Here is a 49,158-nt window from a genome sequence, read left to right as displayed (position 1 = left end):
GCCTGCCGGTGCTGCCGCCCAGCGTGAACACGCCGTCGACCTCGACGACCCCACCCGCCACGACGCCGGCCGTGCCCGAGCCCTCCAGCTGGGCCCTGCTGCTGGCCGGCGTGGGCGTCCTGGCCCTCGTCGGCTCGCGCCGCCGCCGCGCTAGCTGAGGAAGACCATCGATCAGAGCAGGTTCTTCAGGTAGCGGCCCGTGTGGCTGCCCTCGAAGGCCGCGATGTCTTCCGGCGTGCCGGCCACCAGCATGCGCCCGCCGCCCGAGCCGCCTTCCGGCCCCATGTCGATCAGCCAGTCCGCGGTCTTGATCACGTCCAGGTTGTGCTCGATCACGACGATCGTGTTGCCCGCGTCGCGCAGCTGGTGCAGCACCTTCAGCAGCAGCGCGATGTCGGCGAAGTGCAGGCCGGTGGTGGGTTCGTCGAGGATGTAGAGCGTGCGGCCGGTGTCGCGCTTGGAGAGCTCCAGCGCCAGCTTCACCCGCTGCGCCTCGCCGCCGGAGAGCGTCGTCGCGCTCTGGCCCAGCTTCACATAGCCCAGGCCCACGTCCAGCAGGGTCTGCAGCTTGCGTGACAGCGTGGGCACGGCGCTGAAGAACGCGGCCGCGTCCTCGATCGTCATGTCCAGCACCTGGGTGATGTTCTTCCCCTTGTAGAGCACCTCCAGCGTCTCGCGGTTGTAGCGCTTGCCATGGCAGACGTCGCAGGGCACGTAGACGTCGGGCAGGAAGTGCATCTCCACCTTCAGCACGCCGTCGCCCTGGCAGGCCTCGCAGCGGCCGCCGGCCACGTTGAACGAGAAGCGGCCCGGCCCATAACCCCGTTCCCGAGCGGTGTTCATCTCGGCGAACAGCTCGCGGATCGGCGTGAACAGGCCGGTGTAGGTGGCCGGGTTGGAGCGCGGCGTGCGGCCGATCGGCGACTGGTCCACGTTGATGACCTTGTCGAAGGCGTCCAGGCCCTCGATCTCGTCGTGCGGCGCCGGGTCGGCATGGCTCTGGTAGAGCTTCTTGGCGACGGCGGCGTAAAGCGTGTCGTTGACCAGCGTGCTCTTGCCCGAGCCGGACACACCGGTCACGCAGGTCAGCACGCCGACCGGGATCTCCACCGTCACGCCCTTGAGGTTGTTGCCGCGCGCATTGACGATCTTCAGCTGCGCCCCTTCGACCGCCTGGTGGCGGGCCTTGGGCACCTCGATCTTCGCGGCGCCGCTCAGATAGCGGCCGGTCAGCGACTCCGGATTGGCCGCCACCTCGCCCGGCGTGCCCTGCGCGATGACGCGGCCGCCGTGCACGCCCGCGCCGGGGCCGAGGTCCAGCACGTAGTCGGCCGCGCGGATCGCGTCCTCGTCATGCTCGACGACCAGCACCGAGTTGCCCAGATCGCGCAGCCGCCGCAGCGTGGCGATCAGCCGGTCGTTGTCGCGCTGGTGCAGGCCGATGCTCGGCTCGTCCAGCACGTACATCACGCCGGTCAGGCCCGAGCCGATCTGCGAGGCCAGGCGGATGCGCTGCGCCTCGCCGCCGGAGAGCGTGTCGGCGCTGCGGTCCAGGCTCAGGTAGTTGAGGCCCACGTCGTTGAGGAAGCGCAGCCTCGAGCTGATCTCGTGCACGACCTTGTTGCCGATCTCCGCCTTCGCGCCCTTGAGCTTCAGGGTCTCGAAGTAGTCGTGGCACTCGCGCAGCGTCGAATGCTCCACTTCATAGATCGGCCGGCCCTTGAAGCCCTCCGGTGCGTCGGCCGGCTGCAGCACCACGTTGCGCGCCTCGCGGCGCAGCCGTGCGCCGTGGCAGTCGGGGCAGGGCTTGGCCGCCATGTAGCGGGCCAGGTCCTCGCGCACCGCGGTGGAGTCGGTCTCCTTGTAGCGGCGCGAGAGGTTGGGCAGGATGCCTTCGAAAGGATGGGCGCGCTTGATCGAGCGCTTCTTGCCGGTCGAGGTCTCACCCTGGTAGACGAAGCTGATCTCCTCGCTGCCCGAGCCGTGCAGCAGCACCTGGCGCGCTGCTTCAGGCAGCTCCTCGAAGGGTAGTTCGATGTCGAAGGCGTAGTGGGCGGCCACCGCCTCCAGCATCGAGAAGGTGTAGGCATTGCGCCGGTCCCAGCCCTTCACCGCGCCGCTGGCCAGCGAGAGCGTCGGGAAGGCGACCACGCGGTCCGCATCGAACACGGTGGTCTGCCCCAGGCCCTCGCAGGTCGGGCAGGCGCCCACCGGCGAGTTGAATGAAAAGAGGCGCGGCTCCAGTTCCGGGATCGAATAGCTGCAGACCGGGCAGGCGAACTTGCTGGAGAAGATCGTCTCCGTGCCGCTGTCCATATTGAGCACCAGCGCGCGGCCGTCGGCCTGGCGCAGCGCCGCCTCGAAGCTTTCGGCCAGGCGCTGGCGCAGGGTCTCGGCGGCATCCGCGCGCAGCTTGATGCGGTCGATGACGACGTCGATGTCGTGCTTCTCGGCCTTCTTCAATGCGGGGAAATCCGGCGCCTCGACGGTCGCGCCGTCCACGCGGAAGCGCACATAGCCCTGCGCCTGCAGGGCCTCGAACAGCTCGACGAACTCGCCCTTGCGATCGCGCACCACCGGCGCCAGCAGCATCAGCTTGCTGTCCTCGGGCATGGCCAGCACCGCGTCCACCATCTGGCTGACGCTGGAGGCTTCCAGCGGCAGGTGGTGGTCTGGGCAGAAGGGCGTGCCGGCGCGGGCATAGAGCAGGCGCAGGTAGTCGTGGATCTCGGTGACGGTGCCGACGGTGGAGCGCGGGTTGTGGCTGGTCGCCTTCTGTTCGATCGAGATCGCCGGCGACAGGCCCTCGATCACGTCCACGTCCGGCTTGTCCATCAGCTGCAGGAACTGCCGCGCATAGGCCGACAGGCTCTCGACATAACGCCGTTGTCCCTCGGCATAGAGCGTGTCGAAGGCCAGGCTGGACTTGCCCGAACCGGACAGGCCGGTGATCACGACCAGCTGGTTGCGCGGCAGGTCGATGTCGATGTTCTTGAGGTTGTGCGTGCGCGCGCCGCGGACGCGGATCATCGGCGCATCGGCCTTGGGGGAGTCGGCTTCGGGCATGGATAGGGCAGATCAGGCAACCGGCCATCATAGGCCGATGCGAGAAATCCTCGATGGTCAGGCCGTGCGGGCTGTCGTAGCGTCCGGGCTTTTTGTCAGGGAGTTAAGAAATGAAAAGCAACGTGACGGGCTGGAGGCGCCCGTCCTGGGCCGCGCTTGCGCTGGCCCTCATCCCCACGGGGCCGGCTCTTGCCGACGGGCTGCCGCCAGTGGCGGACTTCTATGCCCCGGCCCAGGTGTATCGGCCGAAGTTGTCGCCCGACAACAAGTTCGTGGCGGCGTCCTTCGCTACCGCGAACGGGTACAAGCAGTTGGGCGTCTTCGAACTCGCCAATCTGCAGGCCTCCCGGACGATCGCCGCCATCGAGGGCGTCGATGTAGACGACTACCACTGGGTCAACAGCGAGCGCCTGGTGTTCTCGGTCGGCGATTCGGAGCAGCCCGGCCGCTTCCTGCTGCCAGGCCTGTGGGCGGTGAATCGGGACGGCAGTGATTTCCGCCAGCTGATCTATGCCTCCTACAGCGCCGAGGCGGTCAACAGCCGTGTCATCGACCGTCGCTTGAGCGCCGAATGGTCGCTGCTGGACGTCGTGCGCGATGGCAGCCAGGATGTCGTTGTCGTGGCGCCCACCTGGGACGCCAAGGGCGCCTTCGTCGACACCAAGCTCTCCCGGCTCAATACGCTCAACGGTCTGAGCACCAGCATCAGCGTGGGCGCGCCTGACCATGCCTACGACTGGACGCTGGACCGGCAGGGGCGGCCCGCCGCGGTGACTACGCTGGACAAGGGCCGCTACGCGTCCTACCTGAAAACAGCCAAGGGCTGGGAGCAATGGCAGGAGGCCGATGCCTACAAGGGGAGCTATGCCGAGCCCTACTGGATCGGTCCGGAAGGCGAACTGCTGGTGACCGACCGGCGCGGCGCCGACACGCAGGCGCTCTTCAGCGTCGACCGCCAATCGTTCAAGCCTGCCGAACAGGCCATCGTCAAGCTCAAGGGCTACGACTTCAACGGCGCGCCGATCTACGACGCCCAGGCCGGTCGCCTGCTGGGCTGGCGCTACGAGAACGACGCACCCGGCACCCACTGGGTGGACGCCGACATGAAGGCGCTGCAGGCCGAGATCGATCAGCGCCTGCCCGCCACCGTCAACCTCATCGACTGCGAGAGCTGCACGACCGCGCAGACCGTGATCGTGACGTCCTTCTCGGACCGCCAGCCCTTCATCTACTACCTGTACGACCGCAAGGCCCGCTCGTTCAAGATCCTCGGCCGCGCGCGACCCGCGATCAAGCCCGAGCAGATGGGCCTGCGCGACGTCTACCGCTTCAAGGCCCGTGATGGCATGGAGATCCCGGTCCTGGTGACCCAGCCCGCCGGCAAGGCCGACGGGCCGCGGCCGGCGGTGCTGCTGGTCCATGGCGGTCCCTGGGTGCGCGGCACGCACTGGCAGTGGGAGCAGGACGCGCAGTTCCTGGCCTCGCGCGGCTATGTGGTGATCGAACCCGAGTTCCGCGGCAGCACCGGCTATGGCGCCGACCTCCACCGCGCCGGCTGGAAGCAGTGGGGCCTGGCGATGCAGGACGACCTGGCGGACGCCACCCGCTGGGCCGCGAAGCAGGGCTGGGTGGACCCGCAGCGCGTCTGCATTGCCGGCGCGAGCTACGGCGGCTATGCGGCACTGATGGGGCTGATCCGCGATGCCGAGCTGTACAAGTGCGGCTTCGAGTGGGCCGGCGTGACGGACATCAACCTGATGTATTCCATCGAGTGGAGCGACACCAGCGCCGAGTCCAAGCGCTACGGCATGCCCGTGCTCATCGGCGACCCGGTCGCCGACGCCGCGCAGCTCAAGGCGACCTCGCCGCTGGAGCAGGCCGCCCGGCTCAAGCGGCCGCTGCTGATGGGCCATGGCGGCCGCGACCGCCGTGTCCCGCTGAAGCACGGCACCGCCTTCCGCGACGCGGCGCTGCAGGCGGGCGCCAAGGTGGAGTGGGTGGAATACCCGGAGGAAGGCCACGGCTGGAGCAAGCTCGCCTCCAATGTCGACTGGTGGACCCGGGTGGAGAAGTTCCTGGATCGCAACATCGGCGCGGGTTCTCGCTAGGCCTGTCGCTCATTTCTACCGTTCGCGCCCCGGCGCCTGCGCTTCGTCGCAAGCGCCTGGGAAGCGCGGGGACCGGCTCCGATACTGACTCCATCGACACAGCAAACCCGCTGGTCGCAACGAGTCAGACAAGTCGCAAGGAGCCGATCATGAACAAGCAAGCCACCACTCTCTTCGCCGCCATCGCCGCCGTCCTGTTCGCCGGCGCCGCCCATGCCGCCCCGCAGACGATCGAGAAGCTGCCCACCGTGGTGATCACCGGCAAGGCCGTCAAGCCGCAGCAGCAGCAGGTCGTGCAGCTGCCCACCGTCGTCGTCACCGGCTACTCGATCGAAGGCCAGCTGCGCCGCCAGATGCTGGCCCAGGCTGCTGCTGCCAAGGCGGCCCGCCGCGGCTGATGCGCACGATGATGATGGATCGACGCGTCTGAGGAGCCGAATCCCGGCGGCATCGAGCGACGGTGCCTCCCGGATTCGGCTTCCCCGGCCTGTCCCCTGTTTGCGCGGGGTGCCGCGGGCATTCGTGAATCTGCCCTTAGCGGCTGCGATGACAGGCTCTATCTTGCGGGCTCGCACGGAGAGCCCCGCATGAGTCATCGAGCACCCTGGTGGCAGGCCGCAGTCCTGCTGGCCGTACTGGCCTGGAACGGCGGCGTCCCCGCCGCCGCCGCCACGGAGCCGCCGCCGGTGGCCGACTTCTACCGCGTGCCCAAGCTGCACCGGCCCTTGATGTCGCCGGACAACCGCCACGTCGCCGTGGCCATCGCCGGCCCCGGCGGCTACCGGCGCCTGGCCGTCTTCGACGTGGACAAGCCCGATTCGGCCCAGGTCGTGGCCAGCTTCAACGACGCCGATGTGGACCGCTACCAGTGGGTCAGCAGCAAGCGCCTGGTGTTGAGCGTCGGCGACGACGAGAACCCCGACCGCGCCCTGGCGCCCGGCCTGTGGGCGGTGGACAGCGATGGCGGTGACTTCCGCCAGCTGGTGCTGGCCGGCTTCTTCAGCGAGACCAAGGTGGCCGACCGGCGCCTGCCCGCGCGCTGGAGGCTGCATTCAGTGCTGCGCGACGGTTCCGACGACGTGCTGGTCGAGGCACCGACCTTCGACGGCGCCTTCGAGCTGACCGGCATGAACCTGGCGCGGCTGGACACCCGCACGGGCCTGAGCCGCAGCCTCTCGCTCGGCGCGCCGGAGCACGCGGTCTCATGGGTGGTCGACCGCAGCGGCGCCCCGGTCGCGTTGACGACGTTCAAGAACGGCCGCCGCACCACGATGCTCAAGGAGGCGCAGGGCTGGACCGCCTGGGAGGAAGGCGATGCCTTCGGCGCCGACCTGGTGCAGCCCTACTGGATCGGCCCGGCCGGCGAGTTGCTGGTGCGAGCGCGCCGCGGTCGGGACACCCTGGCGCTCTTCCAGGCGGACCGCAAGACGCTGCAGTTGCCGGCGCAGCCGCTGGTGAGCACGCCCGGCTACGACTTCACCGGCGAGCCCGTCTTCGACAGCGCGGCCGGCCGCGTGCTGGGCTGGCGCTACGAGACCGATGCGCCGGGCACGGTATGGCTTGACCCTGCCATGAAGACGCTGCAGGCCTAGATCGACGCGCAGCTGCCCGGCACCGTCAACCGCATCGACTGCGAGAGCTGCCTGGGCGCGAACACGGTCGTCGTCACGTCCTTCTCCGATCGCCAGCCCCCGGTCTACGCCTTCTACGATCGCAAGGCCCGGGCCTTCGCGCTGCTGGGCCAGTCGCGCGCGCAGATCGATCCGCGGCAGATGGGCCGGCGCGACGTCCACCGCATCAAGGCGCGCGACGGGCTGGAGTTCCCGGTCCTCGTCACCCTGCCCGCCGGCAAGGCCGCGGGGCCGCGACCGGCCGTGGTGCTGGTGCACGGCGGGCCCTGGCTGCGCGGCACGCATTGGGCCTGGCAGCGCGATGCGCAATTCCTCGCCTCGCGCGGCTATGTCGTCATCGAGCCCGAGTTCCGCGGCAGCACGGGCTACGGCGAGAAGCTCTTCCGCGCCGGCTGGAAGCAGTGGGGCCTGGCCATGCAGGACGACGTCGTCGACGCGACCCGCTGGGCCGTGGCCCAGGGTTGGGCGGACCCGCAGCGCATCTGCCTGGCCGGCGCCAGCTACGGCGGCTACGCGACGTTGATGGGCCTGATCCGTGATCCGGCGCTGTACCGCTGCGGCTTCGAGTGGGTCGGCGTCAGCGATGTGGGGCTGATGTACTCGATCGCCTGGAGCGACTTCAGCGACGAGTGGAAGCGCTTCGGCATGCCGCTGCTGATCGGTGATCGCAAGGCGGACGCCGCGCAGCTGGAGGCCACCTCCCCGCTGATGCAGGCGGCGCGGCTGCAGCGCCCGCTGCTGATGGGCGCAGGCGGGCAGGACATGCGCGTGCCGGTGAAGCACGGCAGCGAGTTCCGCGATGCCGCCCGGCGCGCCGGCGCCGCCATCCAATGGGTGGAGTACCCGGAGGAGGGCCATGGCTGGCGCAGGCTGGAGAACCATGTGGACTGGTGGACGCGGGTCGAGAAGTTCCTGGACCGGCACATCGGGGCCGCCATGGGCAAGGAATGACCCCGCTGTTTCCCGGACCCGCCCGGCCCCAAGTCGCCGACAATATGCTCTGCCTGCCAACCACAAACCGTGTCGGAGACCGCGCGTGTCAGAAGAAATCCGCAAGCGCAGATCATGGCTTGACGGCTTCATGGCCTATCCCCTGCCGCCGGGTGTCAGCGAAGCCCAGTTGCGCGACAACATCGTCGTGCTCGACCAGGCCCTCTACGGGCTCTGGAACCTTGGCGAGAACCTGGTGTTCGCCTGGACGCCCGAGCCGCGCGGCCTGCGCCTGCTGGTGGCGCCGCACCCGCTGCTGACCGAGTTCGCCCAGGGCGGCGCCGATGCCGAGGAAGCCCAGCGCCGCAGCCGCCTGCTCGAGGAGCTGCTGGGCACCCAGGACCACCTCGGCGGCGAGGAGTTCGACCGCATGGCCCGCGAGCTGGGCCTGGCGCCGCTTCCGATCCCGCTGCCCTACGAGCCCCAGGCCGGCCTCGGCCTGGGCCTGATCGCGGCCATCATCGCGCGCTACGGCGTGCGCCTGGTCGAGGACCGCGCGGTGATCCTGTTCGATGCCGTGGGCTTCTCGTTGCTCTCGCCGCTGGAGCAGGTGGTGCAGCTCAACAGCCTGTCCTGCTCGGTCAACGCCGCCTACGCCAAGCTGCTGGACCGCGAGATCAACATCAACTTCGCCCGCACGACCACCGGCGACGGCTTCTACATCTGGAACCGCATGCGCGGCATCGAGGCCAATGTCGAGCTCTACCAGCTGATGCAGTTCATCCTGGCCGACAACGCGCTGGCCCGCGAGCGTGCGCAGCGGCCGGGCTCGGTGCCGCAGCTGCGGGCCTGCTTCCACGTCGGCTCGCACTACGAGTTCTATCAGAGCGAGGGCCTGAACCCGACCTCGTTCAGCTACTTGGTGGGCCAGGTCACGATCGAGCTGGCGCGCATGATCGAGCGGGCGCTGCCGGGCCAGATCCTGGTCGGCAAGTTCAACACGCTGATGCGCAACGAGCGCGGCGGCGACACCTTCCGCATCGACAGCATGGACTTCGTCGAGCGCACGCGCCAGCCGCTGAAGGCGCTGAACGGCCTGGCCCTCGCCGGCGCCGAGATCGACGAGATCGCCTGCTACCTGACCGGCAAGGCCGAGGGCATGGCCGGGGAGTTCGGCATCAGCGAGTTCGAGATCGCCGACAAGCACGGCAAGCCGCACCGCGTCTACAACGCCAAGATCAACATCCACCGCCGCGCCGGCGAACCGATCTTCCTGGGCCTGCGCGAGGAGGACCTGCCGGCTTTCCCGGCACGCCTCGTCTCGGCATGACGACAGCCGCTGCCCTCACAGTTGTGTACAAAATCGTCGATTGACCGCCGTCCGTGGCCTCGCGGCCACCAGCCGTCCGGATCAGGCGTTAGGATCACGGCATAACACCGAGACAGCAGAGCAGTCCATGACCGACCTGTCCGCGCAGGCGCCGTCATTCATTGGGTTGGGGCAGCGGCGCAACCTGGCAATCCTTTTTGCCGATCTTTCGGACTCGACACGCCTCGCCGAGTCCGTCGAGGCGGAGCATTACGCGCTGATGCTCGCCGAGCTCCGTGCGCTCTATCAACGCATCGTGCCGCGCCATGGCGGCCTGGTGATCCGCATCCAGGGCGACGGCATGCTGGCCATCTTCGGCCACCCCGAGGCCCGCGAGGACGATGGCCGCCGCGCCACCGAGGCCGCGCTGGAGCTGCACGAGGCGGTGCGCCGCATGCGTCCGCCGCCGGGCTGGCAGCCCTCGCTGAGCCTGCATTCGGGCATCCACGCCGGCCTGGTGCTGATGCACGAGGGCGACGAGGTGCGCGGCCGCTTCGAGCTGCTGGGCAATGCGCCCAATATCGCCGCCCGCCTGTCCGACGCCGCGCGCGCCGGCGAGATCCTCGTCAGCGAGGAGACGCTGGGCCTGCAGGGACACTTCTTCCACACCAGCGAGCGCCAGAGCCTGCAGCTGCGCGGCCGGGCCACGCCGCTGGCGGTGTTCGCGGTGCATGGCCGCGCGGCCATCGGCCGGCGCTTCGAGGCCAGCGTGCAGCGCGGCCTGGCGCCTTTTGTCGGCCGCGAGCGCGAGCTGGCGCTGATGGAGAAGGCGCGCGACGAGGCCTTCTCCAGCACCAATCCGCAGCGCTCGCTGTGGCTGAGCCTGCGCGCCGGCGCCGGCGTGGGCAAGACCCGGCTCACCGAGGAATTCCTGCGCCGCACCGCCGCGGCCGGCGGCTGCCAGATCCACCGCGGCTACTGCGAGGCCTATCTCAGCGCCGAGCCACTGCAGCCCTTCCTGCAGATGCTGGCCGCGCTGACCGACATGCCCGAGGTCCAGCACGCCCGCCAGCTGCCGCCCAAGGCCCGCCCGCAGGCGCTGCTCGAGGTGCTGGCCGCACAGGCGCAGCAGGTGCCGCAGCTGCTGGTGATCGACGACCTGCAGTGGGCCGACGACGCCAGCCTGCAGCTGCTGCACCGCCTGCTGGCGCTGGCCCGCGAGCGCGCGCTGCCGCTGCTGCTGATGACCGCCGCCCGCCCGCGCGCGCCCGGCGATGTGATCCCCGCCGCCGGCGACAACGAGGCGGCGGTGCTTGAGCTGCAGCCCTTCAGCGACGACGAGGCCACCCAGGCCGTCCAGCACCTGCTGCCGCAGACCGACCCCTTCATCGCCGCCGAGGTGCAGCGCCATGCCGGCGGCAATGCCCTGTTCATCGAGGAACTCTGCCACGCGCTGGCCAACGAGATCGGCGCCCGCTTCGGCGGCACCGGCCAGCCGGGCACGGCCTGGCTGAGCGCCCTGGTGGAATCGCGGATGGCGCGGCTGGCCGAGGAACACAAGCAGGTGCTGCGCGCCGCCGCCGCCATCGGCAACGTGATCCCCGCCTGGCTGCTGACCAAGCTCAGCGGCCGCGCCGCGGACGACCCGGCCGTGCTGGCGCTGGCCGAGCAGGACTTCGTCTTCCCCGACTCGCGCCCCGGCTATCTGCGCTTCAAGCACGGCATCACCCGCGACATCGTCTACGAGGCCATCGGCCTGCACGAGCGCCAGGCCATGCACCGCCAGATCGCCGCCGAGCTGCGCGCCGACCCGGCGCACGCCGCCGCCCACGAACTGCTGGCCTACCACGACGGCGCCGCCGGCGACTGGGCCAGCGCCGCCCACCATGCCGAGCAGGCCGGCGACCAGGCCTTGGCCGTCTCCGCGCTGGACCGCGCCAAGAAGCAGTACCGCGCCGCGCTGGCCGCGCTGGAACACCAGGCCGCCGACGAGAACTACCGACTGCGCTGGATCGGCATCGCCCAGCGCTTCGGCATGGCCTGCGTGTTCGATGCCTCGCGGGCCGACCTGCGGGTGCTGCAGCATGCCGCCGAGCTGGCGCGCAGCAGCGAGGATCCGGCGCTGATCGGCCGCGCCGAATACTGGCTGGGCTACGTGTCCTATGCGCTCGGCGAAGCGCGCGAGGGCCTGCCCCACTGCGAGCGCGGCCTGTCCGCGGCCGAGCGGGTGGCCGACGCCGGCCTGGTCGCGCAGCTGCGCGGCACGCTGGGCCAGCTGCTCGCCGCCGCGGCCGACTACAAGCCGGCGCTGACCCTGCTCGACGAAGCGATCCTGCTGCAGGCCGACCAGGGCCGGCGCCCCGGCCGCCTGGCCATCGGCCTGGTGTACTCGCTGGCCTGCCGCGGCCAGGTGCTGGGCGACATGGGCCGCTTCGCCGAGGCGCAGGCCGCCTTCGACGAGGCGATGGACCTGATCCGCGGCAGCAACCATGCGGTCGAGGCCTCGGTGCAGGGCTGGCGTGCGGCGGTCTATCTCTGGCAGGGCCGCTGGGCCGAGGCCCAGCAGGTGGCGGCCGAGGCCCACCGCATCGGCGGCCAGGTGCGCAGCCTGTTCACCTTCGCGATGGGCCATGCAGCCGGCGCCTACGGCGCCTGGATGGAGGCGATGGCGCCCGAGGCGCTGCACAAGCTGCAGGAGGCCACGGCCTGGCTGGCGCCGCGCGGCGGCGGCCTGTTCAGCTCGCTGAACCACGGCTGGCTGGCCGAGGTGCTGGAGGCCCAGGACCGCCCGCTGGCCGCGCGTCGCCACATCGCCATGGCGCTGCGCCGCGGCCGCAAGCACGACCTGTTCGGCGCGGCCATGGCCTACCGCGCGGCGGCGCGGCTGGCGCTGCCGCACGAGGCGTCGATCTCCATGCGCTACCTGGGGCTGGCCCGGCAGGCCGCCGAGCGCCGCGGCGCCGCGCATGACGTCGGCCTCACCGATCTCTGCGCCGCCGAGATCGCCATCGCCCGCGGCCAGCCGGCGGCCCAGTGGCTGGACGCCGCCGAAGCCTGCTTCGAACGGCTCGATATGGGCTGGCATCTCGACCGCGTGCGCGGCCTGCGCGCCAAGACCTGACCTTATTACTGCACCGGCAGCGTCAGCACCGTCGGGATGCCGGTCGGCCGCAGCGTGCCGGCCTCCAGCACCGCGGCGATCACGCCCATCATCACGCCCATCGCCATCGGGTAGCCCGGGCAGGCGTGCAGCGGCGCGGGCTTCACTTCATCGTTGCGGTCGCCGCCGAAGACGGTGAAGTGGCTGCAGCCCGCAGCCGCCGCGGCGGAGGCGATGCCGACCACCAGCAGGTCGTTCTCGAACACCGTCACCTCGCCCAGCTTGTGCGGCACGCCCTTGGCATAACGCCAGACCTGAGCGGGCACCGGCGAGCGCATCATCACCTGGATCAGCGGCTGGCGCAGCAGGGCGTTGGCGCGCTCGTAGAGCGCGGTGGGATCGGCCGCGCCGCCGAGCGGCCAGCGCGACTGCAGGTCCCACAGTGCCTTGCCGTTCACCCAGCCGCCCAGCGCGGTCAGCAGGTTGCCGTGCACGGTGGGCGGGAAGCCCAGCATGATGCCGGCCAGCGTGCGTTCGGCGATCGTCGCGTCGCCGGCCTGGCGCAGCGGCTCCACGGCGTCCAGCGTGGCCTGCACCAGCGGCAGCTGCGAGAGGTCGGGCTTCGTCGCCAGCCAGTCGCGCACCGAGGCCAGCATCGCCTGCCCGCCGGCCATGCCCTCGCGGTCGACGATGGGCGAGGGATGCGGGCCGAACACATGGCGCGAGACCTTCAGCAGGTCCGCGGGGCAGCGGCCCTGCGGCGTGGCCGTGGCCGGATGGAACTCGGTGCCCCACATCTCCCGTCCGTTGGGCAGGCCGAACCAGGCCGTGCACAGCTGGGCCAGCACGCGCAGCGAGAGCTGCTCGAGGTCCAGCGTCGCCTCGGCCAGCTGCAGCTTGGCGGCCGTGGGCAGCAGGCGCGCGAGTTCTGCCTTGGCAAAGCCGTAGGCCCGCGCGAAGGCGTCCTGCTCGGTGATCGCCTCGATCGCCGCGTTCACCAGCGGCGCCTGCTCGTCGTGGCCGCTGTCGGTATCCAGGCCCAGGTAGCCCACGCCGATCGAGTCGCGCATGCGCTCGGCATAGCCGCGCACCGAGTAACGGTCCGGTGAATTGCGGAACACCTGCATCACCAGCTTCGGATCGCCGACCAGCACGCCATAGGCGGTGCGCAGCACGCCGCCGGGCTGCGCGCGCACATGGGCCCAGGCGAAGTCGCGGCTGGCGCTGTCCTCCAGCGCCAGCTGCCAGCCGGTGAAGTCGTCAGTGGCCGGCGCGCGCCAGGCCGGTGGCTGCGGCGCGGCGGGCGCCAGCAGCCGCGCGATGTCCTTCAGCGCGGTGACCGAAGGCACGAAGTAGTAGCCGCCCCACTGCAGCTCGACGAAGGGCTCGCGGCCGAGGTCCACGTCCACCACCCGGCCATTGATCTCCACCCGGTAGATGCGGTTCTGGTCCGGGTCGGCCACGGCCAGCAGCGGGTCGGGCTGGGCCGCGTAGCCGCCGCTGCTGTTGCCGCCGGCGATCCAGCGCTGGATGGTCTCGAACTGCTCGGCGATGTTGGCGTTGTAGGCGATGAAGAAGAGGCCGTGGTCGGTGTCGGTCGTCGCGTGCGGGTCGTAGGGGTCGCCGTAGGACATGCCGCGGCGCAGGAGGCGCGGCGGCGTCAGCTCGCGCGGGTTGGCGCGGCGGATGTGCGAGTGGATCGGGCACTTGCTGCCTTCGGCGTCCGCGGCGTAGTTGAAATCGTTGGTCTGCTTGCGGCCGCTGGTGGCCAGCGGCACGCCGCCGCGGGTGCGGCCCATCATCTTGCCCAGCAGCAGCTCCTTGTCCACCCGCAGCGCGGCGGCCTGCGCATCGAGCTGGCGGTTCAGCCGGCCCACATGCTGGCGCAGCTTGCGCACGACCATGAAGCTGCCGTTGTCCAGCAGCGCGTCGGGCAGCTCGGGCACGGCCTGGCGGTCGCGGCTGGTCGGGTAGCCGAGCAGCAGCTCGCCGCGCGGCACCTCGTCGGACCAGGTCTGGTAGGGCGGCGGCGTGTGGCGGCAGGCCGGCTGGCTGATGCCGTCCACGAAGCCGAAGTTCTCGCGCACCACCGGCGCGCCGTGGCCGTCGCGGCTCGGGATCGCATTGCGGCGCATCGCCTCGACGGACAGCACGCGCAGCCCGCTGTCCGCGCCCAGCAGCGCGGCGATGGCCTGCTCCAGCGGCAGGGTCAGGCGGTCGCGCACGCAGCGCAGCTGCAGCAGCAGGTGGACGCTGGCCAGCTCGACCGGGCCGCCGTCGGCGCTGCCGGCGGGCCAGTTGCGGCGCGGCGTCTTCCAGTACTTCGGATGGTTGTGCCGCAGGTCGCCCAGCGCGCCGGCGCGCTGCTCCATGCCCTCGCGGAAGGGCTGGGGCAGGCGGGCCAGCAGCGCCGGCCCCGCGCCCAGCGCGATGAAGCCGGCCAGGCTCAGCGCGATGTTGCGATACCAGCCGTCGTCGGGCGTGTGGCCGTGCTGGCCGTCGTGCTCGGTGCTGGGCGTGAAGGCGCCGAGCCAGGCCAGCGCCTTGGCGGCGTCGTCCACATGCAGCAGCACCAGCGCGCCGGTGTTCAGGTTGGCATAGCCGCTGAGCATGCCGCCCTGGATGTCGGCCGGGCGGAAGGCCAGGCTGCGCGGCTCGATGTCGATCTCCGGCGGCTCGGTCTCCAGCCAGGCCAGCTGGGCGTGGTACTGCTCGCGCACCGGATGGCCGGGCGGGAACAGCGCCGGCGTGTCCAGCTCGACCATCTCGAACAGCACGTTGCGGGCCGCGCGCAGCAGGCACCAGCCGTCCGGCGCGGCGTGGTCGAAGTAGCGCTCCAGCAGGTACAGCGCGGACAGCGCAGGCAGGCCGCGGATGGCCATGTCGGCGCGCGCCGGCGGATCGGTCGGCAGCGCGCGGCTGGCACCGGCCAGGTCGGTGCGCAGCCGGGTGGCGGCAAGCGCCGGGTTGCCGGGCGTGCCGCCGCGCAGCAGCTGTTCGCTGGCGGCCAGGTACTCATGGTCGCTGACCGAGCGGCCCGACTCGATGAACAGGAAGCCCGGGGCGATCTCGTTGTCGCGCACCCACTGGGCATAGCGCTCGAAGCTGGTGTCCACCGACAGGTGATAGCTGCTGCAGTGGCACAGGATGATGTCCAGCAGCGTGCCCAGGTCGCGCCAGATGACGCGCATGTACGGCTCCCACCCGCCGTCGAAGTTCACGTTCAGCAGCAGGCGGTGCGGCTCGCCGCTGCCCGGCGCGGGGTCGACGACCGCCCAGCGGAAGGAATGGACGATGCGGAAGCGGCTGACCAGGTCGGTGTAGCGGGTCGGCGGCATCGCGGACTCGCGCGAGGCCAGGCGCAGCGCGTTGAGCGTCTTCAGCACGGCGCGCAGCCGGGCCACATGGGTGATCTGTTCGTAGGCCTGGACGAAGCCGGGCTTGATCGGCGTCAGCAAGGTCAGGTCGGTGATGCCTTGCAGCTGGGTATCGAGGCGGCTCGATGACATCGGAAAAGCTCCCACTTGTTCTTGGTCGAGTGCGCAGTGGAGCCGCATGGCGGCGGCGCGGCAAGCGGGCTTGCACCAAAAGGCGGGGATGCTGGTGAATTTTGACGTTATGTCCGATGGATACGGGCATCTCGTCGGCTTCGGCGCAACTCGTCGCGCGCCGCTGCTGTTCATCCCATTGCGACGGCGCTCCATCGCTGCGCGCTGTCGGAATGCGGGCCTAACGCCCAAACTGCATGCATCGACAAACGATTTCCCCTCGCAACCAGGACCTCGGACACCCACCCACGGAGCCCCATCATGAACACCACCGCCGCCACCCTCCTGATCGCCCTTGCCAGCGCCGCTGCCAGCCTCCTGCCGATGGATGGCGTGCAGGCCGCCGAGGCCAAGCCGCAGATCGTGAAGCTGGAGCGCGTGGTGATCGAAGGCCGCCGCGCCCAGGTCGTCAAGCTGCCGACGGTGGTCGTCGAAGGCCGCCGCCAGCGCACGGCGGACGAACTCCAGCTGGCCAAGGCCGGCAACTGCAAGACCAGCGAGACCTGCTGATGATGAGCCTCAACCTCAGCTCTATTTGAATGCGTAGCTCGCGCTCAGGTAGTAGAAGCGCCCGCGCGGATCGGTATAGCTCGGGTCGTAGCCCGAGATGAAGAAATAGGCCTGGTTGGAGAACGGCGGGCTGGTGTTGAACATGTTCTTCACGCCGGCGCGCAGGGTCAGGCCCTTCAGCGCCTGCCAGCTGCCTGACATGTCCCACAGCGAATAGGCCTTCACCCGGTTGGCCTGCACCACGGTGCCGGTGTTGGTGTCGATGGCGGAGTTCTGGTCCTCGTAGCCGCTGATATAGCTGTTGGTCAGCGCCAGGCCCCAGGGGCCGTTCTCCCAGTCCACGGTCAGGCGGTGGCGCCAGCGCTGCACCACGCCGTCGGTGACGAACTTGCCGAGGTTGCTCACGTAGGGATCGCCGTAGCCGGTCTGCTCCTTGGACTGCAGCGTCAGCGTGCCGCGCAGCGCCGCGCCGAACTTGCCGATCGGCGTGGCGCCGCCCTGCCACTGGAACACCAGGTCGATGCCCGAGACCTTCTGGCGGCCGCGGTTCTCCTTGTTCAGGTCGATGTAGCAGATCGAGCTGTCATCGGGGTCGTAGTCGCACAGCGGGTTGCCGTCCTGGTTGTAGCGGTGGATCAGCGAGGCGTATTTGGCGGCGTTGGCCAGGATCACGTCGTCGCCCAGCGTGTTGATCAGGTCGCGCTTGTTGACGAACCACCAGTCGGCGCTGCCGGAGAAGGACTTGCCCGCCTGCCACTGCAAGCCCAGCGAGCCCTGGCGCGAGCGCTCGGGCTTGAGCTTCGCGTTGGCATGGGTGTGGGCTTCCCAGGAGTCGGCGCAGGTGGCGAGGTCGTTGCCGGTTTCGGCCATGCAGACGGGGTCGGGCAGGATGGCGGTGAAGCTGACCTTCTCGGGGCGGTACAGGTCGACCAGCGTCGGCGCGCGGAAGCCCGTGCCCACCGAGCCGCGGAACTGCAGCGAGGGCATCGCCCTGTAGGTGAAGCCGAGCTTCGGATTGGTCGTGCCGCCGACGGCCTGGTAGTGGTCGTGGCGGATGGCGAACTGCAGCTCCAGCTGCTTGGTGATTGGCGCCAGCAGCTCGGCGTAGACGGCCCAGACCTTGCGCGAGTTGTCGGTGGTGTTGGCGTCGCCGGGCGTGTCGTCGCCGAGGATGTTGTCGGAGGCGAGCAGGTCGGAGATGCGCGAGGCGGCCTTCTCGCGGCGGAACTCGCTGCCCAGCGCCAGCGCCAGGTCGCCGCCGCTGAGCTTGGCCAGCGTGGTCGTGCCCTTGAGGTCGATCTCGTCCATCGTGCCGCGGGCGCTGCGGACTTCGTCGTTGATCTCGATGCTCTTCAGGTAGGCGAGGCCTTCGGCGCTGCTCGGGCCGAAGGGGTTGATCAGCAGGCTCTCTACGCCCTCGACCGCCTTGTCGTAGATGAAGTAGCCCTTCACGTCGCGGTCATGCACGGTGTTGACGCTGTGGTTCCAGGCCCAGCTGTAGTCCCAGCGGCCCAGCGTGCCCTCCATGCCGACGACCAGCCGCGTGCCGGTGCTGGTCAGCTCGCTGGCGCGCTTGCCACCGTCGAGCAGGCGGCCGCGCACGCTGACTGCATGGTCGTCCGGCAGCGCATCGACGATGCCGGTGGCGGCCAGCTGCGGGATCAGGGCCATGTCGATGTCGGCCGAGGGGAAGCGGTTGCTGGTGCCCACGTACCAGGTGCGCGCGCGGGCGGCCGAAGCTTCGAGGAAGAGCTGGTGCTTGTCGCCCAGCGCCAGCACGCCGCGGCCGAGGAAGCTGGTCTTGTCGGACTTGGGCGAGAGCTCCAGGTCGCGCATGAAGTCGTAGGTGCAGCCGAAGGTGCCGCCCACGCCGGCGGGCAGGTAGAGCGTGTGCGGCGGGTTGCAGTTGGGCGTGGACAGGTTGAAGGTGCGGCTGTCCAGCAGCTGGCCGTTGACCTGGAAGTTCTGCGACTGCAGGTAGTCGAGCTGGTCGCCCGACTGCAGGCGGATGTTGGCCGGGAAGCCATAGCCCGACAGCAGCCAGGGCAGGCGCTGCGGGATCTGCAGCTCGGAGATGAACTTGCGCTGCGAGGTATCGAGCCGGCCGGTGTGCTGGAAGTCGAGCACGCCGAAGACGTTGAAGCCGTCGCGGGCCAGGTCGCCGGCGCCGGCCGTGATCGAGGCCTGGCGCTTGCCGGCGCCGCCCTCCTGCGTCTTGCCGCCGTAGACGTCCAGCTGCACGCCGCGGAAGTCCTTCTTGGTGATGAAGTTGACGACGCCGCCGATCGCGTCGGTGCCGTAGATCGCCGAGGCGCCGTCCAGCAGCACCTCCACCCGCTCGATCGCGGCGGCGGGGATGTTGTTCAGGTCCACGCCCGCGTCGTCGCCGGGCGAGGCGAAGTTGGCCATGCGCCGGCCGTTCAGCAGCACCAGCGTGGACGAGGTCCCCAGGCCGCGCAGGTTGACCGAGTTCAGGCCCATCTGGTCCTTCACGCCGCCGGTGCCGATGCTCACGCCATCGGTGAGGTTGTTGCTGGCGCCGGTCAGCGTGGCCATCATTTCGGCCGCTGTTGTGATGCCGGCCTTGAGCATGTCCTGCCGGGTCAGCACCTGCACGGTCGTCACGCCCTCGCTGACCGGTCGCTTGATCGATGAGCCGGTGATCTCCACCCGCTCCAGCGACTCCTGCGCCTGCGCCAGCAGCGGCGGCGTCAGCATCAGCGAGGCCAGCAGGGTCAGGCGGAACGCGCGTCTACGTCGCATGTGTGTCTCCCTCATGTCGGCAACAAGGCTTCACAGGCTTGTACCAGAGCGAAACATGGACGGCTGTCGCGGCAGCCCGACAGATGCAACAGCGCTTTCCTGCCTTCTGATCAGGGCGCGATCAAGCCCCAGCGCAGCGCCACCAGCGTCAGCTCCGACTGGTTGCTGGCGCCGAGCTTCTGCTTGACGTGGAACAGGTGCGTGCCGACGGTGCTGGGCGCGAGCTTCAGGTTGTCGGCGATCTGCGCCACCGAGCGGCCCTGGGCCAGTTGCAGGAAGACCGAGAACTCGCGCTCGCTCAAGGCATCGGCCGGGTTGGCCGGCCCACCCTGGATCTCGGCGATGGCCAGGGCCTGCGCGGTGTGCGGGTCCACGTAGGGCCGGTTGGCGGCCACGGCGGTGACGGCCTCGATCAGCGCCTGCGGCGCGCTGCGCTTGGCCAGGTAGCCGAGCGCGCCGGCGCGCAGCACGCGCCGCGGATGGGCCGTGTCCTCGTGGGCCGAGAGCACCAACACGCGCGCCTTCGGGTCCTGCGCGAGCAGGCGCCGCACGGCTTCAAGCCCGCCCATGCCGGGCATCGTCAGGTCCATCACCACCACGTCGGGCCGGTGGCGCGCGTAGTCGGCGCAGGCCTGCTCGCCGGTGTCGGCTTCGGCCACCACCTCGATGCCGGCGTGGTTGGCCAGCAGCATGCGAAAGCCCATACGGACCAGCGCGTGGTCGTCGACGAGCATCACGCGGATCATCGTTCCCGTCATGCAGGCAGCTCCATGCGCAGCTCGGTGCCTGGCCCGTCACCGCGCCGCGCCGTGGCCAAGGTGCCGCCCAGGCCCTCGGCCCGCTCGGCCAGCCAGCGCAGGCCGTGGTGGCCGGCGGCGGGGCGGGGTTCGTCGGGCAGGCCGCGGCCGTTGTCTCGCAGCTGCAGCAGCACGCGGCCGTCCTCGCGGCGCAGCGCGATGTCGATCCGCGAGGCCTGGCCGTGCCGCAGCGCGTTGGTGACGCCCTCCTGGGCGCCGCGGTACAGCGCCAGGGCAGGGTCAGGGGCCAGCGCCGCCTCGCCCAGCTGCACGTCGAGATTGAGCGTGATGCCTTCCTGGCTGCGGCGGGTGCGCTCGACCAGGTCGGCCAGCGCCTCGGTCAGGCCCAGCGCGTCGAGCACCGGTGGCGCCAGGCGCGGCACGATGCCGTGCATCGCGTCGTACAGGCGCGAGGATTCGTCGGCGATCAGCCGCGCCGCCTGCTCGGCCTGCGGGTCGATGCCCTGCACCCGCTGCACGATCGAGACGGCCATGCTGTGCATCGCGGTGACCGACTGGCCCAGTTCGTCGTGCAGCTCGCGGGCGATGCGGCGCCGCTCCTGCTCCAGCTCGGCCTCCAGCCAGCGGGTCAGCTCGCGGTTGTCGGCCAGGCGCCGCTCGGTTTCGAGGTTAGCCCGCAGCCGGCCGACCATGCGGTTGAAGGCCGCGCCGATCAGCCGCGCCTCGGTGCCCGGCAGCGGCGGCAAGGCCACGTCGAGCCGGCCGGCCTCGACCTCGTCCAGCGCCCCCGCGATCTGCGCGAAGGGCCGCGCGGTGCGCCCGACCAGCCAGAACACCAGCGCATTGACGACCAGCAGCATCACCGCGGCCCCGCCGCACAGCACCACCATGTAGTCCCAGGCGTCGATGGTGGCGCGCGAGGCGTTGGACTCGGTCACCAGCCGCCCGCCGGGGAAGGCGATCGACTGCACCGAGGGCGGCGGCGCGATCAGCGCGTCGAACCAGTCCGGCGCGTCGCGGCCGGCCTTGTAGCGGGACGGCGGCGAGCGGTAGATGACATGGTCCTGCTCGTCGTAGAGCACGATGTCGTTGGAGCGCACGCGGCCCACGCCCTGCAGATAGGCCAGGATCGCCGGCATGCCCTGCGCGCCGTAGAGCATGGCGTTGCGCTGCAGCAGCTGCATCGCCACCAGGTTGGCGGCCACCACCTCCTCGTGCACCGACTCGCGCATGCTGCGCAGCTGCAGGCCGAGGATGGCGGCGACGAAGAGGATCGTCAGCGAGGCGACGATCAGGTTGATGCGGCTGCGCAGGGTCATGGTCGGGCCATGGTAGCCAAGGCTTGGGGGAGCAGGCCGAGCGCTGCAGGCCGATTCATGATTTTCATGAGGTGTGATTCAAGACAGGGGCGCTGGTCCGGAGGGCGGTGCGCGGTGACGATGGCTCACGGGGGCATGTCGCCTCCCGCGTATCTCATCCACAAGGAGACCTCTATGACCTGGACCACACCGACCGCTCAGGACTTCCGCTTCGGCTTCGAGATCACCGCCTACTCGGCCGCTCGCTGATCGACGAGGACATGCGCATCACCGTGCTCGGCTCGGCCGCCGGCGGCGGCTTCCCGCAGTGGAACTGCAACTGCCGCAACTGCGCGGGCGTCCGCGCGGGCACGGTGCGCGCCAAGCCCCGCACGCAGTCCTCGATCTTCATCCGCGCGGATGAAGGCCAGGACGGCGTGCTCTTCAACGCCTCGCCGGATATCCTGGAACAGATCCGCGCCCGGCCCGAACTGCAGCCGGCCCGCGGCATCCGCGACACCGCGATTGCCGCCGTCGTCCTGATGGACGGGCAGGTGGACCATGCCACCGGCCTCTTCATGCTGCGCGAGCGCGGCACGCCGCTGCCGCTGTGGTGCACCGATCCGGTGGCCGAGGATCTCTCCACCGGCAACCCGATCCTGCGCGTGCTGGAGCACTACTGCGGTGTCCGGCGGCAGCCGATCCCGCTGGACGGCGCGCGCTTCGAGGTGGCCGGCCTGAGCCTGCAGGCGCTGCCGCTCTCAAGCAAGCCGGCGCCCTATTCGCCGCGGCGCGAGGCGCCGGTGGCCGGCGACAACATCGGCCTGCTGATCCGCGACGGCCGCAGCACCGTGTTCTACGCGCCGGGCCTCGGTGCGATCACGCCGCCGGTGTTCGACGCGATGGCCGGCGCCGATGCCGTGCTGGTCGACGGCACCTTCTGGACCGACGACGAGATGCCGCGCCTGGGCCTGTCGACGAAGACCGCGCGTGACATCGGCCACCTGCCGCAGTCCGGCCCCGGCGGCATGATCGAGTGGCTCGGCCGCCTGCCCGCGCGCACGCGCCGGCTGCTGATCCACATCAACAACACCAACCCGATCCTCGACGAGGACTCGCCCGAACGCGCGCTGCTGGAGCGCGCCGGCATCGAGGTCTGCGAGGACGGGCAGCGGATCGACACTTCGACATGAGCATGAGCATGACGCCCTGGACCCGCGATGAGTTCGAGCAGCAGCTGCGCGAACGCGGTCGCAGCTACCACATCCATCACCCGTTCAACGTGATGCTCAACAGCGGCCGCGCCACGCCCGAGCAGGTGCGCGGCTGGGTGGCCAACCGCTACTACTACCAGACGGCGATCCCGATCAAGGACGGTGCCGTCATCTCCAACTGCCCGGACCCGGCGGTACGCCGCGGCTGGGTGCAGCGCATCCTGGACCACGACGGCTTCGAGCTCAACGGCATCAAGGACCCCGGCGGCATCGAGGCCTGGTTGCGGCTGGCCGACGCGGTGGGCCTGAAACGCGAAGAAGTGACCGACCTGCGCCACGTGATCCCGGCGCTGCGCTTCGCGGTCGATGCCTATGTGAACTTCGCGCGCCGCGCGCCCTGGCAGGAGGCGGTCTGCTCCTCGCTGACCGAGCTGTTCGCGCCGGAGATCCACAAGCAGCGCCTGGCCGGCTGGCCCGAGCACTATCCCTGGATCGAGCCGGGCGGCCTGCACTACTTCCGCAGCCGGGTGAGCCAGGCGCGGCGCGATGTGGAGCAGGGCCTCGCGATCACGCTCGATCACTTCACCACGCGCGCGCAGCAGGAGCGGGCACTCGAGGTGCTGCAGTTCAAGCTGGACATCCTGTGGGCGATGAACGACGCGATGGCGCTCAAGTATGGAGTTACTTCATCATGAGACCGAGGATCGGCCCCGGCTTCCGCCTGCAGTTCGAGCCGGCGCAGGACGCGCATGTGCTGCTGTATCCGGAGGGCATGGTGAAGCTCAACCCCAGCGCGGCGCAGATCCTGCTGCGCTGTGATGGCGAGCGCAGCGTCGAGGCGATCGTGGCCGAGCTGGAAAGTGCGTTCAACGCGACGGGGCTTGAGCCCGAGGTGCGTGCGTTCATCGACATCGCGCAGCGCCAGCGCTGGGTGGTCGAAGCCTCATGAGCATCGGCCCGCCGCTCTGGCTGCTGGCGGAGCTGACCTACCGCTGCCCGCTGCACTGCGTCTTCTGCTACAACCCGATCGACTTCGCCCGCCATGAGCAGGAGCTGTCGACCGAGGACTGGCTGCGCGTGCTGCGCCAGGGCCGCGAGATGGGCGCCGTGCAGTGCGGCTTCTCCGGCGGCGAACCGCTGCTGCGGGGCGACCTGGAGATCATCGTCGCCGAGGCCCGCCGCCTCGGCTACTACACCAACCTGCTGACCTCCGGCGTCGGCCTCACCGAAGCGCGCGCCGAGGCCCTGAAGGCGGCCGGCCTGGACCACGTCCAGCTCTCCTTCCAGGACTCCACGCGGGAGATGAACGACTTCCTCTCGCACACCAAGACCTTCGAGCTCAAGCAGCGGGTGGCGCGGCTGATCAAGGCGCAGGGCTGGCCGATGGTGATGAACGTCGTGCTGCACCGGATGAACATCGACCATGTGGACCGCATCATCGGCATGGCGGCTGAACTGGGCGCGGAGTACCTCGAGCTGGCCAACACGCAGTACTACTCCTGGGCGCTACACAACCGGGATGCGCTGCTTCCGACGCACGCGCAACTGCAGCACGCCGAGGCGGTGGCCGACGTCTGGCGCGCGCGACTGGGCGATCGCATGCGCCTGTTCTTCGTGGCGCCGGACTATCACGAGGGCAAGCCGAAGAAATGCGTCAACGGCTGGGGGAACATGTTCCTCACCGTGACGCCGGACGGCACGGCGCTGCCCTGCCACACCGCGCGTATGCTGCCGGGCCTGGCTTTCCCCAACGTGCGCGAGATGCCGCTGCGCGAGATCTGGTTCGAGTCCGAGGGCTTCAACCGCTACCGCGGCACCGGCTGGATGAAGGAGCCCTGCGCCAGCTGCGAGCTGAAGGAACAGGACCTGGGCGGCTGCCGCTGCCAGGCCTTCATGCTGGCGAACGACCCTGCGGCGGCCGATCCCGTCTGCGTCAAGAGCCCGCACCATGGCCTGGTGGCGCAGGCGGTGCAGCGGGCCGAAACCGGCGCCCCGGTGGAACACCCGCTGGTGTTCCGTGACCCGAAGAACTCGCTCCGCCTCGCTCAGCCCGCCTCCAGCACCCTCAGCAGCTCGCGCCCATAGGCCTCGAGCTTCTTCGCGCCCACGCCGCTGATGCCCGCCAGGTCGTCCAGGCTCTGCGGATGCTGGCGCGCCATCTCGGCCAGCGTCACGTTCTGGAAGATCACATAGGCCGGCAGGCCGTGCTCCTTGGCGACTTCCGCGCGCCAGGACTTCAGCGCGTCGAAGCGCTGCTCGGCGGCGGCGTCCAGGTCCATCGCCTCGACCTTGGCCTTGCTGCTGGTCTTGGTGGCGCTGCCACTTCGCCCCGTCTTGGCCCCGCGCTTGGGCCGTTCACTGGCCTCGCGCAGCAGCAGATGCACCTCGCCCTTGAGCACGGCGCGGGCGCTGTCGGTCAGCGCCAGCGTGTGGTATTCGCCCTCGGCCACCACATGGCCCAGCGCGATCAGCTGGCGCAGCACCGCGCGCCATTGCTGCTCGCTCAGGTCGGCGCCGACGCCGAAGGTGCTCAGGCTTTCATGATTGAACTGCGCCACCTTGTCGGTCTGCTTGCCGCGCAGCACGTCGATCAGGTGCCCCGCGCCGAAGCGGCGGCCGCCGTGCTGGTGGAAGCGGTAGATGCAGGAGAGCAGCTTGCGCGCGGCATCGGTGGCGTCCCAGGTGGCGGGCGGCTGCAGGCAGTTGTCGCAGTTGCCGCAGGGCTGGCTCGCTTCGCCGAAGTAGGACAGCAGGCGCACGCGCCGGCAGTCGGTTGCCTCGGCCAGGGCCAGCAGCGCGTCGAGCTTGCCGCGCTGGACGATCTTGAAGTCTTCCTCGGCCGGGCTCTCGTCGATCATCCGCCGCTGGTTGACCACGTCGGCCAGGCCATAGGTCATCCAGGCATTGGAGGCGCCGCCGTCGCGGCCGGCGCGGCCGGTCTCCTGGTAGTAGCCCTCGATGTTCTTGGGCAGGTCCAGGTGGGCCACGAAGCGCACGTCCGGCTTGTCGATGCCCATGCCGAAGGCGACGGTGGCCACCATCACGATGCCGTCCTCGCGCAGGAAGCGGTCCTGGTGCTTCTGGCGCACGGCGCTGTCCAGGCCCGCGTGGTAGGGCAGCGCCTTCAGGCCTTCGGCGGCCAGCCACTGGGCGGTCTCCTCGACCTTCTTGCGGCTCTGGCAGTAGACGACGCCGGCCTCGTCCTCATGCTCCTCGCGGATGAAGCGCAGCAACTGGCGGCGCGGGTCGTCCTTCTCGACGATGGCGTAGCGGATGTTGGGCCGGTCGAAGCTGCTGATGAAGACGCGGGCTTCGTCGAGCTTGAGCCGCTCGATGATGTCGGCGCGGGTGATGTCGTCGGCGGTGGCGGTCAGCGCGATGCGCGGCACGTCGGCATAGCGCTCGTGCAGCAGCGAGAGGGCCAGGTACTCGCTGCGGAAGTCGTGGCCCCACTGGCTCACGCAATGGGCCTCGTCGATCGCAAACAGGCTCAAGAGGCCGCGCTCGTGCAGCGAGTCGAGCTGGGCCAGGAAGCGCGGGTTGGTGACCCGCTCCGGCGCGGCGTAGAGCATCACCAGCCGGCCGCTGGTCAGCTCGCGCTCGACGAACAGGTACTGCTCGGTGTCCAGCGTCGAGTTCATGAAGGCGGCATGCACGCCGGCTTCTTCCAGCGCGCCGACCTGGTCGTGCATCAGCGCGATCAGCGGGCTGACGACGACGGTGACGCCCTGCCGCGCCCGGTGCCGGGCGATCGCCGGCACCTGGTAGCACAGGCTCTTGCCGCCACCGGTGGGCATCAGCACCAGCGCATCGCCGCCGCCGGTGACGTGGTCGACGATCTCGGCCTGGGCGCCGCGGAACGCGCCGTAGCCGAAGACTTCTTGCAGGATGCTGAGAGGGCGGGAATCATTCATGGATCTGCCATTGTCCCCGGAGACTCACGTGAGCCCTGAAGCCCTGCATAGGGATCTGATCCGCAACTACCTCGCCGTGCCACGCGAGGCCTTCGTCCGCGAGCCCTTGTACGAGAGTTCGATGGCCCGCGTCAGCGACGGCACCGTGGCCCGCCAGCTCGGCTGCGGCGTCGACACGCTGCCGCCCGGCAAGGTTGGTTGCCCCTACCACTTCCACCATGCCCAGGAGGAGATGTTCATCGTGATCGACGGGCGCGGCACGCTGCGGGTGGCGGGCCAGATGTTGCCCATCCGGGCCGGCGACGTGATCCACATCCCGCCCGGGCCCGAGTACCCGCACCAGATCATCAACACCTCGGACGCGCCGCTGAGCTACCTGTCCATCAGCACGCAGCAGCGGCCCGAGGTCTGCGAATACCCGGACTCGGGCAAGACCGGCGCCTTCTTCGGCAAGGGCAAGCGCGAGCCGCTGATCCAGCGGGAGTCCCTCGACTACTGGGACGGCGAGCCTTGAGGTACGGGCTGCGCCGGTTGAGCCGGTTGCGCCGGTTGGGCGGGCGGTGCCGGCTGGGGCAGCGGCGGTAGCGGCGGCATGGGCGGCACCCGCGGCCGGGCACGCGGCTCGCCGCGCGGGTTGACCGAGCCGAAGCCTTCGGTGGACTTGCGCACCTGCGGCTGGCCCCAGTAGTCCACCGTGCCCACGCCGGAGATGGACACGCGCAGCGCATCGGTCACCCAGACCTGCGCATTGCCGACGCCGCTGATCGAGACATTGGCCGTGCTGGCGCGCAGTCCGTCGGCCACCAGCTTGCCCTTGCCACTGATCGACAGCAGCAGCGCCTGCACCTGTCCGGAGAGCTGGCCGTCGCCGGCGCCGGAGACGTCGAAGTGCAGGGTGTTGGCCGTCAGCTCATCGATGCGGGCCTGGCCGGCGCCGGAGATGCTGATGCCCAGCCGCTCGGCGTGGATCGGGCCGACGGCGACGAGATCCGTGGCGCCCGACAGGGTCAGCTGGCTCAGCTCGCGCATGCGCACCTCGACCTGCAGCCGCCGGTTGCCGTTCCAGAACTTCCAGCCGCCGCCGGGGTGGATGGTCAGGCGCTTGTTGCTCAGGCCGATCTCCACGCCGTCCTGCACCTTGTCGTCGCCGGCGATGAAGACCTGGTCGCGGTCGCCCTGGATCAGGCGCACCTTGGCGGAGCCGTCGATCTCCACCCGGTCGAAGGGGCCGGGGGCGTAGACGCGGCCCTCCGGCTGCTGGGCGATGGCGGCGCCGCCGCACAGCAGGCCGAGGACGATGGCCGATGCCGCTTTCATATCGATTGCTCCCGCAGTTTCTTGGAGACCTCGCGGCTGGCGGTGATGCGCGTGCCGTCGCGCATCTGCACGATCAGCTGCGAGTTGTCGTCCGGCGTCATCGACTCGACGAAATCCAGGTTGACGATGCAGGCCCGCTGCACGCGCAGGAAGCGCATCGGGTCGAGCCGCTGCTCGAAGGCCGCGATCGGCAGCCGCACCAGGAAGCTGCGGCCTCGGCTGGCCAGCGCCGTGTACTTGTTGTCCGAGCGCAGGTGCTCGATCTGCTCGACCTGCAGCGGGAAGATCTTGCCCTGGTCGCGCACCAGCACGCGGGTCAGCGGCTCGGTGGGCGGTGCCTGCAAGGCCTCGACGGTGGGCGCGGCGATCTGCGTGGCGTGATCGACCGCCTCGACGAAGCGCTCGTGCGAGAAGGGCTTGAGCAGGTAGTCCACCGCATGCAGCTCGAAGGCGGCCAGCGCGTGCTCGTCGTAGGCGGTGGTGAAGATGACGGCGGGCCGGGTTTCATCGTCGCCCAGCGCGCGCAGCACCTGCAGGCCGGTGAGGCCAGGCATCTGGATGTCCATCAGCACCAGGTCGGGCCTGTGCAGGCGGATCGCGGTCAGTGCAGACTCGCCGTCAGCACAGACGGCCAGCAGCTCCAGCTGCGGCATCTCGCGGACCCAGTCGGCCAGCGCTTCCGCGGCCAGCGGTTCGTCTTCGGCAATCAGGACGCGGGTTCTTGTGTTCATGATCGTCATTGGGGAATCAGCAGATCGACACGGAATCCGGCGCCCGGCGCGGTCTGCACCCGCAGCCGGGCGCGGCCCTCGTAGTCCAGCGCGAAGCGGCGCTTCAGCGCGGCCAGGCCGATGCCGCGGCGGCCGGTGCCCGGTTCTTCCTCGAGCTTGGCGGGATCGCAGCCGGGGCCGTCGTCCTCGATGCTCAGCTCCAGGCCCCGGTTCAGCGCATTGCGGCCGCTCTTGATGCGGATGCTGCCGCCCATCACCCGCGGCGCCACGCCGTGCAGGATGCTGTTCTCGACCAGCGGCTGCAGCGTCAGCGGCGGCAGCTCGTCGTCCAGCGTGGCCGGGTCGAGCTGCCAGTCGATCGAGAGGCGGCTGCCCAGGCGCAGCGATTCGAGGGCCAGGTAGTCGCGCAGGAACTCGATCTCGTCGGCCAGGCTCACCCGGTCGGTGGCGCTGCGCTTGGTGTCCAGCACATAGCGCAGCATGCCGGCGAAGCGCAGCAGCGCGGCCTCGGCGGCCTGCGGGTCCTTGCGGGTCAGGGCGATCAGCGTGTTCAGCGTGTTGAACAGGAAGTGCGGATTGAGCTTGCCGCTGATCACGGCCAGCTCCGCGCGGGCCAGGGCGGACTCGGCCTGCGCCGCGGCCACTGCGGCAGCGCGGGCGCGCTGGGTCTGCAGCGCGGCGGTGAAGCCGGTGGCGATGGCCGCGTAGACGACGACGCCCCAGATCGCGCGCCACAGCAGCGTCTGCGTCAGCACGGCCGAGGCGTGGGCCGTGCCGAACATCGCCCAGGCGCTGGTGAACTCAAGCACCTGCCAGGCGACGCCGAACAGCAGCGCCGCCGCCACATGCACGCCGGCCAGCGCGCCGCCGCTGAACTCCTGCCGCTGCAGGTAGCGGACCCAGGGCAGCACGGCAGCGCCCAGCAGCATCGGCGGCCACAGCGTCAGGCTGGCCTGGTAGACCGCCACCCAGAACTGCCAGAGCCCGCGCTGGAACTCGGCGCCAGCCAGCACGTGCAGCAGCCAGGCCAGCAGGCAGGCGCCGGCGTAGGACAGCCAGAGGCGGCGGTTGGTGGCGGGAGGTGGAGAGGACATGGCGCGATCTTAGGAGCGCGCCGGCCGTCGGCGCCCCGTGCTGCGATCAAACGCGGGCCGATGTGCCCGACTTGTCGTTGCGCGCGCTGGAGTGCCGAGGCCGCGGAATGAAAAGAGCCGCCACCCTCGCGGGCGGCGGCTCGAAGTTTTCCGCTTCGCGCGTTCAGTCTTTGGGCAGGCCCAGCTTGTCCGGCCGGGTGTCCGGCGCCTCGGCCACCGGCAGGCCGCCGTTGGGCTCGACACGCAGCACCGTCGTCGACGCACTGCCGAAGTTGCCGCCGGCGTCCATCAGCGCGGCGGCGCCGAGATAGCGGTGGCCCATCGTCAGGCCCGACCAGCTCACGCCGACCGTGGCCGTGCCGCCGAGGTAGGAGTTGGCCGGCAGGAGTACGTTCAGCTTGGTGCTGGTGGCGGCGGCCGGGTCGACGACCCAGCTTGAGAGCTGGTGCGTCATCGTCGCGCCGCCGGCGTAGGCGGCGACGCAGGCCCGATAGGTGCCGGCCGCCGGCAGCACGACCTGGATCGCTTCGTTGGTGCCGTCGGCGCCGCTGTAGCTGGCGGTGGTGCCGTTCGGATACAGCACCAGCATGTCGTGGTCGTCGCCGGGCGAGCCGGTGTCCTCCTGGCGGAGCTGGAAGCGCGCCACCAGAGCGCCGGCCGGCACGCTGATGCTGTGGACCGCCATATTGGCCGTGGCCGTTCCCTTCTTGCAGTTGGCCAGCAGCGTGGTGGGGCTGACGGCCTTTGGCGCCAGCGACATCGTCGCGCTCATCGTGACATCGGTCATCCCGCCCTTGATCGCGCCCATCTTGCCGCTGAAGCCGGTCTGCACGCTGAACAGGCGCGCGCCGCTGGCGGTATTGGCGGTCAGCGAGGCCGGTGCGCTGATCGCATCGCCCAGCCGGGCCTGGACCGGGCTGACGACCTGGTGGCTGCCGTCGGTCCAGCTGAGCTTGCCGTAGGCCCAGGCGTTCTTGGCCGCGCCGTTGCCGGTCAGGGTGAGTGTGTAGGCCTTGGTCTCGCCCGGGTTAAGCGTCAGCGATGCGGGCGCCACCGTGGCGGTGAAGCCGGCCACCGAGACGCTGCCGGTGTAGGTGGCAGCGGCGCTGCCGACGTTGGTGACGCTGCGCTTGACCGTCACCGTGCCGGGGATGTTCGCCACCGTGATCGAAGGCAGGTTCAGGTTGTAGGTGGCGTCCAGCACGCCGTAGGTGCTGCAGTCGGCCGCGGGCACGCCGGCCTTGTTGATCAGGCACTGGTAGCGCACGTAGTCGGCCTTGCCGGCGTCGTAGACCAGGCCGGGATCCAGGGCCTTGCCCGGGTCGACGTGGCCGGCGCCCTGCGCCCAGGGCAGCAGGCCGTTCAGCGCGCCAGCCACCTTGTCGTCCAGGGTCGTGTAGCTGGTGGTCATCAGGGCCGACTTGATCGCCGCAGGCGACCAGTCGGGATGCGCCTGCTTGAGCAGCAGCGACAGGCCGGCCACATGCGGGCTGGACATCGAGGTGCCCTGGTACGAGGCCCAGAAGCCGGGCGGCGTGAAGGTGCCGGCGACCAGGTCGGTCTTCTGCTGCATGGTCAGCGGCGGCGTCACCTGGGCGATGATGTCGACCCCGGGGGCGGTCAGATCGGGCTTGAGCACGTTGGCGTCGCCTGCATTCGGGCCGCGCAGCGAGAAGCCCGCTATCAGCGGGGCCGGTTGGCTGCCCATGAAGAAGGTGCCGATCGCGGCGCGGGAACCGCCTGTGCGGGCATAGGTCTTGACGGTGGCGCCGTCGGCAACGTTAAGCATCACGCTGGGCACCGAATGCTCGTCGACGATCAGGCCGACGCCGTTGTCGATCATCACCATGCCGACGCCGCCAGCGTTCTTCACCGCCAGGCTCTTGTCCGTTCTGGCATTGGTGCCGCGGGTGCAGACGACCACCTTGCCGGCCACCTTGGCCGGATCCAGCAGCACCTGGTTGGATTTCGCGGCCTCGGTGGCATCGCTGAAGCACAGGTTGGCCGCACCGCCTCCCTGGCCGACGTCGTCGGCGACGACCATCGCGGTGGCCGGCAGGGCCTGCGTGTTCAGCGAGGCCCCGTTGTAGCTGGTGCCATCGCCCAGCGTCAGCGTGGCGGACATCAGTCGATCGTGGTTGGACGCGGCCACCGTGGTGAGCCAGGGGCTGATGTGATTGACGCCCACCTGCGTGGTCGGGGCATTGCCGGCCGAGGCCGCGACGAAGATGCCGGCCAGGCTGGCGCGGTAGAAGGCCTGCTCGACGATGTCATTGACGTTGCTCGTCGAGCCGCTGATCGAGAAGTTGATCGCGTTGACGCCATCGGCCACCGCCTGGTCGATCGCCTTGACCGAATCGGTCTGCCAGCAACTGTTGGTGGCGCCGCTGCCGTCCGTGGCGGTGCTGTCGACGAAGGTCCAGCAGACCTTGTAGGCGGCGACGCGGGCGCGAGGGGCAACGCCGGAGGCCGGCGCCGTCGTGCTGCCGGTGATGGTTGCCGGGTTCTGGGAGTTGCCGGCGGCGGTCGAGGCCGTGTGGTCACCGTGGCCGCCATGGCCCGAGAGGGTGCCGCCATTGCCCAGCGAGTCTCGCGGCGAGCTGGCGAAGTCGGTCCAGTGCAGCGCCAGCTTCTGGGCCTTGAACCCCTCGTCGAAGGCTTTGGCGCCGATCAGCTTGTTGTTGCAGTCGCGCGAGGCGACGAAGCCGTTGGCGTCGCTGCAGCCGCCGGTGAAGCTGGCGGGCTTGCCGTCGTAGGCCAGCGTGCCGCCGCTCTTCACCGGGGCGCCGCTGGCGTCCACCTGATCGAAGAAGGCGGGGTTCTCGGGCCAGATGCCGCCATCGATGACGCCGATGACGAGGTTCTCGCCTTTCACCGCCGCACTGCCGACCATCTTCGACCACACGCCGCCCGGCGTGCTCAGGCCCAGGAAGCGGGACGTGCTGATCGTGACCAGCTGGCGGGGTTCGTCGCGCACGACGCTCGCGACCTTGGCATTGGCCGTCAGCAGCGCCACTTCGGCGTCGGTCAGCTGGGCAGCGAAGCCGTTCAGTACGTTGGCGTACCTGTAGAGCACCGGCGCGTTCGGCACCGTGGCCGACACCGAGTCCTGCAGGCCGCCCAGGTATTTCACATAGGCCTGCACGGCCACGGAACGGGCCTGGAAGGGCTGGCCGGTGGTGCCCTGCGTGGCGGCATAGCCGCTGACATTGCCGGGATAGGTGGCGGCGGGCTCGTCCTTGAGCTGGACGATGTAGGTCTTGCGGTCATCGGCGGCGTGGGCGCCGGTCGCCAGGCCGGAGAGCAGCGCCAGCGCAGCCAGGGCTGCGGGCGTGAGCTTGTTGATCTTCTTCATCGGATCGGTCCTTCTTGTCGAGAGATGGGACGTGGGTCAGGCCTTGGGCTGGCTGCGGCGGCGGGTCGTGGCGCCGAGCGCCGCCAGCGCCGTGCCGGCCAGCAGCCAGCCCGCAGGCTCGGGGATCTCGGTGGCGTTGATGTCGTCGAGACCGAACTGCCCGGTGTTGGTACCGAAGGGCGTGCAGGCGCCCGAGGCGCTGCAGCCGTAGCCGATGAAGTCGACCTCCACGAACTCCAGCGCCTGCTCGGCGGCGGAGAGCGTGAAGTCGACGAAATCAGTGGCTCCCGCGGCGTCCGTGCCGGGCAGCCAGAAGATGGAATCCAGATAGCCGAAGGAACCGTCGGTGAGCACGACGAACAGGCGGATCGCTCCCGCGCTCAGTCCGGACGCCTGGCTGTTGGTGCGACCCTCGGGGCCGATGAAACCGGCCGAGAAGCCCGTCAGCTTGAAGGACGGGGCTTTCGAGGTCAGGCCGACGACACCGTCGTCCACGGTGGCGAGGTAGGTCGAGTTGCGGCCCGGGCAGACGAGGTTGCCCGCGCACTGGCTCTCGATCCCGTCGATCAACGCGCCGGTCCCCGTGCCGTCGCCGGCGTTGCTACCGTTCTTGACGTTGGCCGTGGTGATGTTGAAGTAACCCTGGCTGATCACCTCGCGATCGAACAGGAAGTAAGGCGCACCCGCGGCACCGCTGGTGTCGAGATCGGGCCCGTCGAAGGTGATCAGCGAGGCCTGGGCCGCGCCCGCCGCGCAGGCGAAGGCCACGGCGCCCAGCGCCGCTTTGATGTAATGCCGGTTCATTGGAACTCCTCTGTACTGCCTGGATAAGGCGTTGGTGTCTTGGCATGCACCTCGGCCGGTTCGCACATCGAGACCGCAAGATCGTTGCGGGCTGACAGGCGCTCCGCGAGGCGGGGCACCGAGTGCAGGGGCGATTCTCAAAACCGGCACGGTTCGTGAAATCCTCCCGAACGCCGTAGGCGTTATCGAGTGAAGCCGGGAATGGTTTCGAACGAGTCCCTAGGCGACGTCGCGAACCGCGGCTGCAGGCAGCGCCGTGGGTCGCATCTGTGTCGATTCGGTACGTTCTTGGCGGCCTTGGACGGCCGACTCGTGACGAGCCTTTGAACCAGGGGGGATGGGTCTAGGGATGGCCCTCGGTGGCGGCGCGGCTGCGGCGCAGGGAGGGACGTATCGGCGGCCGCATCCCCTTGCTGAGCGGGGGCTGCCCAGGTGACATGAAGTATGCTGTCGCCCTTCGAGCGCGGGTTTCACAGGCCCGCCAGGCGGGCATCGACCCAAGAGCCCAAGCAATTCCCCCATTGGAGAGCGGAGCCTGTCATGGCCAGCGTCAACAAAGTCATCATCGTCGGCAACCTGGGCAAGGACCCGGAGCTGCGCTACAACCCGAGCGGCGTGGCCTTCTGCACCGTCAGCATCGCCACGACCCGCAGCTGGAAGAACCGCGAAAGTGGCGAGAAGCAGGAAGAGACCGAATGGCACCGCGTCGTCTTCAACGACAAGCTCGCGGAAATCGTCGGCCAGTACTGCAAGAAGGGCCGTTCCATCTACGTGGAAGGCCGCCTGAAGACCCGCAAGTGGCAGGACAAGGAAGGCCGCGACACCTACACCACCGAGATCATGGCCACCGAGATGCAGCTGCTGGGCAGCCGTGAGGGTGGCGATGAAGGCGGCGGTGGTGGTGGCGGCTACGGCCGCGGCGCCCCGCGCGGTGGCGACGATTTCGGCGATGCGCCGGCTCCCGCGCCCCGCGCTGCTGCTCGCCCGGCGCCGCAGCGTGCTCCGGCAGCGCCGCGCCCGGCGCCGGCGGCCAAGTCGTCGACCGGCTTCGACGACATGGATGACGACATCCCGTTCTGACCGCGCCCCGCCGTCCGCCATGAAGAAACCCGCGTGCCGCAAGGCCGCGGGTTTTTTGTTTCATTGCTTGACCGTGGCGGCGGGCGCATGCCACGCTGGCCGCCGCATCCAGCGAGGAGGACGCATGAAGTTCTTATGCTCCGCGATGGCCGCCCTTGCCATCGCTGCCGTGGCGTCGCCGGCCGCGGCCGTGACCGCCAGCTTCGATGACCTGGCCACGCCGCCGCCGGTCACCACATCGACCGGCCTCTTCTTCGCCAACGGAGACAGCTCGCTCTACCAGGGCATCGTCTGGGACAGCCGCTTCGTCGTCGTCGGCGACGAGGCCCGCGTGGACACGGCAACGCCCGGGCCGCTGTTCGGCATTCCGCATTCGGGCCACTACTTCGTCACCAACGAGGGCGATGGCGCGAGCAACGACGGCCTGCTGATCACCACCTCGATGCTGCTCACCGGCGCCTGGTTTGCCCGCAACGAGTACTACGGCTTCGGCGCCGGCGCCGACCAGGTGACGATCAACGCGATGCAGGGATCGACGGTGCTGATGTCCGTCGTGTTCGACCTGCCCGCACCGGCCGTGGCCGGCGAGCCCGGCCAGCCGGCCTTCGCCGATACCAGCGCCTTCGCCGCGGTGGCTTCGAGCATCACCGGCTACCGGATCGACCGGCACGAACTGGGCACGCTCAACGGGAACTGGGTGGCCGACGACTTCATCTTCGCCGCCGTGCCGGAGCCGGCCACCGCGGGGTCGCTGCTGGCCGGCCTTGTCCTTGTCAGCGCTTGGCTTCGGCGAGCTTCTTCAGGTTCGCCAGGCCGCTCTGGTAGACGGCCGTGATCGCGGCGATGGCCGCATCGTCGTTCAGCTCCGGTGGCGGCTCATTGCCCGGATGGCCGCGGTAGAAGGCGCCGCGCCATTCGACCAGCGACTTGCCCGGATCGCCCTCGACCGCGCTGACCGACAGCGTCGAGGTGTAGTTGGTGACCGGCAGCGCGCCGCCGTCCTTGGCGCGGTAGCTGTACTTCATGCCGGGGCCGTCGTAGCGCTCCAGCGTCTCGGTCAGTGCGCCGCCGCCCTTGAGTGTCAGCGAGCGCACCGAGCCGACGGTGTTGCCCTGCGTGGCCGGGCTCTCGGCGATGGCGGGATGCCAGTCCTTCAGCGCATCGAAGTTGCCGACCAGCGCCCAGACGCGGTCCGGCGGCACGGCGATGGTGACGCTCTCGATGACCTTCTGCCGCGTGGGACCGTGGGCCAGCGCGGGGCCGGCGAGCAGTGCCGCGGCGAAGAGGATGGTGACGCGTCGATTCACTGCGGAGTCTCCTTGTGCTTGTTGGACGGCAGCTGGCCGATGAAGGCGCCGAAGCCGCGGCTGTTCCTGCCGGTGGCGATGCGGCGCAGCTCGCGGCCGGTGAGGGCATCGAGCACGCTGACGGCGTCGTCCATCCAGTTGACGACATAGACCTTGTCGCCCTGGGCCGCGATGCCCTCGGGGTAGCCGAAGCCGTCCAGCGTGCGCAGCGGTCGCAGCGTGTCGGCATCGATCACGCTGACGCTGTCATCGTGCTGGTTGGTGACGTAGAGCAGGCGGCCGCTGTCGGCCAGCGCCGCGCCGTAGGGGGCCTTGCCGACGGGGATCGTGGCGATCACCGCCATGCGGGCGGGATCGCGCAGGTCGACCACCGAGACGTCGTCGCTCATCACGTTGAGCGCGTAGAGCCGCTGCCGCGGCGCGTCGAGCAGCAGGGCAAAAGGATGGGCGCCGACGCGCACGCGGCCGAGCACCCGGCCCGCGGCGGCATCGACGGCGGCGACGCTGTCGTCATCGCGCTCGGCGACGTAGGCCAGCGCGCCATCGGCCGCTGCCACACCCGCCGGCGCGCGGCCGACCGGAATGCGCACGGGCGGCGCGCCGCGGGCGTCGAGCGCATAGACCAGCAGCTGCCCTGCATACCAGTCGGCCACGTACAGGCGTCGGCCGTCGGCCGAGGCATCGATGCCCACGGGCCCCTGGCCGGCCTCCAGCCGACCGACGACCGCCTGCGTGGCCATGTCGATGACCGAGATGTCGCGGCTGTCCGGATTGGAGACGAACACGCGCCCGATGGCGCTGGCCGCGACCACGCCCGCCGGCGAGCGCCCGACCGGCACCGTGGCGACGACCCGCTGCATGTCCAGGTCGATCACCGAGACGTCGTGGCTGCCCTGGTTGGTGATGTAGGCCAGCGCAGCGGCAGCCACGAGAAGCGCTGCTGGCATCGGCCGGCCTGCCGGCGGTCTATTTGCTGGCGGCCGAGGCGGCCACGCTGCTGGCGATGAAGCAGGACTTCTGCACCTTGGCCTGCAGCTCGCGGTAGCGCTTGATCTCGGGCTTGATGCTGTCGTTGTCGCGCAGCGTGCCGCCGCGCTCGCCGCCGATGGTCATCGCGTTGACGACGGTGGTCATCGTCACGTAGTCGTCGTAGCTGACCTGCTCGGCGATCGCGTCGATCGCGCAGGAGCACTTGTTGACCATCTCGTAGTAGTGGCCGGGGTGGGCGCTCATGCACTCCTGCACGTAGAGCACACGCTGCGAGGTGGGATAGTCGTTGCCCGCGGCCAGCGCCAGCGCGGGCAGCGTCAGCAGGCCCAGCAGCGCTGCTGCCGGCAGCAGCCTTCTTGGCATCATCGTCATCATCGCTCTGCACCTTCGATCGTCATGTCTTCGTCCAGCAGCACGCTCGCGCCGTCATGCGCGATCGTGCGGATCGCGTAGACGCCGCCGGGCACCGCCTCGGACAGCAGGAAGTGGTACTCCTTGACCGCGAGCTGGCCGTAGCGCGCGCGGTTCGGGTCGTCGTCGTAGGGTTTCAGCGTGATGTCCTGGCCCTTCACCGTGGCGCCCCGATAGCGCAGGCTCACCGGCGTGACGGTGGCGCCCTGGTAGGCGGCCATGCGGATGCGCTTGCGGAAGTAGTTCTGCGAGCCGCGGGTGATGCGGTTCATTTCGCGGATGTCCCGCTCGAGGAAGTACAGCGTGACCGGGTTGGCCTTGCCCTGGTCCATGTCGGGCAGGGGCACGCGCCGCGTGCCGCTGAGGAACTCGCCATGGACGAGGCAGCAGCCGCCTTCGGTCTTCGCGTTCAGCGTCAGCTCGACCTGGTCCTCGAAGCCCGGCTCCATGCTGCCGGTCTTGCGGAAGCTGTAGCGCAGCGTGGTCGGCGCCTTCAGCCCGGCGAACTGGTCGCGCATGAAGATGGCCTGCTCGGCGGCGGAGTAGTCCTCGGCCGCTTGCGCGGGCGACAGGCACAGCGGCATCAGCAGCGCAATCAGCCAGCGCATCGTCGTCATCATCACTTGCCTGCCGCAAGACGGGCCGCGTTCTTCGGGTCGACGTAGGACTCGTCGACCAGCGGAACGCCGAACTCCTTGAGGATCGCCTCGATGGCATCGTGCTGCGAGTCGATCAGCCCTTCGACCTGCTTCTTCCAGGCCGGCTCGCCGTAGCGCACGCCCATGGCCATCTGGTAGTCGAACTTGACGCCGGGCTCGGACTTCAGCGGCACCACGCTCAGCTTCGGCGCGCTGGCATGCTGGGCGAAGAAGCCGGCGATCGGCCCCCAGACGATCACCACGTCGATCTTGCCGCTGGCGAGATCCTTCTCGACGATCTGGCCGGGGTACTGGCCCGGGTCGGCATTCATCAGGTGGTAGGGCGTGGTCTGGTCCACCAGGCCGTGCTTCTTGACCCACTCGGTGCCGGGGCCCTGGTCATACAGGCCGATGCGCAGCTTGGAGAGCCGTTCGCGAGGCAGCGCGAGGAAGTCCTCGCCGGTCTTCACCTGGTCCAGGCCGCGGCCCTGCGCGAACACCAGCGCGTAGGTCGAACGGTAGTAGGGCTTGGTGACGGACACCTGGTCGAAGCCGACCGGCACGCCCATCACGATGTCGCAGGGGTAGTCGCTGCCGGGCAGCTTGTAGCGCAGCGTGTTGCGGATGAAGTTCATCCGCTGCGGGAAGGAGTAGAAGCTCACCGGCAGGCCCATCGCCTTGCCGAAGACCTGGGCGATGCGGTTCTCGATGCCGGTGCCTTCGGTGTTCGAGAACGGCGGGTTGTTCGGGTCCTGGCAGACGCGCAGCGCCTCGCGGGGCGCCGGATCGTCCTGCGACCGAGCGGGAGTGCCTGCGAGCAGCAGGCCTGCAAGCACGAGCAGCAGCGACGGCAGGCGCGACGTCATTTTGCAGGTTCTACCTTGGCCTGCGTGATCGCGCCGTCGGAGCGGCCTTTCAGGTACTGGTAGAGCGCGTCCTTGTTGTCCATCACCGTCTTGCTGGTGCTGAAGCTGGGCATGCCCTTCTCCAGGCGCCCGTCGGTGATGGTCTTGATGAAGTCGTCCTTGCTGAGCGTCTTCAGGCTGTTGATCAGCGAGGGGCCGACCATGCCCTCCTGGTTGGCGCCGTGGCAGCGGTCGCAGGCGGCGGCGCGCCAGGTGCGGAATCCGTTCATCGTGACCGGGTCGACCTTGTAGCCGTCCACGACCTTGTAGGCGGCGTCCTGTGCGAAGGCGGCAGGTGCCGCGGCGATCAAGAACAGCAAAGGCAAAAGCTTCATTCCCGGATTCCGACGTTGTGTTGACTGAACGAGGATGGGCGGCGGGTCCTGAGAAAGGGGCCGCCGCCCGGTCTGCTTCTTGGATCTAGAACAAGTAACGCATCAGTTGGGCAATGCGAATACCGTCAGCGAGCCACCGAGGTCGGTGAACTTGCTCAGCTCCGCATAGCCGCCCACGGCGCCCAGGCCGTCGGTGGGCTTCTCGAGGCCCGCTGCCATGCCGATGCCGGCCCAGCCGCCGATGCCCGAGAACACGCCGATGTACTGCTTGCCCTTGTGCTCGTAGGTGAACACGTTGCCGATGATGCCGGAGGGCGTCTTGAACTTGAACAGCTCCTTGTTGATGTCCTTCTTGTCAACGCACTTCAGGTAGCCTTCCAGCGTGCCGTAGCAGCTCAGGCCGCCGGCGGTGTTGAGCGAGCCGCTCCACACGGAGAACTTCTCGGCGTGGCTCTGCACGATCTTGCCGGTGCCGGCGTCCCAGGTAATGAAGTTGCCCATGCCGCCATGGCTGTTGGGGGCGGGGTACATCGAGAGCGTGGCGCCGACGTACGGCTGGCCGGCGGTGTACTCGACCTTGAACGGCTCGTAGTCCATGCAGACGTGGTTGGTCGGCACGTAGAAGAGCTTGGTCTCAGGATCGTAGGAGGCCGGCTGCTGGTCCTTGGAGCCCAGTGCCGCCGGGCACACGCCCTTGGTGTTCACGTCGGGACCGTTCTGCGCGGTCGAGTACTTGGACACCACCTGCGGGCGGCCGGACTTCATGTCGACCTTGGTCGCCCAGTTCACCTGCGGGTCGTACTTCTCGGCCACCAGCAGCTCGCCGGTCTGGCGGTTCAGCGTGTAGCCGAAGCCGTTGCGGTCGAAGTGCACGAGGGCCTTGGTCGGCGCGCCCTTGACGTTGATGTCGGCCAGGATCATCTCGTTGATGCCGTCGAAGTCCCACTCGTCGAACGGCGTCATCTGGTAGACCCACTTGACCTTGCCGTTGTCGACGTCACGGGCCCAGATGGTCATCGACCACTTGTTGTCGCCGGGCCGCTGAGACGGGTTCCAGGTCGACGGGTTGCCGGTGCCGTAGTACATCAGGTTCAGCGCCTTGTCGTAGCTATACCAGCCCCAGGTGGTGCCGCCGCCGGTCTTCCACTGGTCGCCCTGCCAGGTCTTCAGCGACGAGTCCTTGCCCACCGGCGCCATCTTGCCGTCGGTCCAGGTCATCGTCGTGTTCGGGTCCATCAGCATTTCTGCATCGGGGCCCACGCTGTAGCCCTTCCAGGCCAGCTTGCCGTCGCTGAGGTTGTAGGCCGCGATGAAGCCGCGCACGCCCCATTCACCGCCGGAGATGCCGGTGATCACCTTGTCCTTGAAGACGTGAGGCGCGTTGGTGTTGACGGCACCCAGCTTCGGGTCGCCGTTCTTGACGCTCCAGACCACCTTGCCGGTCTTGGCATCGAGCGCCACCAGCGTGCTGTCCGCCTGCTGCAGGATGACCTTGCCTTCGGCATAGGCCAGGCCGCGGTTGACGGTGTCGCAGCACATCTGCGGGATCACGGCCGGGTCCTGCTTCGGCTCGTACTTCCACATGATCTGCTGCGTATCCAGATCGATCGCGAACACCTTGTTCGGGAACGGCGAGTGCAGGTACATCTTGCCGTCGATCACCAGCGGCGAGCCTTCGTGGCCGCGCAGCACGCCGGTGGAGAAGGTCCACGCGACCTGCATCTTGCCGACGTTGCCGGTGTTGATCTGGTTGAGCTTGCTGTAGCGCTGGTTGTACATGTCCCCAGCCTGCATCGCCCAGTTCTTGGAGTTGGCAATGTTCTTCTCGACGTCCGCATTGGCCAAGGCCAAGGCCGGCAAGGCGAGCAATGCCATACCGAGATGACGCAAGATGCGCCACTTTGAATGCCCTGTAACTTGCATTGATGTCTCCTGTTTTGAAGTGACCTGAGCCGCGATGCGAACTGTGAGGTTCGACCCCGCTCCAACCCGCTAGCCGGGGGTCCCACATCGCTCGGCCTTGGCCTAACTGCAAGTTCTGAGCCCACTTTGCGCGCCTGCCTGTCCGGCATGGTGCGACGCCCCGAGGCCACGGCCCAGGGAAGATTTCCCGGGCGCGCATCGGCGCCCGGCGATGCACCGGTCGCGGCGGCTCACGTTTGCCACAGAGTGTTCCAGCGCTTGGATCGGGCTGTGGCAGCGGCGCAGCAGCCAACCGTGGCGACCGCGCGGGGCCGCGCGGCGTGCTTCTTGCAACCCTGGCCGGACGCGCCCGACAAGAACGATGGAGACGACAAGAATGGACGGAGACGACCGCCTGCTGGCCGATTGGCGCAGCCGTGCGCTGGCCTTGGAAGAAGAGGTGGGCAAGGTCGTGATCGGGCAGCAGCGGGTGATCCGCCTGGTCAACCTGGCCGTGTTCGCGCGGGGCCATGTGCTGCTGCAGGGCGATGTAGGCGTGGGCAAGACGACGCTGCTGCGCGCCTTCGCCCGCGTCATCGGCGGCGACTTCGCGCGCACCGAGGGCACCATCGACCTGATGCCGAACGACCTCGTCTACTACACCTACATCACCGCCGAAGGACGCCCCGCCGTCGAGGCCGGCCCGCTGGTGCGCCACGGCGACGCGCTGGCCATCTTCTTCTTCAACGAGATCAACCGCGCGCGGCCGCAGGTGCACTCGCTGCTGCTGCGGGCGATGGCCGAACGCACCGTCTCGGCCTTCAACCGCGAGGTGAGCTTCCCGCACCTGCTGGTGTTTGCCGACCGCAACCGGGTGGAGCGCGAGGAGACCTTCGAGATCTCCTCGGCCGCGCGCGACCGCTTCATGATGGAGATCACCATCGACGCGCCCGCCAGCGACGCCGACCGGCGCGAGCTGATGTTCAACCCGCGCTTCCACGACGGCGACCGGCTGGTCGCCTCGCTGCGCCCGGCCATGGTCGAGCACCAGCAGCTCAACGGCGTGGCCGAGGCGATCCAGCGCGGCATCCGCGCCTCCGACACGCTGCAGGACTACGCGCTGCGCCTGTGGCGCGCCACCGCGGCGCCGCAGGACCATGGCGTGCACCTGCCGGGCATCGATGTCTCCCAGCTGATGCTGGCCGGCGCCAGCCCGCGCGGCATGAGCTACCTGCTGCGGGCCTCGCGGGTGGCCGCCTGGCTCGACGGCCGCGACTTCGTCACCCCCGAGCACCTGCACGCGGTCTTCAGCGAGACCATGGCCCACCGCCTGTGCTTCCAGCCGGTCTTCGAGCTGCGCCGGCATGAGATCGCGCCGGCGCTGGTGTCGGCCATCCTGGCCGCCGTGGCCGCGCCCTGATGAGCGCCGTGAGAGAAAAAAGCGCCCCCGCCGAGATCCACTACCGCATCGGTGCGCCGGCCAGCGGCCACTTTCCGGGCCGCCACCGCAGCCGGCGCGGCGACAGCGGCTTCGAGTTCCGCGGCCATGCCTCGCTGCTGGACGCGCCCGATCCGCGCCGGCTGGACCTGCACGCCAGCCTGCGCGACCCCTTCGGCAACTGGGCGGTGCGCGTCTACAGCCAGCGCAAGGCGGTGCCGGTGGCGGTGGTGGCGGACCTGTCGGCCTCGATGGGCTTCGCCGCGGCGGGCGAGTCCAGCGGCAGCAGCAAGCTGGGCGTGGTCGCCGATTTCGTCGACAGCCTGGCCTGGTCCGCCTGGCGCAGCGGCGACAGCTTCGGCTTCGTCGGCTGCGACGACACCGTGCGCCACGACCTGCTGCTGCCGCAGAGCCGCGCCCGCGGTGCGGCCGGCGAACTCGGCACCGTGCTGCGCGCGCTGCAGCCGCGCGGGCGCTCGGCCGCCGGGCTGGCCGAGGCCTGGCGCTGGTTGCCGCAGCGCCGCTCGCTGGTGTTCCTGCTGTCGGACTTCCACCTGCCGCTGGACGATGTGTCCCGTTTGCTGCTCACTCTGTCCACCCACGAGCTGGTGCCGGTGGTGCTCTGGGATCGGCGCGAGTTCGCGCTGTCCGCCGAGCACGGCCTGGCCCAGGTGGCCGATCCCGAGACCGGGCGCCAGCGCCTGGTCTGGTGGCGGCCGGCGCTGCGCGAGCAGTGGCGCGCCGAGCAGGCGCGGCGCCATGACGAGCTGCTGGCCCTGTTCGGTCGCCAGCGGCTGCGGCCGCTGTTCAATGACGGAGGCTTCGATGCCGACGCGGTCACCCGGCATTTCCACGCCTAGCCTGATGCTGCTGCTCCTTGCGCTGTGCGCGGCCCCGGCCGACGCGCAGGAGGCGAGCGTGGCCGAGCCACGCGCCTTCGGCTACCTGCTGGGCGACCGGATCGAGCGCGACGTGCTGGTGACGGTGCCCGCGGGCCTGGTGCTCGACGAGGCTTCGCTGCCCCGTACCGGCCAGCGCGGCCCGGCGCTGGAACTGCAGCAGCTGCGCCGGCAGGCGCTGGGCGGTGGCCGGCTGTCCCTGCATTTCGTGTATCAGCTGATGCGCTCGCCGGCGCAGACCGAGGTGCTGGAGATCGCCCCGATCACGCTGCGTTTCACCGGCGAGGCTGCGAAGCGCGAGCTGCGCATCGATGCCTGGCCCGTCACCGTCTCCCCTCTGACGCCGGCCGACCCCTCCCCGCGCACCGGCCTCGGCGAGCTGCGGCCCGACCAGCCGCCGCCCCCGCTGGACACGCAGCCGGTGCGGCGGCGCCTGGCCCTAGAGGCCGGCGTGGCCCTGCTGCTGCTCGGCTGGCTGGCCTATGTCTGGCTGCTGCTGCCGTGGTGGGCGCGGCGGCATCGTCCCTTCGGCCGCGCCTGGCTGGCCCTGCGCGCTGCGCCCGGGCGCCATGCCGCCTTCCAGCATCTGCACCAGGCGCTCAATGCCACCGCCGGCGAGGTGCTGTTCACCGAAGGCATCGAGCGCTTCCTCGGCGCCCATCCGCGCTTCCGCAACTTCAACATCGAGCTGCAGGAGTTCTTCGAGCGCTCGCGCCAGGAATTCTTCGGCGGCGCCGGCGCACCCGACGGCGAGCGCTGGCTGCTCGACCTCTGCCGCAAGCTGCGCGACGCCGAACTTCGATGACCCCGCTGCACTTCGACCATCCCGCCCTGCTCGCGCTGCTGCCGCTGGCCCTGCTGCCGCTGCTGGCGCGCGCCGGCGAGCCGCTGGCCAACAGCTGGGCCGCGCTGATGCCCTCGCCCGACCGCGCCTCCCGCCTGCTGCAGCGCGGGCTGCTCGCGCTGGCGATGGCGGCGCTGGCCCTGCTGGTGCTGGTGCTGGCCGGGCCTTACTGGCCGGAGTACACGGTCGAGAAGACCGGCCGCGGCGCCGAGATCGTGCTGCTGCTGGACCGCAGCCGCAGCATGGACCAGGGCTTCGCCGGCGCGCCCCGCCGCGGCGGCCCCGAGAAGGTCACGCCCGAGTCGCTGGAGCGCTATGTCCACATGCAGGGCAACCGCGACCGCGACCCCAAGGGCCAGGTGGCGCGCCGCCTGCTGGCCGATTTCGTCGCCGGTCGGCCGCAGGACCGCTTCGCGATGGTGGCCTTCAGCACGCTGCCACTGCCGGTGCTGCCCTTCACGCAGAAGACCGAGGCGGTGCAGGCGGCCATCGCGGCCGGCAATATCGGCCGCGGCCTGTCGGAGACCAATATCGGCCTGGCCCTGCTGTCGGCCATCGGCCAGTTCGCCGACCGGCCCTACACCGGCTCGCGCATCGTGATGCTGGTGTCCGACGGCGGCGACCGGCTCGATCCGCCCACCCGCGAGGCGATCGAGGCGGCGGTGCGCAAGCAGCGGGTGGCGCTGTACTGGCTCTACCTGCGCTCGGCCAACAGCCCGGGCCTGCAGGCCGAGGAGGGCGCGAAGGCGGATGCCGACGACGACACCGTGCCCGAGCACACGCTGCACCGCTTCTTCGGCTCGCTGGGCACGCCCTACCGCGCCTACGAGGCCGACAACGACAAGGACCTGCAGCAGGCGATCGAGGACGTGAACCGGCTGGAGAACCTGCCCATCACCTATCGCGACACCGTCGCCCGCCGCGAACTGGCGCCCTATGGCTGCGCGCTGGCGCTGGCCTGCGTGCTGCTGCTGCTGGGCGCGCAGATGCTGGAGCTGAGGCAATGGTCCTGAACCGCGTGGTGATCGGGCTGCTGGCCGTGGCCCTGCTGGCGCTGGCCGCCGACGCCGTCCACCTGCACCGCCTGGACGCGCTGAACCGGCGCCTGGCCGCCGAGCAGCCCCAGGCCGGCCCGGACGATCCGCCCGAGCTGCCCGAGTTGCGTTTTGCCCACGCGCTGGCGCTGGCGGCCGCCCAGCCCGGCGGCTATTCGGACGAGGCGCTGAACCAGTTCCGCGCGCTACAGGGTGACACGCCGCTGGGCCAGGCGGCGCGCTTCAACAGCGCCAACCTGCTGCTGCGCCGCGCGCTGGTCGTGCGCGCCGGGCCGCAGCCGGGCCAGGCGATCCCGCTGATCGAGCTGGCCAAGGAGACCTACCGCGAGCTGCTGCGGCGCGACCCCGGCCACTGGGACGCCCGCTACAACCTGGAACGCGCCCAGCGCCTGCTGCCCGATCCCGAGGAGGAGGGCGAGGTCGCCCCCGACGCCAAGCGCGATGCCGAGCGCGCGCCGACGACGATGCGCGGCTACTCGCCCGGCCTGCCATGAAGGTACCCCGCCGCGACACCCTGCTGATGGCCGGCGCCGCGCTGGCCCTGGTCGCGGCGCTGTTCAACCCGGGCTTCACGATGCAGCGCCCGCTGTACGAGCAGGTCATCGTGCTCGACATCACGCAGAGCATGAACGTGCCGGACGAGCAGCTCGGCGGCAAGCCGGTCTCGCGGCTGGACTTCGCCCGCCACGCGCTGCGCGGCGCCCTGCTGGACCTGCCCTGCGGCTCCAAGGTCGGCTGGGGCGTGTTCACCGAGTACCGCTCCTTCCTGCTGCTGGCGCCGGTGGAGGTCTGCACCCATCTGGACGAGCTGCGCGGCACGCTGGACCGCATCGACGGCCGCATGGCCTGGGCCGGCAACAGCGAGGTGTCCAAGGCGATCCACAGCGGCCTGGCCATTTCCGGCGCGTTGCCGGGCAAGCCGGCCCTGGTCTTCATCACCGACGGCCAGGAAGCGCCGCCGCTGAACCCGCGCCACCGGCCCCGCTTCGACGACAAGCCGGGCGAGATCGCCGGGCTGCTCGTCGGCGTCGGCGGCATCGTGCCGGCCGCGATCCCCAAGCGCGATGCCCAGGGCCGTCCGCTGGGCTTCTGGAAGGCCGACGAGGTGCTGCAGGTGGACCCGCGCAGCAAGGGCCGCGGCGGCAGCGTCGGCAACGAGCAGATGGCCGACGATGCCGGCGGCGATGGAGCGTCGGCCAGCCTGGGCGCCACGCCGGGACGGGAGCACCTGTCGGCCTTGCGCGAGCCCTATCTGCAGCTGCTGGCCGGCGAATACGGCCTGCAGTACCAGCGGCTGGTCGGGGCCGAGGGCCTGTCCGAGGCGCTGCGCGGCGCCGCGCTGGCGCGGCCGGTGGCGGCGCGGGTGGATGGGCGCCTGCCGCTGTCCGCACTGGCCCTGTTGCTGCTGGCGATCCGGCATGCGCCACGGGCCTGGCTGTTGCGGCATTGGCCGCGTTGGCGGCTGAAGCCGGGCTGACCACCCTGCCGGCGGCAGGCTTTCTCGGGCGATGCCCGAGCGGATCACTATGCTTTGCATCCGGCCGGCCGTGGCTGACGTATCCGGAGAGATCAAGCGCCCGGAGCCCCGTGTGGATCACGCCTGCCTCGCCGTCGACTGCCGTTCCGCCACCTCCGGAGGGATCGTCCACGTGGACTGCTCCGACCGCACCGCCGCCGAGACCGCCGATCGCGACGGCCTGGCCGTGCTGCTCGCCCGCGTGATGCGCCAGGATCAGGCCGCGCTGGCGATCCTGTACGAAAGCCTGTCGGGTCGCGTCTATGCGCTGGCGCTGCGCATCACCCGGCAGGTGAGCAGCGCCGAGGAGGTGATGCAGGACACCTTCTGGCAGGTCTGGCGCCAGGCGCCGCGCTTCGACCCGGATCGCGGCTCGGCGCTGGCCTGGGTGCTGACGATCGCCCGCTCGCGCGCGCTGGACCTGCTGCGCGCCCACGCCCACGATGTGCTGGCCGCCCACGAGACCGACGAGGATCTGCCCGACCGCTCCGGCGCCGGCGATCCGCTGGACCTGCTGCAGGCCGTCGAGCGGGACCACTGCCTGCACGAGCTGCTGTCGGCCCTCGATCCGCTCAAGCGCCAGATGATCGCGCTGGCCTTCTACCGCGGGCTCAGCCAGGAGGAGATCGCCGGCAGCCTGGGCTTGCCGCTGGGCACGGTGAAGTCGCACTTCCGGCGCACGCTGGCCGCCTTGAAGCCAGCGCTGGAGCGGGGCTTGATGACGAAAGGGAGCATCCAATGAACGATGGCGATGACAGCGACGAAGTTCGCCTGCAGCGCCTGCTGGCCGAGCAGCTGCGACCGCTTGCGGTGCCGCGCGAGGCGCAGGGCGCCATGGACCTGGCCGAGCGGGTCCGCCGCAGCGCCGAGGGCCAGCAGGGCCTGTCGACGCAGCGGCGCGAGGATGGCATCTGGCAGGAGGCCGCACCCGGCGCCTGGCGACGCCGCCTGCGCGAGGACGCGGCGCTGCCGGTCGAGCTCTGGCGGCTGGCGGCGGGAACCCGGCTCGACTGGCCGGCGGCTTCGCGAGCGCGGGAGCTGCTGGTGCTCGAAGGCGATGTCGATTGCGGCGGGCCGCTGCCGCGCTACGGCTACCGCATCGGCGACGCCGGCCCGCTGCAGGTGGGCGCCGCGGGCGCGCTGGTCTACGTACGCCATCGCCTGTGCGACGCGGTGGCGCTGGATGCGGCCGAGCAGCGTTGGTGGAGCCGCGCACCCGAGGCCGCGCTGGTGGCCGACGAGGCCGCGCCGGTGCTGCGCCTGGCACGCGGCGTCAAGGCGGTGCTGCTGCATGGCAGCGGCGGCGTCGTGGCGATGCTGGTGCGCGTGCTGGGCGGCGCCTCGGTGCCGGACCACGGCCATGGCCTGGAAGAAGACTGCTACGTGCTGGAAGGCGACCTCTACCTCAGCGACATCCTGCTGCGCGAGGGCGACTACCAGCTGGCGCGCGCCGGCACGCGCCACACCGACTGCCTCAGCGACGCGGGGGCGGTGTTCTATTTCCGCGGCGCGCTGCCGGCGCCCGCTTGATCGTCCATCGGAGGGACCATGCACCACGTCATCGCCCGCATCACCGCCCTGCCCGGCCGCGCCGCCGACATGCGCAGCGTCCTGGAGACGCTCGCCCGCGCCACGCGCGACGAGAGCGGCTGCCTGCAGTACGAGGTGCTGCAGGCGCAGGACCAGCCGGAGCTGTTCAGCACCTTCGAGTGCTGGCAGGATCGCGGCGCCGCCGACGGGCACATGGCCACGCCGCACGTCGCCGCCGCCTTTGCCCAGGCGGGGCCGCTGCTGGCGGCCCCGCCGGACATCCGTCACATGCAGCGTTGCTAGGCGGGTAGCCCGGCCGGCGACGACCGGTCGGCGGCCGCCCCGGCGAAGCGTGCCCGCAACACCCGCAGCGCCAGCGCCGGATGCAGCAGCGAGGGCGGCGAGCGCATCAGGTTCGCCACTTCCAGGAAGGCCTGTGCCAGCGTGGCATCCCGTGCCGCCGCGCGGTGCAGCGCGCCGACATAGGCGTTGATCGCGCGCACCGGCAGCGGCTTCGGCCCTTGCACCCCCGGGTGGCGCAGGTCGTTGCCGGCGGCGATGCTCCAGGCGGTGTCGATCGGCCCCTGGCTGGCCGCGCGCAGGAATCGACCGGCCAGGCCCGGCAGGACGCCGCGCGCCAGTTCCTCTTCCAGCAGCACCGCCTCCTGCGCCGCCACCGTCATGCCCTGGCCGTAGACCGGGTTGAAGCTGCACAGTGCGTCGCCGAAGGGCAGGTAGCCCTCGGGCAGCGGCGGCAGGCGGTCGTAGCGGTGGCGGACGTTGGCCGGGAAGCGGTAGCTGGCGAAGTCGGAGAGCGGCTCGCCGCGGGCGACGATCTGGTGGATGTCCGAGGTCGGC

The 49,158-nt window shown here is 70.0% G+C and carries 43 protein-coding genes and 1 pseudogene; 25 read left to right on the top strand and 19 right to left on the bottom strand.

Annotated features, from left to right (window positions below; all coding sequences use genetic code 11):
• Positions 1–8 precede the first annotated feature (8 nt).
• The gene (locus B0W88_RS35295; protein WP_369973841.1) at positions 9–158 is read left to right on the top strand and encodes a PEP-CTERM sorting domain-containing protein; all 150 of its coding nucleotides are present in this window, start codon (positions 9–11) and stop codon (positions 156–158) included.
• Between the two features lie 13 nt (positions 159–171).
• Here B0W88_RS35295 and uvrA read toward each other — a convergent pair whose 3' ends face one another.
• Positions 172–3,066 (bottom strand): excinuclease ABC subunit UvrA, encoded by a 2,895-nt coding sequence (gene uvrA, locus B0W88_RS03070; RefSeq protein WP_077033179.1) that lies wholly within the window; start codon positions 3,064–3,066, stop codon positions 172–174.
• Positions 3,067–3,176: 110 nt separating this feature from the next.
• On the opposite strand from uvrA, the gene B0W88_RS03065 reads away from it, so the two are divergent.
• From B0W88_RS03065 to B0W88_RS35155, 6 genes are all read left to right on the top strand, one after another.
• Entirely contained in the window at positions 3,177–5,174 is a 1,998-nt protein-coding gene (locus B0W88_RS03065; protein WP_077033178.1) for a S9 family peptidase, read from the top strand.
• A gap of 149 nt (positions 5,175–5,323) precedes the next feature.
• The gene (locus B0W88_RS03060) at positions 5,324–5,572 is read left to right on the top strand and encodes a hypothetical protein (protein WP_077033177.1); all 249 of its coding nucleotides are present in this window, start codon (positions 5,324–5,326) and stop codon (positions 5,570–5,572) included.
• A 189-nt stretch (positions 5,573–5,761) separates the two neighbouring features.
• The gene (locus B0W88_RS32490; protein WP_083748533.1) at positions 5,762–6,766 is read left to right on the top strand and encodes a hypothetical protein; all 1,005 of its coding nucleotides are present in this window, start codon (positions 5,762–5,764) and stop codon (positions 6,764–6,766) included.
• A gap of 180 nt (positions 6,767–6,946) precedes the next feature.
• Positions 6,947–7,756 (top strand): S9 family peptidase, encoded by an 810-nt coding sequence (locus B0W88_RS32485; RefSeq protein ID WP_083748532.1) that lies wholly within the window; start codon positions 6,947–6,949, stop codon positions 7,754–7,756.
• Between the two features lie 130 nt (positions 7,757–7,886).
• Entirely contained in the window at positions 7,887–9,065 is a 1,179-nt protein-coding gene (locus B0W88_RS03050; RefSeq protein ID WP_077033176.1) for a hypothetical protein, read from the top strand.
• A 127-nt stretch (positions 9,066–9,192) separates the two neighbouring features.
• On the top strand, positions 9,193–12,165 hold the full coding sequence (locus tag B0W88_RS35155; RefSeq protein ID WP_083748531.1) for an adenylate/guanylate cyclase domain-containing protein: 2,973 nt from the start codon (positions 9,193–9,195) through the stop codon (positions 12,163–12,165).
• Positions 12,166–12,170: 5 nt separating this feature from the next.
• On the opposite strand, the gene B0W88_RS03040 is transcribed toward B0W88_RS35155, so the two are convergent.
• Entirely contained in the window at positions 12,171–15,653 is a 3,483-nt protein-coding gene (locus B0W88_RS03040) for a Dyp-type peroxidase (RefSeq protein ID WP_077033174.1), read from the bottom strand.
• A 300-nt stretch (positions 15,654–15,953) separates the two neighbouring features.
• On the opposite strand from B0W88_RS03040, the gene B0W88_RS03035 reads away from it, so the two are divergent.
• Positions 15,954–16,202 (top strand): hypothetical protein, encoded by a 249-nt coding sequence (locus tag B0W88_RS03035; protein ID WP_077033173.1) that lies wholly within the window; start codon positions 15,954–15,956, stop codon positions 16,200–16,202.
• 21 nt (positions 16,203–16,223) lie between these two features.
• Here B0W88_RS03035 and B0W88_RS03030 read toward each other — a convergent pair whose 3' ends face one another.
• The 3 genes from B0W88_RS03030 to B0W88_RS03020 all read right to left on the bottom strand — a co-directional run bounded on the left by B0W88_RS03030 (position 16,224) and on the right by B0W88_RS03020 (position 21,042).
• Positions 16,224–18,965 carry a TonB-dependent receptor gene (locus B0W88_RS03030; RefSeq protein WP_233151607.1) on the bottom strand — a complete coding sequence of 914 codons (2,742 nt, stop codon included), beginning with the start codon at positions 18,963–18,965 and terminating at the stop codon, positions 16,224–16,226.
• A 110-nt stretch (positions 18,966–19,075) separates the two neighbouring features.
• Entirely contained in the window at positions 19,076–19,711 is a 636-nt protein-coding gene (locus tag B0W88_RS03025; RefSeq protein ID WP_077033184.1) for a response regulator transcription factor, read from the bottom strand.
• Between the two features lie 8 nt (positions 19,712–19,719).
• The gene (locus B0W88_RS03020) at positions 19,720–21,042 is read right to left on the bottom strand and encodes a histidine kinase (RefSeq protein WP_077033171.1); all 1,323 of its coding nucleotides are present in this window, start codon (positions 21,040–21,042) and stop codon (positions 19,720–19,722) included.
• A gap of 135 nt (positions 21,043–21,177) precedes the next feature.
• Here B0W88_RS03020 and pqqA point away from each other — a divergent pair, with 135 nt between their 5' ends.
• From pqqA to pqqE, 5 genes are read left to right on the top strand one after another with little or no spacing between them, the layout of a single operon-like run.
• Positions 21,178–21,291, top strand: a complete 114-nt coding sequence (pqqA, locus tag B0W88_RS32820; protein WP_198937756.1) for a pyrroloquinoline quinone precursor peptide PqqA — start codon at positions 21,178–21,180, stop codon at positions 21,289–21,291.
• 11 nt (positions 21,292–21,302) lie between these two features.
• Positions 21,303–22,214, top strand: a complete 912-nt coding sequence (pqqB, locus tag B0W88_RS03010; RefSeq protein WP_077033169.1) for a pyrroloquinoline quinone biosynthesis protein PqqB — start codon at positions 21,303–21,305, stop codon at positions 22,212–22,214.
• Positions 22,211–22,930, top strand: a complete 720-nt coding sequence (gene pqqC / locus B0W88_RS03005) for a pyrroloquinoline-quinone synthase PqqC (RefSeq protein WP_233151606.1) — start codon at positions 22,211–22,213, stop codon at positions 22,928–22,930. Before pqqB ends, pqqC begins: the two co-directional genes overlap by 4 nt.
• Positions 22,927–23,184, top strand: a complete 258-nt coding sequence (gene pqqD / locus B0W88_RS03000; protein ID WP_077033167.1) for a pyrroloquinoline quinone biosynthesis peptide chaperone PqqD — start codon at positions 22,927–22,929, stop codon at positions 23,182–23,184. Before pqqC ends, pqqD begins: the two co-directional genes overlap by 4 nt.
• Complete coding sequence (pqqE, locus tag B0W88_RS02995) at positions 23,181–24,320, top strand: pyrroloquinoline quinone biosynthesis protein PqqE (protein WP_077033166.1); 1,140 nt, start codon at positions 23,181–23,183, stop codon at positions 24,318–24,320. Before pqqD ends, pqqE begins: the two co-directional genes overlap by 4 nt.
• Here pqqE and recQ read toward each other — a convergent pair.
• Positions 24,281–26,149, bottom strand: coding sequence for a DNA helicase RecQ (gene recQ, locus B0W88_RS02990; protein WP_077033165.1), 1,869 nt, complete (start codon positions 26,147–26,149; stop codon positions 24,281–24,283). The genes pqqE and recQ overlap by 40 nt on opposite strands.
• Positions 26,150–26,177: 28 nt before the next feature.
• On the opposite strand from recQ, the gene B0W88_RS02985 reads away from it, so the two are divergent.
• Complete coding sequence (locus B0W88_RS02985; RefSeq protein ID WP_233151605.1) at positions 26,178–26,663, top strand: cupin domain-containing protein; 486 nt, start codon at positions 26,178–26,180, stop codon at positions 26,661–26,663.
• On the opposite strand, the gene B0W88_RS02980 is transcribed toward B0W88_RS02985, so the two are convergent.
• The 5 genes from B0W88_RS02980 to B0W88_RS02960 form a co-directional block, all read right to left on the bottom strand.
• Positions 26,642–27,466, bottom strand: a complete 825-nt coding sequence (locus B0W88_RS02980) for a head GIN domain-containing protein (RefSeq protein ID WP_077033163.1) — start codon at positions 27,464–27,466, stop codon at positions 26,642–26,644. The two genes, B0W88_RS02985 and B0W88_RS02980, sit on opposite strands and share 22 nt — an antisense overlap.
• Entirely contained in the window at positions 27,463–28,197 is a 735-nt protein-coding gene (locus B0W88_RS02975; RefSeq protein ID WP_077033183.1) for a LytTR family DNA-binding domain-containing protein, read from the bottom strand. The genes B0W88_RS02980 and B0W88_RS02975 overlap by 4 nt, the downstream gene beginning before the upstream one ends.
• 5 nt (positions 28,198–28,202) lie before the next feature.
• A complete protein-coding gene (locus B0W88_RS02970) occupies positions 28,203–29,291 on the bottom strand; it encodes a sensor histidine kinase (protein ID WP_077033162.1) in 1,089 nt (362 codons plus the stop codon).
• A gap of 163 nt (positions 29,292–29,454) precedes the next feature.
• Positions 29,455–32,646, bottom strand: a complete 3,192-nt coding sequence (locus B0W88_RS02965; protein WP_077033161.1) for a S8 family serine peptidase — start codon at positions 32,644–32,646, stop codon at positions 29,455–29,457.
• A 36-nt stretch (positions 32,647–32,682) separates the two neighbouring features.
• Positions 32,683–33,450, bottom strand: coding sequence for an NF038120 family PEP-CTERM protein (locus tag B0W88_RS02960; protein WP_077033160.1), 768 nt, complete (start codon positions 33,448–33,450; stop codon positions 32,683–32,685).
• A gap of 540 nt (positions 33,451–33,990) precedes the next feature.
• Between B0W88_RS02960 and ssb the strand changes: the two genes are divergently transcribed.
• Positions 33,991–34,530 (top strand): single-stranded DNA-binding protein, encoded by a 540-nt coding sequence (gene ssb / locus B0W88_RS02955; protein WP_077033159.1) that lies wholly within the window; start codon positions 33,991–33,993, stop codon positions 34,528–34,530.
• A 124-nt stretch (positions 34,531–34,654) separates the two neighbouring features.
• Positions 34,655–35,365 (top strand): PEP-CTERM sorting domain-containing protein, encoded by a 711-nt coding sequence (locus B0W88_RS02950; RefSeq protein WP_158080785.1) that lies wholly within the window; start codon positions 34,655–34,657, stop codon positions 35,363–35,365.
• On the opposite strand, the gene B0W88_RS02945 is transcribed toward B0W88_RS02950, so the two are convergent.
• The 7 genes from B0W88_RS02945 to B0W88_RS02915 all read right to left on the bottom strand — a co-directional run bounded on the left by B0W88_RS02945 (position 35,304) and on the right by B0W88_RS02915 (position 41,039).
• Entirely contained in the window at positions 35,304–35,837 is a 534-nt protein-coding gene (locus B0W88_RS02945) for an SRPBCC family protein (RefSeq protein WP_077033157.1), read from the bottom strand. The genes B0W88_RS02950 and B0W88_RS02945 overlap by 62 nt on opposite strands.
• Complete coding sequence (locus B0W88_RS02940; protein WP_233151604.1) at positions 35,834–36,766, bottom strand: YncE family protein; 933 nt, start codon at positions 36,764–36,766, stop codon at positions 35,834–35,836. Before B0W88_RS02940 ends, B0W88_RS02945 begins: the two co-directional genes overlap by 4 nt.
• A 37-nt stretch (positions 36,767–36,803) precedes the next feature.
• Positions 36,804–37,202, bottom strand: a complete 399-nt coding sequence (locus tag B0W88_RS02935; RefSeq protein WP_233151603.1) for a hypothetical protein — start codon at positions 37,200–37,202, stop codon at positions 36,804–36,806.
• Entirely contained in the window at positions 37,199–37,846 is a 648-nt protein-coding gene (locus B0W88_RS02930; protein ID WP_077033181.1) for a hypothetical protein, read from the bottom strand. The genes B0W88_RS02935 and B0W88_RS02930 overlap by 4 nt, the downstream gene beginning before the upstream one ends.
• Before the next feature lie 11 nt (positions 37,847–37,857).
• Positions 37,858–38,742, bottom strand: a complete 885-nt coding sequence (locus tag B0W88_RS02925) for a quinoprotein dehydrogenase-associated putative ABC transporter substrate-binding protein (protein ID WP_077033155.1) — start codon at positions 38,740–38,742, stop codon at positions 37,858–37,860.
• A complete protein-coding gene (locus tag B0W88_RS02920) occupies positions 38,739–39,116 on the bottom strand; it encodes a cytochrome c (RefSeq protein ID WP_077033154.1) in 378 nt (125 codons plus the stop codon). Before B0W88_RS02920 ends, B0W88_RS02925 begins: the two co-directional genes overlap by 4 nt.
• A 102-nt stretch (positions 39,117–39,218) precedes the next feature.
• Complete coding sequence (locus B0W88_RS02915; RefSeq protein ID WP_077033153.1) at positions 39,219–41,039, bottom strand: methanol/ethanol family PQQ-dependent dehydrogenase; 1,821 nt, start codon at positions 41,037–41,039, stop codon at positions 39,219–39,221.
• A 376-nt stretch (positions 41,040–41,415) separates the two neighbouring features.
• Between B0W88_RS02915 and B0W88_RS02910 the strand changes: the two genes are divergently transcribed.
• The 9 genes from B0W88_RS02910 to B0W88_RS02870 all read left to right on the top strand — a co-directional run bounded on the left by B0W88_RS02910 (position 41,416) and on the right by B0W88_RS02870 (position 48,603).
• Positions 41,416–42,438: a MoxR family ATPase gene (locus B0W88_RS02910; protein WP_077033152.1), complete on the top strand. Its 1,023-nt coding sequence runs from the start codon at positions 41,416–41,418 to the stop codon at positions 42,436–42,438.
• 8 nt (positions 42,439–42,446) lie between these two features.
• Positions 42,447–43,316 (top strand): DUF58 domain-containing protein, encoded by an 870-nt coding sequence (locus B0W88_RS02905; protein ID WP_144006573.1) that lies wholly within the window; start codon positions 42,447–42,449, stop codon positions 43,314–43,316.
• Between the two features lie 4 nt (positions 43,317–43,320).
• Positions 43,321–44,160, top strand: a complete 840-nt coding sequence (locus tag B0W88_RS02900; RefSeq protein WP_077033150.1) for a hypothetical protein — start codon at positions 43,321–43,323, stop codon at positions 44,158–44,160.
• Positions 44,157–45,212: a vWA domain-containing protein gene (locus B0W88_RS02895; RefSeq protein WP_077033149.1), complete on the top strand. Its 1,056-nt coding sequence runs from the start codon at positions 44,157–44,159 to the stop codon at positions 45,210–45,212. Before B0W88_RS02900 ends, B0W88_RS02895 begins: the two co-directional genes overlap by 4 nt.
• Positions 45,203–45,748, top strand: coding sequence for a hypothetical protein (locus tag B0W88_RS02890; RefSeq protein ID WP_077033148.1), 546 nt, complete (start codon positions 45,203–45,205; stop codon positions 45,746–45,748). The genes B0W88_RS02895 and B0W88_RS02890 overlap by 10 nt, the downstream gene beginning before the upstream one ends.
• A complete protein-coding gene (locus B0W88_RS02885; RefSeq protein ID WP_077033147.1) occupies positions 45,745–46,731 on the top strand; it encodes a hypothetical protein in 987 nt (328 codons plus the stop codon). The genes B0W88_RS02890 and B0W88_RS02885 overlap by 4 nt, the downstream gene beginning before the upstream one ends.
• A 172-nt stretch (positions 46,732–46,903) precedes the next feature.
• Positions 46,904–47,512 carry an RNA polymerase sigma factor gene (locus B0W88_RS02880; protein WP_198937754.1) on the top strand — a complete coding sequence of 203 codons (609 nt, stop codon included), beginning with the start codon at positions 46,904–46,906 and terminating at the stop codon, positions 47,510–47,512.
• The gene (locus B0W88_RS02875) at positions 47,509–48,300 is read left to right on the top strand and encodes a cupin domain-containing protein (protein WP_077033146.1); all 792 of its coding nucleotides are present in this window, start codon (positions 47,509–47,511) and stop codon (positions 48,298–48,300) included. Before B0W88_RS02880 ends, B0W88_RS02875 begins: the two co-directional genes overlap by 4 nt.
• Positions 48,301–48,318: 18 nt before the next feature.
• Entirely contained in the window at positions 48,319–48,603 is a 285-nt protein-coding gene (locus tag B0W88_RS02870) for a putative quinol monooxygenase (protein WP_077033145.1), read from the top strand.
• On the opposite strand, the pseudogene B0W88_RS33445 reads toward B0W88_RS02870, so the two are convergent.
• Positions 48,600–49,158, bottom strand: a pseudogene (locus B0W88_RS33445) (monooxygenase); the annotation flags it as partial. The gene B0W88_RS02870 and the pseudogene B0W88_RS33445 sit on opposite strands and share 4 nt — an antisense overlap.

It is taken from the genome of Pelomonas sp. KK5 (genome assembly GCF_001984095.1).
GTDB lineage: Bacteria > Pseudomonadota > Gammaproteobacteria > Burkholderiales > Burkholderiaceae_C > KK5.
Note: the sequence above shows the minus strand (reverse complement) of the source record. Positions and strands in the feature narration are given on the sequence as shown.

What these genes read in the sequence shown, in the direction of transcription:
- uvrA (WP_077033179.1), bottom strand. Translation starts at nt 3,066, where the DNA reads ATGCCCGAAGCCGACTCCCCCAAGGCCGATGCGCCGATGATCCGCGTC.
- B0W88_RS03065 (WP_077033178.1), top strand. Translation starts at nt 3,177, where the DNA reads ATGAAAAGCAACGTGACGGGCTGGAGGCGCCCGTCCTGGGCCGCGCTT.
- B0W88_RS03060 (WP_077033177.1), top strand. Translation starts at nt 5,324, where the DNA reads ATGAACAAGCAAGCCACCACTCTCTTCGCCGCCATCGCCGCCGTCCTG.
- B0W88_RS32490 (WP_083748533.1), top strand. Translation starts at nt 5,762, where the DNA reads ATGAGTCATCGAGCACCCTGGTGGCAGGCCGCAGTCCTGCTGGCCGTA.
- B0W88_RS32485 (WP_083748532.1), top strand. Translation starts at nt 6,947, where the DNA reads ATGGGCCGGCGCGACGTCCACCGCATCAAGGCGCGCGACGGGCTGGAG.
- B0W88_RS03050 (WP_077033176.1), top strand. Translation starts at nt 7,887, where the DNA reads ATGGCCTATCCCCTGCCGCCGGGTGTCAGCGAAGCCCAGTTGCGCGAC.
- B0W88_RS35155 (WP_083748531.1), top strand. Translation starts at nt 9,193, where the DNA reads ATGACCGACCTGTCCGCGCAGGCGCCGTCATTCATTGGGTTGGGGCAG.
- B0W88_RS03040 (WP_077033174.1), bottom strand. Translation starts at nt 15,653, where the DNA reads ATGTCATCGAGCCGCCTCGATACCCAGCTGCAAGGCATCACCGACCTG.
- B0W88_RS03035 (WP_077033173.1), top strand. Translation starts at nt 15,954, where the DNA reads ATGAACACCACCGCCGCCACCCTCCTGATCGCCCTTGCCAGCGCCGCT.
- B0W88_RS03030 (WP_233151607.1), bottom strand. Translation starts at nt 18,965, where the DNA reads ATGCGACGTAGACGCGCGTTCCGCCTGACCCTGCTGGCCTCGCTGATG.
- B0W88_RS03025 (WP_077033184.1), bottom strand. Translation starts at nt 19,711, where the DNA reads ATGATCCGCGTGATGCTCGTCGACGACCACGCGCTGGTCCGTATGGGC.
- B0W88_RS03020 (WP_077033171.1), bottom strand. Translation starts at nt 21,042, where the DNA reads ATGACCCTGCGCAGCCGCATCAACCTGATCGTCGCCTCGCTGACGATC.
- pqqA (WP_198937756.1), top strand. Translation starts at nt 21,178, where the DNA reads ATGTCGCCTCCCGCGTATCTCATCCACAAGGAGACCTCTATGACCTGG.
- pqqB (WP_077033169.1), top strand. Translation starts at nt 21,303, where the DNA reads ATGCGCATCACCGTGCTCGGCTCGGCCGCCGGCGGCGGCTTCCCGCAG.
- pqqC (WP_233151606.1), top strand. Translation starts at nt 22,211, where the DNA reads ATGAGCATGAGCATGACGCCCTGGACCCGCGATGAGTTCGAGCAGCAG.
- pqqD (WP_077033167.1), top strand. Translation starts at nt 22,927, where the DNA reads ATGAGACCGAGGATCGGCCCCGGCTTCCGCCTGCAGTTCGAGCCGGCG.
- pqqE (WP_077033166.1), top strand. Translation starts at nt 23,181, where the DNA reads ATGAGCATCGGCCCGCCGCTCTGGCTGCTGGCGGAGCTGACCTACCGC.
- recQ (WP_077033165.1), bottom strand. Translation starts at nt 26,149, where the DNA reads ATGAATGATTCCCGCCCTCTCAGCATCCTGCAAGAAGTCTTCGGCTAC.
- B0W88_RS02980 (WP_077033163.1), bottom strand. Translation starts at nt 27,466, where the DNA reads ATGAAAGCGGCATCGGCCATCGTCCTCGGCCTGCTGTGCGGCGGCGCC.
- B0W88_RS02975 (WP_077033183.1), bottom strand. Translation starts at nt 28,197, where the DNA reads ATGAACACAAGAACCCGCGTCCTGATTGCCGAAGACGAACCGCTGGCC.
- B0W88_RS02970 (WP_077033162.1), bottom strand. Translation starts at nt 29,291, where the DNA reads ATGTCCTCTCCACCTCCCGCCACCAACCGCCGCCTCTGGCTGTCCTAC.
- B0W88_RS02965 (WP_077033161.1), bottom strand. Translation starts at nt 32,646, where the DNA reads ATGAAGAAGATCAACAAGCTCACGCCCGCAGCCCTGGCTGCGCTGGCG.
- B0W88_RS02960 (WP_077033160.1), bottom strand. Translation starts at nt 33,450, where the DNA reads ATGAACCGGCATTACATCAAAGCGGCGCTGGGCGCCGTGGCCTTCGCC.
- ssb (WP_077033159.1), top strand. Translation starts at nt 33,991, where the DNA reads ATGGCCAGCGTCAACAAAGTCATCATCGTCGGCAACCTGGGCAAGGAC.
- B0W88_RS02950 (WP_158080785.1), top strand. Translation starts at nt 34,655, where the DNA reads ATGAAGTTCTTATGCTCCGCGATGGCCGCCCTTGCCATCGCTGCCGTG.
- B0W88_RS02935 (WP_233151603.1), bottom strand. Translation starts at nt 37,202, where the DNA reads ATGATGACGATGATGCCAAGAAGGCTGCTGCCGGCAGCAGCGCTGCTG.
- B0W88_RS02930 (WP_077033181.1), bottom strand. Translation starts at nt 37,846, where the DNA reads ATGCGCTGGCTGATTGCGCTGCTGATGCCGCTGTGCCTGTCGCCCGCG.
- B0W88_RS02925 (WP_077033155.1), bottom strand. Translation starts at nt 38,742, where the DNA reads ATGACGTCGCGCCTGCCGTCGCTGCTGCTCGTGCTTGCAGGCCTGCTG.
- B0W88_RS02920 (WP_077033154.1), bottom strand. Translation starts at nt 39,116, where the DNA reads ATGAAGCTTTTGCCTTTGCTGTTCTTGATCGCCGCGGCACCTGCCGCC.
- B0W88_RS02915 (WP_077033153.1), bottom strand. Translation starts at nt 41,039, where the DNA reads ATGCAAGTTACAGGGCATTCAAAGTGGCGCATCTTGCGTCATCTCGGT.
- B0W88_RS02910 (WP_077033152.1), top strand. Translation starts at nt 41,416, where the DNA reads ATGGACGGAGACGACCGCCTGCTGGCCGATTGGCGCAGCCGTGCGCTG.
- B0W88_RS02900 (WP_077033150.1), top strand. Translation starts at nt 43,321, where the DNA reads ATGCTGCTGCTCCTTGCGCTGTGCGCGGCCCCGGCCGACGCGCAGGAG.
- B0W88_RS02895 (WP_077033149.1), top strand. Translation starts at nt 44,157, where the DNA reads ATGACCCCGCTGCACTTCGACCATCCCGCCCTGCTCGCGCTGCTGCCG.
- B0W88_RS02890 (WP_077033148.1), top strand. Translation starts at nt 45,203, where the DNA reads ATGGTCCTGAACCGCGTGGTGATCGGGCTGCTGGCCGTGGCCCTGCTG.
- B0W88_RS02885 (WP_077033147.1), top strand. Translation starts at nt 45,745, where the DNA reads ATGAAGGTACCCCGCCGCGACACCCTGCTGATGGCCGGCGCCGCGCTG.
- B0W88_RS02875 (WP_077033146.1), top strand. Translation starts at nt 47,509, where the DNA reads ATGAACGATGGCGATGACAGCGACGAAGTTCGCCTGCAGCGCCTGCTG.
- B0W88_RS02870 (WP_077033145.1), top strand. Translation starts at nt 48,319, where the DNA reads ATGCACCACGTCATCGCCCGCATCACCGCCCTGCCCGGCCGCGCCGCC.